At 39.5% G+C, this 57,671-nt stretch carries 47 protein-coding genes (1 of these 47 running past the window's edge); 19 read left to right on the top strand and 28 right to left on the bottom strand.

Features of this window, described 5'->3' with window-relative positions:
• Nucleotides 1–189, top strand: partial view of a hypothetical protein gene (locus tag KK060_RS10325; RefSeq protein WP_254153646.1) — the 3' portion only. Its footprint begins 27 nt before the window's first position; 189 of the gene's 216 nt are visible here — the last part of the coding sequence; its start codon lies off the left edge, out of view; it ends in the stop codon at nt 187–189.
• A gap of 83 nt (nt 190–272) precedes the next feature.
• Here KK060_RS10325 and KK060_RS10320 read toward each other — a convergent pair whose 3' ends face one another.
• The 3 genes from KK060_RS10320 to KK060_RS10310 form a co-directional block, all read right to left on the bottom strand.
• A complete protein-coding gene (locus KK060_RS10320) occupies nt 273–794 on the bottom strand; it encodes a pyridoxamine 5'-phosphate oxidase family protein (protein WP_254153645.1) in 522 nt (173 codons plus the stop codon).
• A gap of 36 nt (nt 795–830) precedes the next feature.
• The gene (locus tag KK060_RS10315; protein ID WP_254153644.1) at nt 831–986 is read right to left on the bottom strand and encodes a hypothetical protein; all 156 of its coding nucleotides are present in this window, start codon (nt 984–986) and stop codon (nt 831–833) included.
• A gap of 82 nt (nt 987–1,068) precedes the next feature.
• A complete protein-coding gene (locus tag KK060_RS10310; protein ID WP_254153643.1) occupies nt 1,069–1,254 on the bottom strand; it encodes a CsbD family protein in 186 nt (61 codons plus the stop codon).
• Between the two features lie 106 nt (nt 1,255–1,360).
• Between KK060_RS10310 and KK060_RS10305 the strand changes: the two genes are divergently transcribed.
• The 10 genes from KK060_RS10305 to KK060_RS10260 all read left to right on the top strand — a co-directional run bounded on the left by KK060_RS10305 (nt 1,361) and on the right by KK060_RS10260 (nt 16,919).
• Nucleotides 1,361–2,875, top strand: a complete 1,515-nt coding sequence (locus KK060_RS10305; protein WP_254153642.1) for a malate:quinone oxidoreductase — start codon at nt 1,361–1,363, stop codon at nt 2,873–2,875.
• Nucleotides 2,876–2,877: 2 nt separating this feature from the next.
• Nucleotides 2,878–4,212 carry an NAD(P)/FAD-dependent oxidoreductase gene (locus KK060_RS10300; protein WP_254153641.1) on the top strand — a complete coding sequence of 445 codons (1,335 nt, stop codon included), beginning with the start codon at nt 2,878–2,880 and terminating at the stop codon, nt 4,210–4,212.
• Nucleotides 4,213–4,587: 375 nt separating this feature from the next.
• The gene (locus KK060_RS10295) at nt 4,588–6,159 is read left to right on the top strand and encodes a glycosyltransferase family 4 protein (RefSeq protein WP_254153640.1); all 1,572 of its coding nucleotides are present in this window, start codon (nt 4,588–4,590) and stop codon (nt 6,157–6,159) included.
• Entirely contained in the window at nt 6,140–7,408 is a 1,269-nt protein-coding gene (locus KK060_RS10290) for a glycoside hydrolase family 57 protein (RefSeq protein WP_254153639.1), read from the top strand. Before KK060_RS10295 ends, KK060_RS10290 begins: the two co-directional genes overlap by 20 nt.
• Nucleotides 7,409–7,674: 266 nt before the next feature.
• On the top strand, nt 7,675–7,953 hold the full coding sequence (locus KK060_RS10285) for an ArsR/SmtB family transcription factor (RefSeq protein ID WP_254153638.1): 279 nt from the start codon (nt 7,675–7,677) through the stop codon (nt 7,951–7,953).
• A gap of 148 nt (nt 7,954–8,101) precedes the next feature.
• Entirely contained in the window at nt 8,102–9,181 is a 1,080-nt protein-coding gene (locus KK060_RS10280) for an efflux RND transporter periplasmic adaptor subunit (protein ID WP_254153637.1), read from the top strand.
• A gap of 28 nt (nt 9,182–9,209) precedes the next feature.
• Nucleotides 9,210–12,329, top strand: a complete 3,120-nt coding sequence (locus KK060_RS10275) for an efflux RND transporter permease subunit (RefSeq protein ID WP_254153636.1) — start codon at nt 9,210–9,212, stop codon at nt 12,327–12,329.
• Between the two features lie 9 nt (nt 12,330–12,338).
• Nucleotides 12,339–13,667 carry a TolC family protein gene (locus KK060_RS10270; RefSeq protein ID WP_254153635.1) on the top strand — a complete coding sequence of 443 codons (1,329 nt, stop codon included), beginning with the start codon at nt 12,339–12,341 and terminating at the stop codon, nt 13,665–13,667.
• A gap of 382 nt (nt 13,668–14,049) precedes the next feature.
• Complete coding sequence (locus tag KK060_RS10265; protein WP_254153634.1) at nt 14,050–15,411, top strand: right-handed parallel beta-helix repeat-containing protein; 1,362 nt, start codon at nt 14,050–14,052, stop codon at nt 15,409–15,411.
• Between the two features lie 143 nt (nt 15,412–15,554).
• Entirely contained in the window at nt 15,555–16,919 is a 1,365-nt protein-coding gene (locus KK060_RS10260) for a Gfo/Idh/MocA family protein (RefSeq protein ID WP_254153633.1), read from the top strand.
• A 372-nt stretch (nt 16,920–17,291) separates the two neighbouring features.
• On the opposite strand, the gene KK060_RS10255 is transcribed toward KK060_RS10260, so the two are convergent.
• The 7 genes from KK060_RS10255 to KK060_RS10225 all read right to left on the bottom strand — a co-directional run bounded on the left by KK060_RS10255 (nt 17,292) and on the right by KK060_RS10225 (nt 28,044).
• Entirely contained in the window at nt 17,292–18,404 is a 1,113-nt protein-coding gene (locus KK060_RS10255; protein WP_254153632.1) for a bile acid:sodium symporter family protein, read from the bottom strand.
• Between the two features lie 55 nt (nt 18,405–18,459).
• Nucleotides 18,460–19,938 (bottom strand): mandelate racemase/muconate lactonizing enzyme family protein, encoded by a 1,479-nt coding sequence (locus KK060_RS10250; RefSeq protein ID WP_254153631.1) that lies wholly within the window; start codon nt 19,936–19,938, stop codon nt 18,460–18,462.
• Between the two features lie 77 nt (nt 19,939–20,015).
• On the bottom strand, nt 20,016–20,939 hold the full coding sequence (locus KK060_RS10245) for an RraA family protein (RefSeq protein ID WP_254153630.1): 924 nt from the start codon (nt 20,937–20,939) through the stop codon (nt 20,016–20,018).
• A 121-nt stretch (nt 20,940–21,060) separates the two neighbouring features.
• Nucleotides 21,061–22,605 carry a SusD/RagB family nutrient-binding outer membrane lipoprotein gene (locus KK060_RS10240; RefSeq protein ID WP_254153629.1) on the bottom strand — a complete coding sequence of 515 codons (1,545 nt, stop codon included), beginning with the start codon at nt 22,603–22,605 and terminating at the stop codon, nt 21,061–21,063.
• A 10-nt stretch (nt 22,606–22,615) separates the two neighbouring features.
• A complete protein-coding gene (locus tag KK060_RS10235; RefSeq protein WP_254153628.1) occupies nt 22,616–26,194 on the bottom strand; it encodes a SusC/RagA family TonB-linked outer membrane protein in 3,579 nt (1,192 codons plus the stop codon).
• A gap of 32 nt (nt 26,195–26,226) precedes the next feature.
• A complete protein-coding gene (locus KK060_RS10230; RefSeq protein WP_254153627.1) occupies nt 26,227–27,231 on the bottom strand; it encodes a FecR family protein in 1,005 nt (334 codons plus the stop codon).
• Between the two features lie 195 nt (nt 27,232–27,426).
• Nucleotides 27,427–28,044 carry an RNA polymerase sigma factor gene (locus KK060_RS10225; RefSeq protein ID WP_254153626.1) on the bottom strand — a complete coding sequence of 206 codons (618 nt, stop codon included), beginning with the start codon at nt 28,042–28,044 and terminating at the stop codon, nt 27,427–27,429.
• A 184-nt stretch (nt 28,045–28,228) separates the two neighbouring features.
• Between KK060_RS10225 and KK060_RS10220 the strand changes: the two genes are divergently transcribed.
• Nucleotides 28,229–29,272: a nucleoid-associated protein gene (locus KK060_RS10220; RefSeq protein WP_254153625.1), complete on the top strand. Its 1,044-nt coding sequence runs from the start codon at nt 28,229–28,231 to the stop codon at nt 29,270–29,272.
• A 44-nt stretch (nt 29,273–29,316) separates the two neighbouring features.
• Entirely contained in the window at nt 29,317–29,739 is a 423-nt protein-coding gene (locus tag KK060_RS10215) for a secondary thiamine-phosphate synthase enzyme YjbQ (RefSeq protein WP_254153624.1), read from the top strand.
• A gap of 24 nt (nt 29,740–29,763) precedes the next feature.
• On the opposite strand, the gene KK060_RS10210 is transcribed toward KK060_RS10215, so the two are convergent.
• The 5 genes from KK060_RS10210 to KK060_RS10190 form a co-directional block, all read right to left on the bottom strand.
• Nucleotides 29,764–31,026 carry a hypothetical protein gene (locus KK060_RS10210; RefSeq protein ID WP_254153623.1) on the bottom strand — a complete coding sequence of 421 codons (1,263 nt, stop codon included), beginning with the start codon at nt 31,024–31,026 and terminating at the stop codon, nt 29,764–29,766.
• 590 nt (nt 31,027–31,616) lie between these two features.
• Entirely contained in the window at nt 31,617–34,253 is a 2,637-nt protein-coding gene (locus KK060_RS10205) for a DUF5916 domain-containing protein (RefSeq protein ID WP_254153622.1), read from the bottom strand.
• A 213-nt stretch (nt 34,254–34,466) separates the two neighbouring features.
• Entirely contained in the window at nt 34,467–34,748 is a 282-nt protein-coding gene (locus KK060_RS10200; RefSeq protein ID WP_254153621.1) for a hypothetical protein, read from the bottom strand.
• 21 nt (nt 34,749–34,769) lie between these two features.
• Nucleotides 34,770–35,021 (bottom strand): hypothetical protein, encoded by a 252-nt coding sequence (locus KK060_RS10195; RefSeq protein ID WP_254153620.1) that lies wholly within the window; start codon nt 35,019–35,021, stop codon nt 34,770–34,772.
• 445 nt (nt 35,022–35,466) lie between these two features.
• Nucleotides 35,467–38,151, bottom strand: a complete 2,685-nt coding sequence (locus KK060_RS10190; protein WP_254153619.1) for a glycoside hydrolase family 2 TIM barrel-domain containing protein — start codon at nt 38,149–38,151, stop codon at nt 35,467–35,469.
• 287 nt (nt 38,152–38,438) lie between these two features.
• On the opposite strand from KK060_RS10190, the gene KK060_RS10185 reads away from it, so the two are divergent.
• Nucleotides 38,439–39,263, top strand: a complete 825-nt coding sequence (locus KK060_RS10185) for a phospholipase A (RefSeq protein WP_254153618.1) — start codon at nt 38,439–38,441, stop codon at nt 39,261–39,263.
• 402 nt (nt 39,264–39,665) lie between these two features.
• Nucleotides 39,666–40,889 (top strand): L-2-hydroxyglutarate oxidase, encoded by a 1,224-nt coding sequence (lhgO, locus tag KK060_RS10180; RefSeq protein ID WP_254153617.1) that lies wholly within the window; start codon nt 39,666–39,668, stop codon nt 40,887–40,889.
• Here the strand turns inward: lhgO and KK060_RS10175 are convergent.
• Nucleotides 40,886–41,602 carry a hypothetical protein gene (locus KK060_RS10175; protein WP_254153616.1) on the bottom strand — a complete coding sequence of 239 codons (717 nt, stop codon included), beginning with the start codon at nt 41,600–41,602 and terminating at the stop codon, nt 40,886–40,888. The genes lhgO and KK060_RS10175 overlap by 4 nt on opposite strands.
• Before the next feature lie 102 nt (nt 41,603–41,704).
• Between KK060_RS10175 and moeB the strand changes: the two genes are divergently transcribed.
• The gene (moeB, locus tag KK060_RS10170; protein ID WP_302180047.1) at nt 41,705–42,862 is read left to right on the top strand and encodes a molybdopterin-synthase adenylyltransferase MoeB; all 1,158 of its coding nucleotides are present in this window, start codon (nt 41,705–41,707) and stop codon (nt 42,860–42,862) included.
• Nucleotides 42,863–43,056: 194 nt separating this feature from the next.
• Here the strand turns inward: moeB and KK060_RS10165 are convergent, their stop codons facing one another.
• From KK060_RS10165 to KK060_RS10110, 12 genes are all read right to left on the bottom strand, one after another.
• A complete protein-coding gene (locus tag KK060_RS10165; RefSeq protein WP_254153615.1) occupies nt 43,057–44,241 on the bottom strand; it encodes a trans-sulfuration enzyme family protein in 1,185 nt (394 codons plus the stop codon).
• On the bottom strand, nt 44,241–44,663 hold the full coding sequence (locus tag KK060_RS10160; RefSeq protein ID WP_254153614.1) for an OsmC family protein: 423 nt from the start codon (nt 44,661–44,663) through the stop codon (nt 44,241–44,243). The genes KK060_RS10165 and KK060_RS10160 overlap by 1 nt, the downstream gene beginning before the upstream one ends.
• Nucleotides 44,632–46,041 carry a high affinity choline transporter 1 gene (locus KK060_RS10155; protein WP_254153613.1) on the bottom strand — a complete coding sequence of 470 codons (1,410 nt, stop codon included), beginning with the start codon at nt 46,039–46,041 and terminating at the stop codon, nt 44,632–44,634. Before KK060_RS10155 ends, KK060_RS10160 begins: the two co-directional genes overlap by 32 nt.
• A gap of 78 nt (nt 46,042–46,119) precedes the next feature.
• Entirely contained in the window at nt 46,120–47,004 is an 885-nt protein-coding gene (locus KK060_RS10150; protein ID WP_254153612.1) for a DUF5777 family beta-barrel protein, read from the bottom strand.
• Nucleotides 47,005–47,069: 65 nt separating this feature from the next.
• Nucleotides 47,070–47,606, bottom strand: coding sequence for a YceI family protein (locus KK060_RS10145; protein WP_254153611.1), 537 nt, complete (start codon nt 47,604–47,606; stop codon nt 47,070–47,072).
• A gap of 8 nt (nt 47,607–47,614) precedes the next feature.
• Nucleotides 47,615–48,154, bottom strand: a complete 540-nt coding sequence (locus tag KK060_RS10140; RefSeq protein WP_254153610.1) for a YceI family protein — start codon at nt 48,152–48,154, stop codon at nt 47,615–47,617.
• A 2-nt stretch (nt 48,155–48,156) separates the two neighbouring features.
• The gene (locus KK060_RS10135) at nt 48,157–48,522 is read right to left on the bottom strand and encodes a hypothetical protein (protein WP_254153609.1); all 366 of its coding nucleotides are present in this window, start codon (nt 48,520–48,522) and stop codon (nt 48,157–48,159) included.
• A 408-nt stretch (nt 48,523–48,930) separates the two neighbouring features.
• Nucleotides 48,931–49,113: a hypothetical protein gene (locus tag KK060_RS10130; RefSeq protein WP_254153608.1), complete on the bottom strand. Its 183-nt coding sequence runs from the start codon at nt 49,111–49,113 to the stop codon at nt 48,931–48,933.
• Between the two features lie 80 nt (nt 49,114–49,193).
• Nucleotides 49,194–52,337, bottom strand: coding sequence for a cyclic nucleotide-binding domain-containing protein (locus KK060_RS25180; RefSeq protein ID WP_254153607.1), 3,144 nt, complete (start codon nt 52,335–52,337; stop codon nt 49,194–49,196).
• A gap of 94 nt (nt 52,338–52,431) precedes the next feature.
• On the bottom strand, nt 52,432–53,067 hold the full coding sequence (locus KK060_RS10120) for an OmpH/Skp family outer membrane protein (RefSeq protein WP_254153606.1): 636 nt from the start codon (nt 53,065–53,067) through the stop codon (nt 52,432–52,434).
• A gap of 81 nt (nt 53,068–53,148) precedes the next feature.
• Complete coding sequence (locus KK060_RS10115) at nt 53,149–53,700, bottom strand: hypothetical protein (RefSeq protein ID WP_254153605.1); 552 nt, start codon at nt 53,698–53,700, stop codon at nt 53,149–53,151.
• A gap of 91 nt (nt 53,701–53,791) precedes the next feature.
• Nucleotides 53,792–54,304, bottom strand: coding sequence for a gamma carbonic anhydrase family protein (locus tag KK060_RS10110; RefSeq protein ID WP_254153604.1), 513 nt, complete (start codon nt 54,302–54,304; stop codon nt 53,792–53,794).
• Between the two features lie 115 nt (nt 54,305–54,419).
• Between KK060_RS10110 and miaB the strand changes: the two genes are divergently transcribed.
• The 3 genes from miaB to KK060_RS10095 all read left to right on the top strand — a co-directional run.
• Nucleotides 54,420–55,877 (top strand): tRNA (N6-isopentenyl adenosine(37)-C2)-methylthiotransferase MiaB, encoded by a 1,458-nt coding sequence (gene miaB / locus KK060_RS10105; RefSeq protein WP_254153603.1) that lies wholly within the window; start codon nt 54,420–54,422, stop codon nt 55,875–55,877.
• A complete protein-coding gene (locus tag KK060_RS10100) occupies nt 55,877–57,136 on the top strand; it encodes a sigma-54 interaction domain-containing protein (protein WP_254153602.1) in 1,260 nt (419 codons plus the stop codon). The genes miaB and KK060_RS10100 overlap by 1 nt, the downstream gene beginning before the upstream one ends.
• A gap of 13 nt (nt 57,137–57,149) precedes the next feature.
• Nucleotides 57,150–57,671: LptE family protein (locus tag KK060_RS10095; protein ID WP_254153601.1), on the top strand; the 522-nt coding region annotated here is incomplete at its 3' end.

Below are 57,671 nucleotides of genomic sequence, written 5' to 3'. Positions count from 1 at the left end.
GAAGGTGTCGGTTTCGAATTGTATGTCGATTATGAGAAACAGTCAATTATGATGCAAACTGATGAGACTGAAAATCCCGATCGGTTTCACTACATTGAATTCGATGAGAATGATATTGACGATATTATTATTGCTTTGGTAGAATTGAAGAATGAAATCTTTGCAATTAGAAATATTAGTAACAATTGATTTAATGGAGATTTTACTTATAGAGAAGCGGTATCAATAAGCCCGGCTAAACCCCGGGCTTTTATACCAATTTGTATTTGATATTAAAACTTCATCTTTCCTTCTATGCCATCGTCCATTGTTCTACCTCCTACCACTGAAGCCATAATTTTAATTAACGAGACTGCTTTGTTATTTTTTGTATCCCAATAGTAGGCATCCTCAGGAGCTACTTTTATAACAGAGATGTGGGGATCATCTTTGCCCTCCTGGAACCACGCTTTGGCAATAGGGCTCCAAATGTCCTCAACCTTTTTACGATCGGTATACATGGTTGCATGACCATAAACACTGAGATATTCGTTCGCCCCTTTATTAGAGAAAAATAGTTGTACCCTTGGATCCTCGTCTATCTCCCAATTCTTATTGCTGTCTTTATCACTGAGGAACCAAAAATTTCCCTCATCATCAACCTCCTGCACGCTCATTGGCCTGGTTTGTAATGGAACGTCAGTAAGGTGCGTAGTGAACAAACAAATATTATTATGTTTGACTAGTTCTTTTAATTTATCTATCGATTCGTGATGTTCCAGATGCTGAACATCTTCTCCCTCTTCGCTTTTCATAACATTAGTTCTTTATATTTTCCTACCTCAAATGTTTTATTTTTTAATCCAGTTATGTTCCATATCATTATAAGCCTTCTTGCTTACCGGCGATTTCTTCTTTGACCTGGAAATACCTTTTTTCTTTCTGGCATTGATGTTATTCACCAAGGAATTTTTTACACCCAATTTGTTTTTTGCTTTAGTAGCCATCAGTTCGAGAATTAATAAATGGTAAGGTAAAGACTGCTAATGCAGACCTTTACCTACTTAAAATTATAAAGCAGCGTGAGCCCTAAAGCTTTTCTATCTCGTTCCTTAACTCTTCTTTAGACTTTCCTAGTTTTTGCTGAAGACGGCCATAGAACTCATCTTCCTTTCCTTCAGCAAAAGCTAAATCATCATCAGTTAATTGACCATACTTCTGCTTCAATTTTCCCTTCATTTCATTCCATGCTCCTTTAACTTGTAACTTCTCCATAAATCAACTGGTTTTAGTTTAACTTAAACTCATTCATAAAAGAATAATGCCGGAAAAGCGGCTATATTTCCGCAAAAAGGCATAGAATTTATTCTTAAATAGATATATGGATTTAAACGAAAAAACACCTGTTGGTTCTGACGTAATTTTAATAGGCGCAGGTATTATGAGCGCTACACTGGGACTTCTTTTAAAGGAGCTTCAGCCTAATCTTAAAATAACAATCGTTGAAAGACTAGATGTAGCGGCAGCGGAAAGTTCCGATGCCTGGAATAATGCCGGTACCGGGCACTCAGCCTTCTGTGAACTTAATTACACGCCTATGAGAGCCGATGGTTCTATTGATATTTCTAAGGCAGTAAAAATTGCTGAATCATTTGAGATCTCAAAGCAGTATTGGTCTCATTTGATTACAAGTAAGATTATAAAAGTTCCATCCAGCTTTATTAATAGAATACCACATATAAGTTTTGTGTGGGGCGAAGAAAACGTTGATTATTTATGGAAGCGCTATGAGGCTCTTCAGGATTGCCATCTATTCAAGGGAATGGAATATTCCGAACATCCAGAGGATTTGCAGGTTTGGATGCCTCTTACAATGGAAGGCCGGGATAAGTTTCAGAAGTATGCTGCCACCCGCATGTCCCTAGGAACAGATGTTAACTTCGGCGCTTTGACAAGATGCATGTTTAATTGCCTTCAACAGATGGACGAAGTTACTTCTCTATTCAATCATGATGTTAAAGGCCTCAAAAGAAACAAAGACGGTTCATGGAGAGTAAAGATTAAAAACAGACAAACCGGAGACAAAACCAAACTTAACGCAAAGTTTGTATTTATAGGTGCGGGTGGTGGATCACTTCGTCTACTTGAGAAATCTGATATACCTGAAGGAAAAGGTTATGGAGGATTTCCAGTAAGCGGTCAATGGCTAAAATGTACAAACCCTGATGTGATAGAAAGGCATTACGCGAAAGTTTATGGAAAAGCTTCCGTGGGATCGCCGCCTATGTCGGTTCCTCACCTGGATACCCGGATGATCAATGGCAAGAAAGCCTTACTCTTCGGACCTTATGCAGGCTTCTCTACTAAATTTCTAAAGAAGGGATCCTACTTTGATTTGATTAAATCAATTCAGCCAGATAACATTATTCCTATGATTGCGGCGGGTCTTGATAATATACCGCTGACAAAATATCTGATCAATCAGGTAAGACAATCTCCGGAAGATCGGTTTGAAGCGTTACGGGAGTATTTTCCTAATGCAAAAATGGAAGATTGGGAGTTGGAAGTCGCCGGACAACGTGTCCAGGTTATTAAAAGAGATAAGGAGAATATTGGGGTGCTGGAGTTTGGAACTGAAGTAATCAGTTCAGCAGACGGAAGTCTTGCAGCCTTGTTAGGAGCCTCGCCGGGGGCATCCACAGCAGTGTCTATTATGCTGAACCTTATAAATAAATGTTTCCCTGAGAATATTAAATCGCCTCAATGGCAAAGCAAATTAAAAGAACTAATTCCCTCATATGCACAACCATTAGATAAGGATGCGCAATTATTAAAGAACATCAGATCAATGACCAGTGAAGTTTTAGGATTGGAAACTGCAACAGTTAATCACTAATCATGACAGAACATGCTATAATTCCGGAAACGGGTAAACCACGGGTAGTAATAGTTGGGGGCGGGTTCGCAGGGCTTGAGCTTGCTAAAAAGTTATGCAGCGCGGCTGTTCAGGTGGTGCTTATCGACAAGCAAAACTTCCACACTTTTCAACCCCTCCTCTATCAGGTGGCAACGGCTGCACTAGAAGCGGAGTCCATTGTTTACCCTTTCCGGAAGATGTTTGACGAACAGGATAACTTTTATTTTCGGCTTGCTGAAGTACAGTCTGTTGATACGCTGCAGCAGGTCGTGTTCACATCCATAGGATTATTCCGTTATGACTATTTAATAATTGCAACAGGAGCTACAACTAATTTTTATGGTAACGATAAGATTAAGGAGAAGGCAATTAGTATAAAGACGATTGAAGACGCTTTGTCATTAAGAAATACAATTCTCTACAACTTTGAGAAGGCACTTCAAACAGATGATCAGGAACAGCTTAATAGTCTCATGGACTATGTAATTGTAGGTGGCGGACCAACTGGTGTTGAAATAGCAGGAGCGCTTAGTGAATTAAAGAAGCATGTATTTCCGAAAGATTATAAAGAGCTGGATTTTGTGAACATGGACATCCACTTGGTGCAAAGCGGACAGGAACTACTCAAGGGTATGTCACAAAAAGCATCAGCGGAAGCCCTACATAGCTTGGAGAAATATGGCGTTAAGGTTTGGCTTAATTCAAAAGTAAAGTATTATGATGGACGGACAGTTCTTCTTGATACCGGAGAACGTTTGCATAGCCACACCTTAATATGGGCCGCCGGCGTTACAGGATCTCTTATTGATGGGTTAAATAAAGAATGCGTTGTTTCCGGCAATCGAATAAAAGTTGATGAGTACAACAGGGTGGTCGGATATGAAAACGTATTTGCTGTTGGCGACATCGCTGCAATGATTACTCCCGAACACCCTCATGGACATCCCATGATGGCTCAGCCTGCTATGCAACAAGGGAAATTACTAGCGAAAAACCTTAAAAATCATCTTAAAGGAAAAAAAATGTCCCCCTTTAAATACCGCGATCAGGGTTCAATGGCTACCATCGGGCGAAACAGGGCAGTAGCCGATCTCAAGGTATTCGGTAAAGAATTAAGATACACAGGTTTAATTGCCTGGCTAATCTGGATGGTTATCCACCTATTGTCTATTATTGGTTTCCGCAATAAAACTATCGTTCTGCTTAATTGGATGTTTAGCTACTTTAGCTACGATAAGGGCATGCGGTTGATAATTGGAGAAAAAAGAGAAAACCTTTCGACAGAAAGTGTGGCAGAGAAGGCTGTCGTCAACTAGTTCTAAGCTTTTCCGTCTTTCTTAGGTACATTAAAACGGAACTCCCAAAATACTTGAAACTAGTTTTATTGACTCTACTTCGTGCAATTTAAAGCGGCTGTTTGTAGACTTGATTCTACAATACGATGTTCTTGCTATACCTTTTTTAGACGTGGGCTACTTCTAACCGGGTTACTATTACGATTGTGTATACTTTTTAAGGGAATAGTAATCCGATAATCTTATTCTTGCTATCTAAATATTGATATTCTTCAATACAGGCATGACTTTTTAACTGTTGCGGTTGTCATTTGATCAGCTTTGGAAGTAAAGCAGGCTAAAGAAACAGAAACTTTAACAACTGAACCTGATAATCTTGAATAACCTATACGTTGCATGAAAGTATTGATGTTTGGGTGGGAGTTCCCTCCCCACATTTCCGGTGGTCTTGGAACAGCCTGCTATGGCCTTACTCATTCACTTGGGAAAGAGGATGTAGATGTTCTTTTCGTGGTACCTAAACTACATGGTGATGAACCAACGGTAAAAACGAGCTTGATTAATGCAAGCGCTATTCCTTATAAAACTATTAAGTTAAATTCTCCTGATATTAATATTGACTCAAAGAAGGAAAACAAATCAGCCGTTAATACAATTCCTTCAGATTCAAGAAAACAGGACGTTAAACCCTCCACTATCTATACAACAAATACTGGAGACATAATTTCAGTAAAAGAAGAAGATAATTTTACATACATAGAAATTCCTTCTGGATTATCAGCTTATCGCGCTCCTGACTTCGAACAGCACTCTAGTGAAGTTAACCATTGGAATTATTCATTCGGTGATAGAAAAAATAATAGCCCAATTGAATCCAATACAGAATCTAATACGTCATCAGAATTGGCAAGTAAGGCATCACAACTTACAACTTCTGCCGATCAAACTGAAGCACAAGAAACACAACCACAAGAACACATTAATAGTGATAATGCAATTGAAGAATCGGATTCTGTAAAAGAAGTTACTTATACATTTTCAGGTTCTTATGGTGCCAACCTATTACTCGAAGTTGAACGCTATGCACAGGTAGCAGAAGAAATAGCAAGACGGTTTTCTTTCGATGTAATTCATGCCCATGATTGGATGACATACCCGGCAGGCATTGCGGCAAAAGAGGTAAGCGGTAAGCCACTGGTAGTACATGTTCATGCAACAGAATTTGATCGCACTGGCGATAACGTAGATACCAGAGTACATGCAATTGAACAACGGGGTATGCAAAAAGCCGACCGTGTTGTAACTGTAAGTGAATGGACTAAAAGAATTGCAGTTAATAAATATAACATCGCTGAACAAAAGGTTTGCGTAGTTCACAACGGAATTATTCCACAGAAAAAACAAAAAGTTGAGTTTAAGTCTCCTTTAAGAAAAGCTCCGGTAGTTACTTTTCTCGGAAGGGTAACACATCAGAAAGGTCCACTTTATTTTGTAGAAGCCGCAAGAAAGGTTCTAAAGGAAATTCCAGACGCACGTTTTATCGTGGCTGGTTCAGGAGATCTGCTTCCTGCAATGATTCAACGCGTGGCGCAGCTGAAGATGTCATCGCATTTTCACTTTACTGGTTTTCTAAAAGGTAATGATATTCAGAAGGTATGGAAGATGTCAAATCTTTATGTTATGCCTTCAGTATCCGAGCCTTTTGGTATTGCTCCATTAGAAGCTATTCAGGCTGGGGTACCTGTTATAATTTCAAAGCAGTCTGGCGTAGCCGAAGTTATGCCGCATGCAATAACGGTAGATTTCTGGAATACCAATGAATTAGCTGAGTCTATTTGTAGCGTATTAAAGTATAAGAGCCTGCATAAAACACTAAAGAAAAACAGTAAAAAGCATATAAAAGGGATTACCTGGGATAACGCCGCTAAAAAACTTAATAACCTATATCATGAGCTTATTGAACAATAGTGATCGCAGCAGAAATCTAGTATTCTATTTTCAAGTTCATCAGCCTCGTAGACTTCGTACTGTTAGGCTATTTGACATAGGTACGGATTCTGGTCTTTTTGATGATCAACAAAACCAACAGATATTGGAGCGTGTTGCAGCATCATGCTACCTTCCAACCAACCAACTTCTGCTTAAGCTCATTAAGAAATACCCTGGCATCAAGATAGCTTTTTCGATTTCAGGTGTTACACTGGATCAGTTTGAGGCGTTTGCTCCTGAGGTCCTTGAAAGCTTTAAAGACCTTGCCGAAACAGGATCGGTTGAATTTCTCGGAGAAACTTATTACCACTCTTTGGCAACACTTATTCCTGGACATGAATTCGAAATTCAGACACTCAAGCATACGGAGCTCATCGAGAAACATTTTGGCAAAAGGCCAACCGTATTCAGAAACACTGAGTTGATTTACAGCGATGATGTTGGCAGACGTGCGGCTCTGTTGGGCTTTAAAGGTGTTTTCACAGATGGTGTTGCGAGAGTTCTTAGTAATGATAAGAGCCCTAACCAGGTTTATCAACACCCGACAGAGGAAGGTTTAAGCATTTTGTTACGTAACTTTATTTTAAGTGATGACATTGCCTTCCGCTTTTCGCACTATAGTGGTCTTACAGCGGATCAATATATAACATGGCTTAAAGATATTCCAACCCATGAAAGGGTTGTTAATGTTGCCATGGACTACGAAACATTTGGCGAGCATCACAAAAAGGAAAGTGGCATTTTCCAATTCCTTGAGAACATGTTGTCGGGTATAGCTTCTGACAGCACTTTTAAGATGCTCACTCCTACTGAAGCTGTAGACACCATAAAACCTCAAGCCGTTTTAGATTGCCCTCATTTTGTGTCATGGGCTGATAATGAAAGAGATCTATCAGCTTGGGTAGGCAATGACCTTCAACGTGATGCTTTTGAAACGCTCGTAAAGCTTGACTCTTCTGTTAAAGCATTAAACGATGCAGAGACATTAAAGCAATGGAGATTGTTACAAACCAGTGATCATTTCTATTATATGTCGACAAAAAAAGGAACTGACGGAACAATACATAATTACTTTAGTCCTTATCCTTCTCCTTACGAGGCGTTTATAAATTATATGAATGCTTTGACGGATTTTTCTGTAAAATTAGATCTAAGAAAGAGCCTACTGAAGCCTGTAAAAGCAAGAAAGAAAAAGGCCAAGTCCTTGCTTGAAGGATTAACAGCATAATTTACTTTATCTCCAAAATAAGCCAAGGGCTGTTCTTACAAGGACAGCCCTTCTTTATTTATAGCCAATTGTTTTATCTGTTTAAACTCCTAGTTCCTTATATAAACATCTAGGGGAGGCAGACCTTGATGATAGATTGAGGTACTAACATCTGATAGGTTAATTTATTTAAATTTTTTTCAAGGCAACTGAACCTTTTATAAAAATCGAGCGTATTTAGACATATCGAAATATTTCGATAAATAGATAACTAAATCGTATCTGTTATGAACGCGAAGAAGGCTGAGAAGATATCAAAAGCTTTAGGTGATCCCAATCGTCTTATCATTATCCAGGAGATCAGGAAGAAAGGCGATCCGCTTTATTGTTGTGACATCGACAACGTACTAAACCTCGCTCAGCCTTCAATCTGCCACCACATGAAATTGTTAACGGATACTGAAATTGTAATCAGTGAGAAACAAGGAAGGAACGTCCGATATACTTTAAACGATAAACTTCTTGATGAATATATAGACTTCCTAAAGTGCCTTAAAAAAGACTAATTTTTTTAACAAAATGTATCGAAATATTTAAATATATAAAATAAAGCGAATGAATGAATCGACACCAATGTTACCCCCGATCAACAAAATCAAGCAAATCAAAAAAAATAACATAACAAAAGCCTTCAATAAAAACCACAATTAACCTATGAATTCATTTTTTAGACATCGACTATTTATTGACCTGCAAATTTTAGCAGGCTATGCGCTACTGGTTGCTGGCGTTGCTGCATGTACCATCAAAGCTGAAGAAATGCCTGCAACAGAAACATCGGCCCCTGCATTTACAGGAATACCCGTAGACGCAATGGTAGTAAAGCCCGGCGTAGTAAGTGACGAACTTGTTGTAACAGGATCAATTCTTGCAAATCAACAAGTAAGTATCGTGAGCGAGTTAACAAGAAAAGTAACCAAAGTAAATGTAAAAGAAGGAAGTAAGGTAAGGAAAGGCACATTACTTTTTCAACTTGATAATTCAGACTTACTGGCCCAGTTAGAGAAATTAAGACAACAAGAGAAACTCGCGTTGCTTAATGAAGGAAGACTAAAGGATCTACTTGAAAAAGAAGCAATTGCGCAACAGGATTATGATGAAGCTTCTACCAATTTAAAAGTACTTCAGGCTCAGATTCAGGAACTACTTACCATCATTGATAAGACAAGAATTGTTGCACCGTTTGATGGGCAGGTGGGAATCATTAACACCTATCCCGGTGCTGTTGTATCTACTAACACAGTACTTGCTAACATTGAAGACAACAGTGTTGTAAAAGTAGACTTCTCAATCCCTGAAAAATACTCAAATACTGTATCAGTGGGAAGTGAACAATCCTTTACTACCCCCTCTGATGAAAAAGTTTATAAAGCCAGGATCACAGCAAAAGCGGCAAGCTTAGATACCGATACAAGAAGTCTCCTGGTGAGAGGAGTTTCTCCTAATCCAGAAGGCAAACTTCTTCCTGGTCAAAGTGCTCGTATAACGCTGTCCTTAAAAACATCTCCTAATGCACTTGCTATTTCTTCACATGCACTAATTCCTTCTCCTGGCGGATACGTTGTATTTGTGTCAAAAAATAAGAAAGCGCAGTTACAACCAATTGAGATTGGTCAGCGTAGTACCGGTTCTATAGAAATAGTTAAAGGTCTTACTGCAGGAGATACAGTGATTACAAGCAACCTCTTAAGACTTGCGCCTGGAACACAGGTGAATCTTCTCGCCATCAAATAAAAATAAAACGCATTAATTTAAAGTTTGCATGAGTGCAATATCGCAAATAAGTATATCGAGACCGGTGTTAGCTGGCGTAATGTCAGTACTACTGATTCTCTTTGGAATAGTTGGTTATACATTTCTTGGAACAAGAGAATATCCGGTAACTGATTCTCCTATTGTTATGGTAACCACGGTGTACCCCGGTGCGAGCGCCGATATCATCGCATCGCAGGTTACTAAACCACTCGAAGAGGCAATCGCAGAAGCAAATGGTATCCGTGCCCTTTCGTCTGTATCGCGCGAGCAGGTAAGTATTATTACAGTAGAGTTTAACCTTGATACAGACCTGGAAGCTGCGGCTAATGATGTTCGTGATAAGGTTTCAAAATCACGTCAGCAACTTCCTTCCGACATAGAACCTACTATTGTTGAAAAGGCAGGGCCTGCAGATTTTCTGGTTTTCCTCACTGTTCAAAGTAATACCAAAAGCCTGGAAGATGTTACTGATTTTGTAAACATCAATATAAAAGAAAAGCTACAATCTATTCCTGGTGTTCGTCTGGTAGATACCTATGCAGGACGCAAGCGCGCCATGAGACTACGCATGGACCCGCTTAGACTCGCTGCGCTTGGCCTTACTCCTGCTGATGTACAGGCCGCATTACAAAGAGAAAATGTAGACCTTCCAAGCGGAAGAATTGAAGGCGAAAACACAGAAGTTACCTTACGCACGCAGGGAAGACTTGTAACGGAAGACGACTTCAATAACATGATCATTGTGCAGAAAGATGGTGCCATTGTTAGATTTAAAGATATTGGTACAGCGGTGATGTCATCACAGAATGAAAGAACTGCAATGATTATTGGCGAAGGTAAAACAGCCGCCTATGGAGTAGGTACGGGTGTCTCACCTCAACGGGGTGCCAACTCACTTGCTATTGTTGATGAGTTCAAGAAACGCTTTGAGGAAATTGTTAAATCAGCACCAAAAGAATATACCATTGCTTTGGGAAAAGATTTTACTGTGCCTGTTCGGAACTCACTAACAGAAGTGGAAGAGACTTTGATTCTCGCTTTCGTATTGGTTGCGCTAATCATTTTCATTTTCCTTCGCGACTGGCGTAGTACAATCATTCCATTGGTAGCTATTCCCGTCTCTATTATCTCAGCCTTCTTTATTATGTACCTGGCTGACTTCTCAATTAACGTGCTCACATTACTGGCATTGGTGCTTGCCATAGGTCTGGTAGTGGATGATGCTATTGTAGTTCTTGAAAATATCTACAGTAAAATTGAAAAGGGAATGAAGCCGATAGAAGCCGCAAGAAAAGGCTCCGACGAAATTTACTTCGCTGTAATATCTACTACGGTGACGCTTGCTGCCGTGTTTCTTCCTATTCTATTCCTTGGCGGAATAACCGGTAAGCTGTTTAAAGAATTTGCAATTGTAGTAGCAGGTTCTGTGCTAATCTCAGCCTTCGTTGCTTTAACCCTTTCCCCTATGATGAGCGCCTATCTTTTAAAAGCGAATGCATCGCAGGGTTGGTTGTATCGAAAAACAGAGCCTTGGTTTGAAAGACTCAACCATGCCTATGAGCGCTCATTGAATGCATTCTTTAAGGTGAGGTGGCTGGGCTTTGTTTTACTGGTACTTTCATTTGCCATTGCGTGGTTTCTCCTGCCTAAGTTACCATCAGAGCTCGCACCGCTTGAAGACAGATCGATGATTGGTCTTGCTGTTATCGCACCAGAGGGAACCTCCTACGAAAGCATGGAGCAAACCATGAAAGAGATTAATAACTTTGTATCAGATTCTATTCCTGATCTTAATGAAAATCGTACTTACGCCGCAGTAGCAGCATCATCAGGAACTCTCGTACAACCAGTGAATGGAGGCTTTCAGTGGATCTTTTTAAAAGACCCTAAAGAAAGGAAGAGTGGGATGACGCAACAACAGGTTTACGAAAAACTTGTAGCTGCATCAGGGAGATTCAGGAACGTTATCATCATTCCTATTCAAATCCCAACAATTGGGGGCTTCTCAAGCTCACAACCTCTTCAATACATCATACAAGCTCCCGATCTGCAAAGCCTGGTAAACATCACTCCGAAGATAATGAATGAGGTTTATCAAAGTAAAAAACTAAGTTTTCAGGATCCTGATTTTAAAATCAACAGGCCCGAAATAAGTATAAACATAGACCGTCAACGAGCTGCGCAGCTCGGAATCTCTACGCAGGAAATTGGACGTACGTTACAACTTGCGCTTAGTGGAAGACGATATGGATACTTTATCTACAACGACAGGCAATATGAGGTGATTGGTCAGTTAGAGAGAGAAGAGCGTTCGGCGCCAGCGAATCTCCATTCTCTTTTCCTTAAATCACAAACTGGTGAAATGGTGTCATTAGATAACCTGGTATCAATGAAAGAAAGTGTTAGTCCTCCTGCCATATACCGCTACAACCAATCTTATAGTGTAACCATCTCAGCAACACCCTCTGCAGGTGTTAGTCTTGGTGAAGCCATAAAAGAAATGGATGAAATAGCAAAGCGCACATTGCCTGCTGGATTTACTACAGCATTGGGAGGACAAAGCCGCGACTACGCAGAAAGTAGCTCAAGCCTGATCTTCGCATTCATATTCGCTATTGTGTTAATTTATCTTGTACTCGCAGCGCAGTTTGAAAGTCTCATCGATCCATTTATTATCTTATTAACTGTTCCTATGGCGTTAACGGGTGCAGTTCTTAGCTTGTGGATTACTGAACAATCAATTAACGTCTTCAGTCAGATTGGTATTATCATGCTGATTGGCCTCATTACCAAGAATGGTATTCTGATAGTGGAATTTGCAAACCAAAGAAAAGAAGAGGGCCTTAATGTAAAAGATGCTGTATTGTCAGCAGCAAGCTCCCGCTTCCGTCCTATCCTCATGACTACTTTAGCCATGATCTTTGGTACACTACCAATTGCACTATCACTTGGCACGTCTTCAGGAAGCAGAACTTCTTTGGGTATTGCTGTAGTTGGTGGGCTCCTCTTTGCAGGTCTACTCACTTTGTATGTCATACCTTCAGTATACTCTTACTTCTCACGTGCTTATGTTCATAAGGATGTGCAGGAAAATGAGTTCTCGAAAACACAACCCATTACCGTTTAAGAAATAACCATGAACTCTAGAACATATCTGATCCTGGCTGTACTTGCATTTTTATTAAGCAATAACACACAAGGTCAAAATTTGTCGCTGGCTGATGCATTGACACTGGCTTCTTCAAATAACCCTGAGTTAAAAGCAAGTCAGCTCGAAATAGAAAGAGCGCAGCAACAACGCACCATAGCGCGAAGTTTTTTACTTCCTTCTGTCTCTGCTAATGCGCTTGCTAATCATTATTTTGATCTTCCCGCTTTCTTTGGATTTGGCACAAATGCAGAAGGTGGAAAAATACCGTACGGAAGATTTGGAGGAAAAGATCAGCTAAGCACTTACGTTTCAGCTGTTCAGCCCCTCTTTAATCCCATGGCTTTTCCTGCCCTTCATGAAGCGCAGATTCAACTGCAGCATAAAGTGGTTGCAGCAAAAGCAAAGCAGTTAGACATACTGTCACAAATTAAAACCCGTTATCTCCAGATTCTTGTATTGCAGGAAAGAATCCGTCTGCAACAGGAAAGCATCAACCGGAACAAACGCGTACTGCAAGATTCACGGTCGCTGTTTATACAGGGAAAAGGGTTGCGGGTAGACACTTTGAGAGCCTATACATCTGTAAAGAATCTTGAACCTGATCTTGTTAAGCTTTCCTTTCTTTCAGAGACGGCTAAACTGGAACTCAAGGCTTTGATTGGTGTAGATTCATTAGCAGATTTTACATTGACCGATTCTCTTACCGTTCCTACATCAATACCCAATGAAAGTGAGCAGCAGGTGCTTGAAGATGTACGGCTGAACAATCCGGAATTGCAGTTACTAAAACTCCAAGAACAAATTGAAAGGCAACAGATTAAGGTATCCTCTGCCCTTCGCAAGCCTACGCTTTCGCTCGTTGCTCAATATCAGATTCAAAGTCAAACGAATGATTTTGAATACTCGAACGCACATTATCCTTCGTCATCTTATGTCGGTTTACAATTGTCAGTGCCACTATTTGCGGGATTTAGTACACAGGCAAAGGTAAAGCAGGCAAGAATTGAAAGAGATCAGTCACAATTGTTGGTGCAAAACAAACAAGCGCAACTTACAGCTCAGGTTCATCAGGCTATAGCCAACCTCCGGGAATCGTCACTCAGGGTCGAGAATACAGCTATTGTTCAACAGACGGCAAAAGTCAGTTACAATATCATACAATATAGATACAAGAGTGGCATTTCATCCAGGCTTGAATTAACTGATGCTGAGTTGGCTCTATCTACGGCTCAATCAAATTACCTTGAAGCAGTGTATGACTATCTGGCTGCAAGTATAGCCCTTGATAAAATCAAAGGAAAAATTGAATTATAGTTACATTAATCAGTGAGTTGACTAAACACTCCCTTTTAGTCAAAGGACTTCTAAGCAACCCTTAGGAGTCCTGTTATTTTTCGGTATTGCCGTTTCTCCCTGTGCTTACCACTTCCCAAGCATTACATACTAATTATTAGCACGGCTTAACAATACCTGCTTGCTCTGGTTGCTACTTTCATCGATATATTCTGTTGTTTACCGGTGCCATTATCTTTTAGCGAACTAAAGTTTATCATTAAGGCGTTAGCACACTATTATTCGAAAAAAAATTAATCTATGAAGATTACATAGAACAGAAACCCCACATTAACGGCTGCAAAATAATCATCATCAAATCAAAATTCTTTTAATGCTAAAACATCTCAACGTAAATCGCTTCATGAGTGCAATACTCGTGTGTATCACATTTTTGTTTTCCCAATGCAATGACGAAGAGGTTCTCCCACAGGACGAGATTAATGACCCTACTATTTCAGCAACTGCAACCAATGACTGTGGTTGTACTTATACCGTTCCCGTATCGACAAAGACAAGTACTGTTGACGGGAAAACCTTAGGTATAAAACCAGGTAATGTAATTTGCTTGAAAGGTGGGGCAACATACGGAAATATTGTATTTAAAAACATCAGAGGAACTGCATCAGCTCCTGTTGTTATAAAAAACTGTGGTGGCACGGTTACTATAAATGGAACTGGAACATACTTTGGTATAAAAACACAGCTTAGCTCGTTCTTCAGAATCACAGGAGGTACCGGAACTACTTATGGAATTAAAGTAAATGGTGGTCACCATAGCGTTACCCTTGAATACTTAACTACCAATGTTGAGTTTGATCATGTTGAAGTTGCCAATTCGGGTTTCTCCGGAATTATGGCGAAGACAGATCCAAGTTGTGATGATGCTACTATTCGTGGTAACTTCGTTATGAAAGATGTTCGTCTTCACGATAATTATGTTCATGATACACAAGGAGAAGGATTTTATGTAGGTCATACATTTTGGAGCAAGGGCGTTAATACTTCTTGCGGAGTACGTTATCCTCACCCTATTGAAGGACTCAAAATATATAATAACGTGGTGAGGAACTCTGGTTGGGAAGCCATCCAGGTAGGCTCAACACCATCGGGCTCTGAAGTATATAATAATAAGATTTACAACTACGGGGTTAAAAATGAATTGTATCAGAATCACGGTGTACAATTTAGCGAAGCAGGCATTGGCAAGTTTTACGGCAACTTCATTAAAGGTGGCAAAGGCAATGCGGTTATGATTATCGGTAACCCTCAAAACTTTGTACATGACAACGTAATAATAAACGCTGGTGAAGATGGGATCTTCTGTGAAGATCGCAGCATAGGCGCAGGTTTTCATTTCGTTAATAACACGATAATAAATCCGGGTGGTAATGGAATCCGTATCTATGCAGATGAAGTAAAGATGAACTATGTTTATAACAACCTGATTGTTAATCCAGGTGCTTATGCAAAAAATGGCGAGAAGGCTTTTATCTTTTTACTTAGCAAAGCAGTGCCTGTAAAAATGCTGAACAACTACCAGACGAGGGACATTAGCTCTCTAAAATTTGCGAGCCCTTCCAGTGATAATTTTGCGCTCACAAGTTCTTCTCCTGTTGTTAATAAAGGCACAAGCATCTCTACATTAAATATTCCTGTAGATTATATTCAGAAGCCACGTTTAAAAGGCACCGCTTATGACATCGGAGCTTATGAACTTCAATAAGTAAGTATAATTTTATTGCGAGTCCAGGTCTGCGCTTATAACGCAGACCTTTTTTATATATCCATAGATGCAGAATCTTACATTAAAACATTGCCCATCAATATTATTAAACATATATTATCGCCTAAGATATATTTCACAGCATGAGAGATTTCAATATCAACAGAAGACTTTTTCTAAAGGGCGCAACAGCTTCCCTCGCGTTAACCACGTTCGCTGCCTATGGAACTGATATAATTAATCCCGCAAAATCTATTAGAGTGGGTTTAATCGGCTGTGGCTGGTATGGCAAAAGCGACCTGTTTCGATTAATACAAGTGGTGCCTGTTGAAGTAGTTGCGCTATGCGACCCTGATAAGAACATGCTGAACAAGGCAGGAGCCCTTGTAAAAGAACGAATGAGTCTTTCTAAAACACCCTTGTTGTATAGCGACTATAGAAAGATGCTCTCCAACCATAAATTCGATATTGTTCTGATAGGAACACCAGACCATTGGCATGCACTCACAGCAATAGAAGCAATGAAAGCAGGAGCTCATGTATATGTTCAAAAACCAATAAGTGTTGATGTAATAGAAGGCGAAGCAATGCTTGCTGCTGCAAGAAAATATAACAGGGTAGTACAGGTAGGGTTGCAAAGAAGAAGCACACCTCATTGGATTGAAGCCAAACAAAATATTATCGATGCTGGTCTGTTAGGAAAAATATCTCATGTAGAAATGTGTTGCTATTACCACATGCGGTTAAACAACAAACTGCATCAGGAGCCAGTACCTGACTTTTTTGACTTCGACTTATGGACAGGACCCGCGCCTTTAAGAGCTTTTGATGGTCTGCCTCATGGAAGATGGAGATCGTTTACTGAATATGGAAATGGAATTGTAGGCGATATGTGCGTTCACATGTTCGATGCTGCCCGTTGGCTGTTAAACCTGGGTTGGCCGAAACGGATTACATCAACAGGGGGTATCTACGTACAAAAAGAAAGCAGTTCCGATATCTCAGATACGCAAACGGCAGTTTTTGAATACGATGAATTGAACTGCGTTTGGCAACACAGAACTTGGGGAACACCGGCAGATCCTGAATACCCCTGGGCTCTTAAAATATACGGAGATAAAGGAACCCTTGCCCTAAGTACAATGAAGTATGATTTTGTTCCTGACGGTGATGGTAATAAAATCCATAAAGATGTTTTGTATGAGAAAGAAAAGTATCCGGAAGATCTTAAAGAAGAACGAATCGAATTACAGGCTGCTCCTGCAACACGGGCGCACATGTTAAATTTCTTAAAAGCAATTGAAGACAAGGGAAGGCCCGTGGCCGATATTGAAGAAGGCCATATCTCTACAGCTTCCTGCATTCTTGCTAATTTGTCCATGAAGCTGGGAAGACCGTTGGTATACGATCCTAAAACGAAACAGGTAGTCGGCGATGCAGAGGCAACAGCCCTATTGAAACGTTCATATCGCGGGCCTTGGGAACATCCTGATCCCAATAAGGTTTAGTAACTACTTTTGATACCGTAATTCATTGCAAAGTACTTGAAAGTATTTGAAGCACTCAGCGTTTCTCAAAGTATTAGGAAGTATGGAAAAGTCTTTGAAAGTATTGGGAAAGTATTGGAGGAGACTTAGAGGAGAGTTAGAGGAGACTTAGAGGAGACTTGACAGCCAGCCCCCTCATATATCAAATTTAGTGTTTCAACCTTTAATACCGTACTCCTTAGGCAAATGCTTGATCTTAAGGTAGAGATATAAAGTCGGCCTCTTTTAAGACTACTACATACCAGAATATATACCGTTTAAAGGGCGCAAAAAGGGACGCATCGTTTAATTGATACTCAAGCGTCCCTTTTAAAGAAGTGCGCTTAAAACGCATTATAAAGCCTGAGGAGCCACGGTTGTTTTGCTAGGTTCATCAGCCGGGGGCCTGCTGCGCCACCAAAGTGCAAGTGACGAACCCGTGATGTTCATGGTAGGACCAAAAACTGCAGGTGCGAGGCCAACGGTAGCAAGTTTACCCATGGCTAAAGCTAACCCTGATGCGAGCCCGCCGTTCTGCAATCCTACTTCAATCGCTATAGTTCTACAATCTTTTTCTGCCATTCTGAAGAGCCGCCCACTCCAGTACCCTAATACATAACCTGATGTATTATGAATAAACGTAGCCAGGATCAACAAAGGTCCTACGGTTAGCAATCCATCTCTTCCGGCAGAAGTTATAACTACGATGATTAGCGCGATACTGATCATCGATACCAGTGGCATCACTTTATCCAATGCCTTAAACCTTCCATGAAGGAAGTGATTGAAGATTAACCCTGCTCCTACAGGTATGATTATGATTTTAGTTATATCCCATACCATTGCCCAGAAATCTACTTCTACATATTGTCCCGCCAGCAAGTTCATATAGAAAGGTGTCATTATCGGGGCCATTAATGTGGCGATAGCAGTAAGTGTAACAGAGAGCGCTAAATTTGCTCTTGCAAGGTATGACATCACATTGGAGGCCAAACCACTCGGGCAACTGCCTACAAGAATAATTCCTGCGGCTACCTCGGCAGGAAAACTAAAAAGTTTGGTAAGCCCCCACCCTACAAAAGGCATGATAGAATATTGACAAACAATACCCAGCAATACGCCTTTTGGCATATGAAGCACGCCTTCAAAATCTTTCCAGCTTAGCGCTGCTCCCATACCAAACATAATGAGTTGCAGAAGCGGTACAATTAAGGTTGAGAATTTAAAGCTACCGATCTGAATGAAATATTGCGGATAATACATTGAAAGACTTACCGCTGCAAAAATCATTATTGTGTACGAGTAGCCTTTCAATATTTCATTGCCTCGGAAAGCCAACGCCAGGGAAACAAAAAATAACATCAGTAACCATCCTGCATATGCATGATGCGCCTGCATGGTAACAAGAATGTAGGCAAGTAAGAATACAATAGCAGCTATATACCAGGTTCTATATGTTCCGTTCATTTAAGTTGTATGTTAAACACTCATAATAAATGATGAAGCGCAGATGTAAAACTTGTTAACTCCATAGTCTGTCCCATGAACGATCTTTATCCCACTCAGGTGTTGGCGCAAAATAATTTTTATTCTCAGGATCAAGATGCGCCTTTACTACTTCATCATTTAGCTCTACACCAAGGCCTGGACTTTCAGGAACAATAGCAAATCCTTTTTCAACCATCGGCTTTTTCGTTTTCACCAGATTCATCCAGTAATCCACGTCTACCGAGTGATGCTCGAGTGCCATAAAATTTTGTGTTGCTGCTGCGCAATGTACATTGGCCATAAATGACACTGGAGTTCCTGCAAAGTGCATTGCCATGGCAACGCCCCTTTCCTCGGCGTAATCCCCGATTTTCTTGGTTTCGAGAAGGCCACCCGAAGTAGCAAGATCAGGATGAACAATATCTACTGCGTGCGTATCAATAAGCTTGATAAATTCTTCTTTCAGATAAATATCTTCACCTGTTAACGTTGGTGTTTCAATAGCATCGGTAATCTGTCTCCATTGATCCGTAAATTTCCAGGGAATCAAATCTTCAAGCCAGGCAAGGCGGTATTTCTCTACTGCCCTGCCGAGACGTATGGCATTGTTATGATCAAAATGGCCGTAATGGTCAGACGCTAACGGAATCTCATAACCCATCTTTTCACGGACCAACGCAATACGTTGTGTAAGGATATCGAGGCCTTTGTCAGTTATTTGAACCTGGGTAAAAGGATGCTCTGTTCCTCCATATGTCATTGGTTCATTTGTCCATTGCCGTCCAATATCCCAAAAGTTGCTATTGCTTGTTGTTCCAGGTATGCCCTTCAGTAATTCAATACCGAAATCCATTTTCATAAAGGTAAATCCTTCTTCGTTAAGACGTCGGTTAATTCGCGCCACAAAATCTGCTTCATTTTCACCTTCCGGTGTATCTGCATATAAACGAACTTTATCCCTGTACTTTCCTCCAAGGAGCTGGTAGCAAGGAACGTTATACGCCTTTCCGGCAAGATCCCACAACGCCATTTCAACACCACATACGCCGCCACCTTGCCTTCCATGAAAACCAAATTGTTTTATGCGCTTAAAGATCATTTCTACATTACAAGGGTTCATCCCAACAATACGGCTCTTTAAAAACATTGCATATCTCCATGAGGCACCGTCTCTTACTTCTCCAAGACCATAAATTCCCTGATTCGTATCAATACGAATAACAGGACACCGCGCATAGCCATTCATTACAACAGCATATCGCATATCCGTAATGCGTAAATCAGAAGGTGACGAATTCCTGTTAACTTTTGATGTAGATTGAGCAATGGTATCTTCCATTGAACTAAACATAAACCCACTTAGCATCATCCCTCCCAGCGCAGATTTCTTAAAGAACTCCCTGCGTCCATTCTCTTTCTGCTGGCCCTGGTGTTCATCAGGGCTAATAATTTCATCCCGAACAGGATCTTTCACTCCTAACTTATTTAACATTTTCTGAGATGGTGTTTTCATGTCTGTATTGGTTTTGTTTAGGTACTTGAATACTACTAGTGGGATAGTAGTTTTACTGCAAAAAATATTAAACCTTTTTACCAGGTTCTCTTCTTCATAAACTCGTCAAGCTCCTGGCGCGTCATTGGAAGCTTTGAAGTATTTTGATCTAGCCAACTTAAGAAGTCCTTTTTAATTGGATCACTCCATTGTTGATCGATTTCTCCAGGAGTATACTTTCCCTCACGCAGCCGTTGGTGTCCAAACTGATCGCGTAAAGCAATAAATTCTGCGTTAAGAACAACATCTTCTACAAGATGCGCAGGAATAAAAACAACACCTCCCTTTTTTGCTAAAATAGCATCACCTGGCAAAACGGTAGCCCTGCCGATACGAATCGGAACATTTATTCCACCCAACATCATTTCTTGTATATAAGAAGGGTCATAACCTTTCACCCAAGCATTAAATCCATCAATTTTTTCAAGACCTTCTGCGTCCCTGACAGAACCATAAAAGATCACCCCATTTTTTGATTTTGCATAAATTGAATTTCCAAGATTGTCGCCAATAAGGGTTCCATCTACAATCTTGCCGTAACTATCCGCAACATAGATGTCACCAGGCTTCAGCATATCTATTGGCCATGAGTTGAAATTTCCAATGCGGCCTTCGGCTTTACCTTTTTCTCTGATCAATTTATCAAAGTCAGTTCTTTTGGGCAGGTATTGAACAGTAAGGGCACGTCCTACCAAAACCTTTTCTGGTTTTAACACCATCCAGTCACCCTCAAATTGATTATTATAACCTGCATTGCGCAGTATACCCCAAGCTTCCTCGAGTGATATATTTTTAAGACGTTGCAAAAATTTATCTGGAACATTGGGTCTCCCATCTGGTAAACGATCACCTTTCCATTCGGGAGTCATACCAATTATTTGTTCCTTAGTCAACGCTACCTGCTGCGCGATAATCTGACAAAAAATGAAACTGAAAATCAACGCTAAATAAACTCTCTTCATAGTCTCAATGGTTGTTGTGCTTGATGTAGCTACATAGCTAAAAAAGTTAGGAATTTTTTAAGTTGGATTATTTGTTAAGAAATGTATCAGCCTTATCCTTAAGGACTGATACATTTTTAAATTATAGGCTATCCCACCATACATGGGTGTCTAAATTGTCTGGTCCCATTTTGTCCGTAGCTCGTTTTACATTTTCATTGTTGACTGATATCTCTGAATTAGGGTATGTTATTCTCCTGATAAAACTTCCAGTAATAGTTTTTCCAGGATACGGATTAGGTGCTAACTGAGGAAATCCGCTTCTCCTGAAATTCGCAAAAGTTTCTGGTGCGTTCATAAACGAAGCGATCCAATATTGCGTATTAATCTGTTCAAGTGCTGTAGCCTCAACCAATGGATTGTTATCAAGATAAGGTTGGATCGATGCCTCAGGTACAGCTGCACCTACATCATAGGTGGCAAGTTGCTCCATGTGTGCTCGTACTCCTTTTTGATAATAATCTTCTGCTGTACCAGTGGTAATCCAACCCCTGTATCTTGCCTCAGCCAAGAGCAATTGCGTTTGTGCATATGTAACAAGAAACATAGGTGCATCTCTCTTTGCCATACGCCTGCGATCAACCTGACTAAAGTCATAGAAGCTTTTTAAACCTAAAGCTGTTACTGCATTTTTTATAGTGCTTCCATCATATCCCATAGGCATACCAACCTGATCGGCAGCCGCCTTGGTAGACCTGTCTACAGTTTGTTCCGCACCTGACGATGCTCCTTTGTAGCGTATCGCGATTGACTCCAAGCGTGGATCATTCGTGCTCTTCAATTGATTAACAAATGGAGCTGCTAGATAAAAACTTGAAGATTCGGATCCATTCAACGTATTGCCTAACGTATTAGGGTAATTAGCATCATGCTTTATAAGCGCATTATCTGCATTGGAAGTCATGACACCTCCCTGAAAAGCAGCTTGCACCGCTAAGGCTGCCCTATCAGGAGCAACTTTGCTCAAGCGCATTCCCGCACGTAACAGCAGCGAATAGCCAAATCGCTTCCATTTAGCCATATCACCACCAAATAGAAGATCTATAGGTTCCGGATTACCTGTTGTTGTTATGGCAGCGGAAGCTTCCGTTAATTCTTTAATAATATCAGTATAGATATTCTCCTGTGGATCATATTCAGGAAAGAGGTTCGCCCTGTTGGGATAAGCTTGCCCAGCTTGAAAATATGGGATATCTCCATAAGTATCAGTCAGAACCATAAATCCATAAGCCTGGAAAATGCGACTCATGTTATACAAGTTGCTTCGCTCTGGCGATCCCTGGGTAAGCCGTATTACATCCCTCGTATTTCTGATTACGTTACGGTAGTAATTTTGCCATAATCTTGATGATGCATCACGGTTATCCTGGTTGTAATTTCCGCCTGACACCACACCTGAATTTGGTGTTACTAGCTGTTGAACGATAGCCATGTCATAAATAATCGGAGTACCACCACCATCACCGGTGTAAAAAGAGGAGTTGATGACCGCAAAATTTAACTGAAGAATCGGATTAAGCTCTGTCGCATTTACTTTGCTTGTATTAAGCTCATCGAAACCATTATCGCAAGAGGTGGTTATGCACAGAGACAAAACCACTATATTATATATAATTAATTTTCTCATGTTGCTCAAATTATAATTTAACGTTCAAATTGAATCCCATGCTTCTTGTTGTAGGAAGTCCCGTTGACTCCATACCAACAAGATTGTCGGAGCTATACCCAAAACTTTCCGGGTCGATATTAGGAACCCACTTCTTCAACATCAACACATTGTTTGCTACAAAACTCAGTCTTACAGATTTTATAGGGAATTGCTGTGGTAAGAATCGTGTAAAGTCATAACCGAGTGTAATCTGGCGCAACTTCCAGTAGCCAGAGTTATACACAATGGGTTCAATTAATTGTTGAGACCGTACTACTTCCCAATAAGTTTGAACAGGTGCAGCAACGGTATTAGGTTCTCCAGTTACTGTTACACCTTGTCCTATTACGCCACCTTCTCTCCCTTCAAGCGTCATCTTATGTAGTCCATGACGAACCGCATTAAAGTTAGTACCAGAAATCATCTTGCCGCCGAGCTTGAAGTCAATGAGTACAGAAAGGTTTATCCCTTTGTATGTAAAGTTATTGGTAAAGCCTCCTACCCATTTTGGCAGTGCGCTTCCAAAGTAAACAAGATCATTGGTACGTAATGGAAGACCGTTTGATCCAAAAATCTTTCTTCCCTGATCATCTCTTCTAAAGCCAAAGCCTGCAAGTTGACCCATTTCTTCTCCAACAACTTGTCTTAATTCACCATTAAATATGTGCGTACCTACTGTAATTCTCTCACCTGGTGTATCAGTAATAAGACTTAGCACTTTGGTGATGTTATATGCACCGTTGGCTGTAAATTCCCAGGTAAAATTGTTTGTTTCAAAAGGCACAAGATTAACCATTGCTTCAATGCCTCTGTTTCTGCTTTTACCACTATTAATACGTTGGTCTACATAACCAGATGCATCAGAAATTTGAGCCTGAACAATTTGATCAGTAGTAAGTTTATTATAAGCAGCAATGTCAACACCTACTCTGTTATTAAAGAGTTTTAACTCAAGGCCTACTTCAACTTCTTCAGAAGTCATTGGTCTTAAATTAGGATTATACAGTGTAGTGCTCAGTGCAGCACCAAGTGGAAGAAGCGCACCTGTTGGACTTGGAGCAAGATTAGCATTTGGTCCAAAAAACTGCACATTAGAATAAGGAGGTACATCGGTATCACTACCTACCTTGGCATACGCCGCTCTTAGCTTACCAAAAGATAGCCATGATGGTGCTTCAAACGACTCTGTAAATGCATAAGCTGCAGTAACGGAAGGATATAAGATACTTCTGTTAGCTGGAGAAAGGGTTGAGAACCAGTCATTCCTCAATGTTCCTGTCAAGAACAAGAACTGCTTGTAGGATACTTCAGCAGATCCGTACAAAGAGTTAACACCACGTTCAATCCTATCATAAAGAGGGTCCTTACCTCGTCCGTTCTGTACTGTATACAAATCTTTAACGATAAAGTCAGTAACCTGAACACTATTCAGATCAGAACGCCTTCTCATTTGATTTCCACCAAAGTTTACATTAACCCCGAAGTCACCAAAGTTACGGGTAGCGGTTACGAGAAAGTCTGCGTTTATTTCTCTAAATCTTCTTTGTTCCTGGGTGTAAATACCATTTACGTATCCTAAAGGAGCCGGTCCTCGGGAAGCTTGTCCTGTAGGGAAGTTATTGTAGTCTTGATCACGAGACCAGTAATCCTGGCCTATACGACCTTGTACAGACAACCATGGAAGGATATCATATTTAATAGCAATATTTCCAAAGATCCTATCTCTGCGGATGTTTTGGAATTGCTCAGCCAATGTCCAGTAAGGATTTGTACGGTTCATAAACCGTGAGTAAGGGTACTCGTTTCCTTGAGCGTTGTACTTCTTGGCATCCAATAACCACAGTGGCATCGAGTTAGCTAGATTGTATAAAGACACCGGTATTGTGTTATCCTGTTGTCCAACATTAGGAGCATTTTTATTATACTCATTAGAGTAGTTGATGTTTCCTGTAAAGCTTAACCGCTCCGAAAGTTTATGTTCAAAACCAAGATTAACAGTTCTTCGTGTAAAAGAGTTGTTAGGTACTATACCTTTGCTGTCAAGATTAGAGAGTGAAAGGTTAAATCCTCCTTTATCTCCGCCAGACGATAATGTAATTGTATTAGTAAGATTCTGACCATGCCTGAAAAACTTCTTTATAATGTTCCGTTGAGGTACATAAGGAACTTCAACTCCATCAAATAGTATTTGCGTCATGCCGGGCTGAAACTTCTCCCCGAAAGACCATTGACCAGATGTTGGATTGGGCGTTGTTGGGCGAACTCCATTTTCACCCTGGCCATATTGGTACTGATAATCCGTAAAATCCAAGGGAGTTTCATTTGTATAATTCATGTTATACGTTATTCCAATACCTCGGCTTTCACCTTTTGTTTTGGTTGTAATCATAATTACACCATCCTTCGCACGTGACCCGTACAACGCAGCTGCTGCCGCACCTTTTAGAATCGTCATACTTTCGATGTCATCGGGGTTAATGCTTTGAAGACCATCACCACCGTCAGAAGTATTTCCATTACCACCACCGCCTCCTCGTACACCTAAGGAACCATCGGAACCGAGGTTGTTTGGGTTTGTTCCAAAATTTGTATTATCAATGGGAACACCGTTGACAACAATCAGTGGATTATTTTGTCCTGATATGGATGATTGTCCGCGAATACGAATCTTAGAAGTTCCCCCAGGGCCGGTACCCAAGGCAGAGATGCTAACGCCTGCAATCTTGCCCTGCAGAGCGTTCATAACGTTAGGTGTTCTGTTAATGGCTAGTTCATCCGAATTCACTTTTGCTGTAGCATAACCAAGGCTTTTGGTCGACTTCTCAATACCCAAAGCAGTTACCACAATTTCACCCAGTGACCGTACATCTGGCTCTAAAGCAACATCTATTACTGTACGATTTCCAACAACTACTTCTTTAGAAGCATAACCTACAAATGAAAAAACAAGAACGGCACTCTCATTATCTACTGCAATCGTGTACTTTCCGTCAGTGTCAGTAGAAGCCCCTACAGAGGTTCCTTTGACAATGATGTTCACGCCAGGAAAGGCTACTCCTGACTCATCAGTCACCGTACCAGTAATAGTAATTGCAGAATAGTAGTTATTAGAGTTACCATCTTCCTCTAATCCATGAAGCACATCAAATGCTTCAGTTAATGATGTAAACGAGATGTTAGGGGAAGTAAGCGTAGAAGCTGATGTTGTTTGAAAATCACTCAAGCTTGTCATTGCCTTCGCTTTTGTAATCACATAAAATGAATCCCCTGCCTTTTTATAATGTAGATCAGTATCTTGAAGCAAGGCTTTTAAAACATCTTCCACAGTTTTATAAGAAGCTATGTCAAGGTTGACCTTTCGCCCTTCTACCCACTCGTCTTTATAGGCAATTGAGATGTGAAAAACCTTTTCCACCTCTTCCAGGCTCTCTTTTAGAGAATTAGAGCCAAAGTGCTTTTCTTTTGTTCGCCAAGTTTCATGCGCTGATGCATACACTTCAGGCGACTGTGCTGTCCCTTGGTACAAGATCAGCAGGAATACACTAATTAATAAGTAACAATTTTTCATAGTTGTTTGGGTTAAGTTTAGTTTAGTTACTTCTATTCGTACATTACATATCCGGTTGGTTTTCTTTCGACTTTTATTTGAAATGATTGTGCTATCTGTTGAATTAAACTTTCTACATTGGTAATGGGCATAGATCCGGAGACAGTTTGATTCAGTAGTCGCTCATCATTTACAGTAACTTCTACACCGTAGTTCATACGTAGCATGCTTACCATTTCGCGCAGACTCGTGTGGTCTAGTATCAATTTATTCTCTGTCCATGCACTATATGTTTTTGGATTAACTTTCTTTTTACTGAAGCTTTTATTTTTGTATTCAATAAAATCACCAGGCTTCATCTCTATATTTTGAGAAGCATTCTGTTCTGATAATTGCAACTTAATCTTTCCTGAATTGAGTACTACTTTTGTTTCTTTGACTCGATGATAGACGTTAAATGAGGTGCCAAGCACTTCCACTGCCACTCCTTCTCCTGTAAGTACTTTAAAAGGTTTATTGTTCTTGAGATGAACCACCGAGAAAAAAGCCTCACCATCAAGCCACACTTCCCGGCTACCTTTTGATTCCCATTCATCAGAAAAACGGAGGGCTGAATTAGAATTCAAAATGACGGTAGAACTATCAGGAAGTTGAATCATTTTAGTCTCACCAAAAGCAGTATTATAGGTTGTTAAGTAAACGGATGATTGTATAAAGTAATAAGTGATTCCAAAAGAGATGAAGACTATGATAGAAGCTGCTATTTTTAGCAATAACCTTTTGCCTCGTTTCTTTGTCGGAACTTTACTTTCAGTATGTTCAAATAACTTAATATTATTCCATAAGGCACTAATATCATCATTTGAAAGGGAGTGTTGACTGAACCGTAAGTGTTTCAGAATTCGTTTTGCTTCTTCTACGTGTTCTTTCTTCTCTGGATGATCTGCCAGCCAGCTTGTCCAAAATGCTATTGTTCTTTCATTTGGTGTAAGTACCCATGAACGAAAGAATTCATCATTGACAAAGTCCTCTTCTGAAAAGAGTGAGTAATCCTTCACGATATCTATTAAAGTTTAGATCTTATCATATAAGAGAGCCTTACACAAACGTTCTCATCATTTTTAATCAATTATTTTTTTTTAAAAAAAAAGAATTTAATTAAAGAGATGCCTTTCCGGGTTTGAAAACGAAAAAGGGATAACGCTGAAATGAAATTTTCAGAACACACCATTAACAAATTTGAGAGGGGACGCTTATCGATTACCCTTGAGTGTAATCCGCAGGGCTTCTATTGCTTTTGCTACAAGATTATAAACTGATTCAACCGACATTTCCATCACCGAAGCCACATCCTTGCAGCTTAAATCATTGTAGAATCGAAGGAAGATTACTTCACGCTGGCGTTTTGTTAAGGTTGCAATAGCACGTTTGAGTTTGGTAAACTGTTCTACTGTAGTTTCTTGCAACACAATGGAATCCTCAATAGAAGACAGAATTTCGAAAGACTGATCCCCATTATTAATAAGGATAAATGTCTGTTTTCTTTTGTTTATGATTTTGTTAACCAGTAACCTTCTAAAAGATTTATAGAGATAAGAATTTACTACATCAACATCAGCGACCTCACTCCGCTTTGACCAAAGTCTACCAAACAACTCCTGTAAAGTATCAAGCACAAGCTCTCTGTCGTAACAGGTGTGCATTCCATAATTAAAGAGACGTTGAACGTACTTCTTATACAAAATGGAAAAAGCAAGATCATTTCCCTGCTTAAATCTTTGCCAAAGAACGCTATCTCCAAGTTTTGCAGATTCATCCTGAAGAGGTAAAGAATCCTGTTTAAGTTCGGTTAAAGGGTAATTTGCGAACATTGGGAAGTTTGTTTGGGATAACCGAATTTAATAAAAATATCGATTCCGAAAACGTTTGTTTAGGAATATCTTTAAAATAATTTTGCGGTTACTATTCGGTTTGCGGTGCAAAATCAGACCGGAATACTACTTAGAGTATCATCATGCAGCCAATTGTATTATAATTGCAATTTAAGAAGATAGAATGCTAGACTTCGGGGAAGCAAAAATCAGTAAGCTGATTATCCATAAAGTAGGAAACAAAATATTGGAGGATGGGGTGCAACTTTCTGATGAAATTGTAGACGTTTCAATGCAGCCAGAGTTATCAAAAGTACTTCACTCCTATTTTCTGTCTCCATTTAAAGAGCCAATATATTATAATTTTCATCACGTCACTTCCCTCGACTTAAATGAGGTCTACACGATAGCAATGACAATGTTCGACTCGGCAACCTCATTTGTAGAAAAGTCTAAAGACCTGGCGAACATTCTTTATGAATACTCTGACCATCCAAAGATAAAAACAGGTGAACTTTACATTGTACACTTCGAAGATTGCAATTTCAAAAACGAATTTGTCGATGCTATCGGAATATTTAAATCAGAGAATAAGGACACGTTTCTAAAGATACTCGAAGAAGAAACACAATATTTTGTTGAACACGATAACGGTGTCAATATAAAACGTCTTGAAAAAGGTTGCCTTATCCTTAATATGGACCAGGCGGAAGGTTATCGCGTATGTGTAGTTGATAACCAAAACTCAGGTGAGGCACAATACTGGAAGGACCAGTTTCTGAAGTTAAAGCCGGTTGCTGACAATTATTATCAAACTCAAAATTACTTGAGCCTTGCTAAAGATTTCGTAACAAGTCGTTTGGATGAAGACTTTGAAGTTACGAAGGCTGACCAGATAGACTATCTCAATCGATCTATAGCTTACTTTAAAAAGAATGAACAGTTCGATGAGCAGGAGTTTGCATCTTCCGTCTTTGAGCACCAGGAGGTGATTCAATCTTTTAAGAAATTTAAGAATGAGTTTCAGGACGAAAATGATATACATATTGTCAGCGAATTTGACATCTCATCGTCTGCTGTAAAGAGACAATCGCGTGTTTTTAAAAGCGTTCTCAAACTTGATAGAAACTTTCACATTTACATTCATGGAGATAAAAACCTTATAGAAAAGGGAATCGAGGAGGATGGCAGAAAATTTTATAAAATATACTATAATGAAGAGTCATAGTTTATTTAAGTTGTTATTCAATTACTAACACCTGGCTTATTACTATGAAATACTTTCAGAAAGAGATTACCCTCCCGCCTTACAAACGAGGCTTTCATCTTATTACCTCTATTATAGAAAAAGCAATTCCCGAGCTACAGGAAATAAATGTGGGCCAATTACAAGTATTTATTAAACATACATCAGCAAGCCTAACGGTCAATGAGAATGCTGACCCTACTGTGCGAGCTGACTTTGAAAGTCATTTTAATAAAATTGTTCCTGAGAATGCCTCTTATTATAAACATACTACAGAAGGTTCCGATGATATGCCAGCTCACTTGAAAGCTTCGTTGTTAGGGAGTATGGTAACTTTACCAATTACAAGAGGCCGACTAAATATTGGCACCTGGCAAGGTATCTACTTATGCGAACATAGAGATTATGGTGGAGAGCGCGATCTTGTTATTTCCGCTTTTGGTAATTAACTGCAACGTAATGGTTCTTTGTTCTTATTTAAGCTGTAGCGAGCTGTTATAATAAAACATCCCCGATTTGCGATAAGGTGCAAGCTGCTCATATCCTATTACTGATGCTTTAATTGCTTTAAGAGGAATAAAGTATAATTCTTTAGGATCATCTGGATCTCCATCTACACCAAGTATATAATATGGATCCAGATTTCTCTCTAAACAATACTGCACGAATAAATTGAGATCGCTGACATGAATAGTTGTGTCTTTGTTGGCAGAAGCAAGATAAAAACACTTAACTGCCAACTTTAAATTTACGTCCTTTTGTCTATACTCAAACCTTAGGTCAGGATTACCCATTTCAATATTCTCAGTATTCCTATACATTAATTGAAAATAAAGCGGATCAAAGAGTGTAATGACAAAGTTTTCAAACAAATGTTGACTCTCCTGATATCGGTCTTTTTTCCTTCTCTTAGATAAATTCGTAATACGCTTACCCGTTGTCGACTGAAAATCGCTTGGTTCACCTGATTTCCTCTTCATTAAGATCACCAGTATAATTATAAAAACAGCAAATCCGATTAAGCCGTACAAGAGAGCTGTAGGAATTGTTACAGTATCGCCCAGAGATTGCTTAGCCACAGCCTCAACGTTTGAAATTGCAGAATCAAGTAATTGTTTAGGTTCTTCTTCTTCTGCTACTTCTTTGACAGAAGGTTTTGATGAAGTAGTATCAATTTTCACTAACGTTGTATCAGTCGAAGCACTTTCTTTTTTCGTTTCAATATTAAAAGAAGCACCTGACTTTACAGCGCCGGCAAGGGGCTCTCCTAAAGGTAATGTAAACCTCTGTTTACGGTCGGTGTCGGAATCACTCTCCCCTACAATTCTATATCTACCATTTTCTTTACTAAAAAGTAGATACGATGTGAAGCTCTTCCACTGCGAGTCTAGATACACCTCTTTTTTAAAATCGCATTTAACTACTCCTCTGGCATATGGAGTAAAAACAAGGCCTGATACAATACGTTGTTTTGCATCCCTATTCTTTTGAAAGAATTCCTTCTTAAGCTCAATACTCTGTTGCTTAGTAAGATTAGCTGCATAAAACAATAATTGCTCTGCATACACTCTTTCAAAAGCTTTCGAACTTCTAACATTATTGGCATAATTCCATTCCTTAATTAATGCTTCTAGCTCTCTTGTATTAATAGAGACTTCTTGAGCATGGCTTTTAAAGGATAAGAAAGATAAAATACATATGACAATTACATGATTAATTGTCGCTTTAAGATACATGAAACTACTTCTTTGTTTAACGAAGCAAGTATTAAAAATTATACCTGATTCAAAGCTCCGATGATGTAAGGGCTTTTCCTTCGACCAATTGCCGGATGAATGGCTATGGATTGCTGAACAAGCAAAGGTGATACGCTTTACTTGTGTAATTAACGGACAGTGTCAAGGAAAGAAAGAGACACTAAACAAGTAAAATGGCATCTACGACATTGCTGCTTTGGCACAAAGTTTTAAGCATGGCTCTAAAACATATTAATACACTCAATTTATGAACAATTTCTTTCGCGCCCTTATTGCAGGATACGGAGCCAAAAAACTAGGAGGCGGATGTTTCGGCACCATAATCGTCTTCATTATTATATGGGTTGCATTAGGACAGTGTCAATAATACTTTACTTTACAAGCTTTTACTGTAATAACCTTACTTAATAATCTTACAACATCATTTGACGGAAGTTATATGAGTAGTGACTTATGGAGTTATTCCTTATAAAGCATTACTGCAGATGACCGCAGAACTAATAGTAGGTAATACTGTATGAAGATGGTGTGGGGTGTAGTAGTAGTTGAAGGTAAGAAAACTGTTTCTCTTACCTGACAAACCTGTAAGTAAACTTTAGCAGAAAAATATTGTGAGCCTTATCCGGGAAGTAAAAATTGTAGCCCTCTGTCATACTACCAGTCTTGCTATAAAACTCTCCGTTTACTTCCTGAGACCAGACAAGGAACACAACCGATCCTGGAACATACTCCCATCGCATAACAAGATTAGACCTAAACTGGCCTATATTAAAATCGGGTTTATCAAATGTAAAATCTGTTACTCCATCAAGATCATCATCAACATGATAAACATCTTCCTTCATCGTCATTCCATTGTGTGGTAAGTAAGCAAAACGGTCATTATAACGAGAGGCGCTTCCATTAATTATACCTTTATACTTAGTATATCTTCCTGATGTACCAAAAGGTTGTCCGTAATATTGTATTGAAAGATCTGGTGTAACCATATATGTCATTCTTACAGTTACACGTGCAATTGTTTGGTTTAACTCAGCAACAACGAATTTCTGACCGTACTCACTATCGCCTGTGGCCACGTACTGCATTTGATTCCTGTTTTTACTAATACTCGGTGAAACAGTTATCCGAAAAGCATTTATAGGTGTATAATTTAAATTAACATTTACAGTAGTACTTTTCATGTAGTTTTCGAAGCCTCGTTTCCATTGTGGCTCTATATCGGCGCTCAGTTTTTTCCTTCTATCAGTGGCCAGCGAAAACCAATAAGTAAAGTTTCCAGGATAACGAATTGAAGGACCACCCCTTAGATCGGCATTGGATATTCCATGTGTCGTATACGAAGTTCCGGCACTAAAATTCCAGAAATTCTTAAACTCAAGATTAGCATTTAACTCATAACCATGGCCGATATTTTTCCAATCAAAATCCCAATCCTGCCACTGCACTAAACTGTAACGCATAGATCTAAAGATTCCAACAGGATTAAGCATACGGTACTCCATCCAAACCCATTCGGAATTCATGTCGGTTTGGGAAAGAAAGCCAATATCATTAAGCTCCAGTTCAGGAGAAAGCCACGTATACCCTACATCAAAAATAAGTTTACCACTTTTCTTTCCCAGCATCAACACCCCTCCCGTACCGGAAAGAGAAGTGAGCGTAGTGTCTACATTCTTATGATTATTGTCAGGGCGTTGAAAATACCGCTCAGAGGCCTTTTGCGTATTTGTAATTGCTTCAGTTGAACCACCTACATAACTCAAAACACCACGTGCATTAATAAAATATGTTCTATTCTTCCAATGATGAAGAAAGTCAACACCTGTTGTATATGCCTTATCGTGTAGCCAGTTCAGTCCTTTGTCTTCAATACGCCGGTTTGTGGCCGTAATCATTCCCCCAACTACTGTATTCCCCTTGTTTATATCCTGTTGTACGCGACCTACAAAATAGTTTGTAAGAGGTTCTACCATTTGTTTTTGCCTGTGTCCTAAACTATCAACACTAGCTCTTTCAGGTGCCGTTACGGATTCTAACAGTCCCCATGAAAATCCTTTCTTGTTCTTACCGGTAAGTTTTACTGCGCCAAGAATGGTGCTATTCTTCGTTGTTTTTACATATTCATCAGTATTATCCTCACCACTTTCATCTGTTTCTATTTCCCTCTGAGGAGTCCTCCCGATTCTTCTTGAATAGAATAGGTTGTTGCTATTAAAACTTACAATTGGAAAGTTTAAAGTATTATTACCTTCAATAAAGAATGGCCTTCTCTCTTCAAAGAAAAGCCGGAAGGCGGAAAGGTTAACCTGGGAAGGATCTGCTTCCACCTGTCCGAAGTCAGGATTTACGGATAAGTCGAGTGTAATATCACTTGTGATACCAATTTTTGCATCAACACCTACATCAACTCCCGAAGAGCTGCCCGTCATAAACGGATTTCCTTCCTCCTTTTCAAATCGCTCTGCCTTTGTTACAATATATGGAAGAACCTCCAGTTGTTTTTGTGGCTTAATTCCCTTAATACCTCTAAGCTCTGCAAAGAGATGAACCCATCCTGCCGCATCAGGTGGTATGTATTGAAAATTAGAAACTTCCTGATTTCTAAAAAAATGACGTTGAATCTGAAAACCCCATACAAGTTCCGGCTTGTCTGCAAACCTTAACTGACTTAAAGGTATTCGCAATTCAGCGATCCAACCCTCACTATTTATACTAGTTTTAAGATACCAGATAGGATCCCAATTTGCATCCCAGTTGTCTCCATTATTGGACACATATTCGTCTCCCTTAACACCGGAAACAGAAGAAGTAAAAGAGAAAGCTGTACGCTTATCGTTATAACTATCAATGTTAATTTCTACCCAATCTCCTTCAAAACCATCACGCCTGGACATACGACTAACTATCTTGCCTGGTTCCGGGTCTAAGTTTCTGAAGGCGATGTATAAATTCTTGTCGTCGTATAAAATCTTGAAGAATGTTTCTACTGAAGCCGGAGCCCCTGCATCTGGTAATTTTTGCCTGAATTGGCCGCCACCCCAAGGAACTTGCTCCCATGCTGCATCATTTAAGATACCATCAATTTTTGGAGGATCTCCTTCCAACCGTTTTGTGACGTAGCTTCTGACGCTATCCTGCTGGGCAAACAGCAACGCATCACTGCAAAAAAGCAGGAACAGAAAAAGAGGTATTCTTTTAGTCATGGGGTAGCGTCTTGAGTGTCAAAGTTAACAGTCAGTCCCCACAATTCGAACACGTTTTCTAACGCGACGTAAAAGAAATTGTTGTTTTTAGTTAAAAGATTAATTCAACTGGCCCTACCAACATCTGCTCCCCACAAAAAACAAAAGGGCTATAGCTTTTAGCTATAACCCCTTGCCTTCCCCTCAATCAATCCCAAAATCTTTATTCTAAAATTACATACCTATTTTTTGGTGCGCAGTATTCTCTCTTAATGATACTTCTTTTACATCAACATTATACCGAGCAATTAAATTGGTAATAACTGCTATTGCCTCTTCCTTACCAAAATAATCGTTCATATACCTAATGTGATTCACTGCCTCCTCAATTTCTTTTTTTGTCCATGCCTCAGCCTCACCTTCTTCATTAATCTCCTTCTGGAAATTACCCACAAAATGTTCTCCCCCACTACGGCACATTAACTTGATTAACTCGTTGATCAATGTCTGCTCCATGTTTACTCCTATCCGATGCGTTTAATATTTAATCTGTTCAAGTATTTCATCAATTTGAATGTTATACTTCTCCATCAAACCTCGTATCTGTACAATTGCATCGTTTTTATCGTACCGGGCGTTGATAGTCTTAAGGCTTATGAGAATAGCTTCTAAAGTTTGTTCATCAGAAGCTGTTTCCGTAATAACAGGAGCAAATGATTCAACTGAAGTCTTCTCCAACAGCTGTGTCATTTCCTGGATAATAGTATTATTCAATTCGACTGCTTCCATGCCATGGCCTAAAAAAATACTGTGCCTACAAAACCGGGAGTATGAAGGTTTAACTAAAACAAGTTAATTAACAACAGACTTCGTCAAAATAGTAAATTAGTATGCTCATAAATATGCCGGGTTTTGTGCAAGTGTTTCCTGGCTCTTGTTACGCCGCTCCCTCGGAATTGATAAAGCAATAATCACTTATTTTAAATTTGCTGCTACATCATCGGGCATGATTCAATTGAGAGGTAAAACCATCCAGATAGGAATTTCAAGTGTGCCTTGGGTTAAAAATTTAAACTAACAGAAGATTACACCAACTCATCTTGCTTCCGTTGAACGGCCTTCATACCAAGCGGATGATAAATTTGCTTAAGTGATCACGATCGAAAGTACTGTATTCAGAGGCATGCTAACTAATGCCCTTCCATCTCTGGCAGTGAAATAATCCTGCTATTGTTTAAAATATTTTCCTTACCTGTAAACCATTCAAAATAGTTTCTCCTTCAATCGCTTTAAAACCCAGAGTAATACCTCTTTTATCTTTAACCCAAATTTGAGTCTTGACAGCATACGCTGACTCAGGTACAAGATAATTGATTGTTGAAAGATTCTCTATTACTTGATGCCCATTAATGGTAACATTAAACGCTCTGTTTCCTTTTAAACCAGAGGTTGCATTATCATTATTACCAAGGTTGTAAACGAGTGCCTCCTTTACAGCCCCGCCGAGTAACTCGGCAAAATGTAACACTACTTCATAATAACCATCGGGCACATCAAGCTTAAACTCATTAATTCCTACGCGCTGTGTCTCGTATATGGGATCATACTCAGTATTAAGAATGTTTTTATCAGAACCATATTGCTGCCTCGCCTTATTTGCCGGCTCAAATACTTTCCCTCCTACATATCCCCAGCTTCCTTTCTCATAGGGCTTTTCTGGCAGCCACACTTGTTGCAATACAGGATCCGTAAAACACCTATTATCACCCAGGCTTACATTAATTTCTCTAAAAGGAAGTTTAACTGAAGTGAGCTGATGGGGTTGCAGTAAAAATTTGATCTCGACAAAATCGCTCACCCCTCCATCTTCTGTCTGCGCCACCAATTGGTTTATGCCATTTGTAAAGGGCACATCAAAGGTTACTACATTATTCACGGGTTTTCCTACCCCTACAACCTTACCGTTATTCGTCATTTTAATGCTGTTCTGCTGGTTGGTATAAACCTCGATTTGTTGCCTATTAATCAGACTATCTTCCGATACAGCAACACCACTTCTTAAAGTCCAGCCACGAGATCCTATTTTTAAAAATGGTTTCTTCAGCAAGAAGGCCTGGTAATAATAGTATGTATCCTTCGGATTTCGGTAAGAATCCAGAATGCCTTTATTGTTGATGTGAGGCATTGTCTCAGCACGGGTCTCTGAATTAAAGTCAGCAAGATTCCAAATCAAACCTCCGCTCACAAATGGTCTCCGTGCAATTGCCTCCTGGTATACCTTGTGGTAATAGGTTTCATACTCAACAGTCTTGTCAAAACGAATCGGAGCAAAACCTCGTATACGCGGATCACCATCTGCACCGTACTCAGTAATGATTACCGGCTTATGAGGAAATTCTTTATAGTGCTTGTCCAGAAATTCACCAAAGCCGTGAATGTTAGGACTGTACCATCCCTGGTATAAATTCCAACCTGCTACCATGGGAATATCAATAAGACCGAGACGTTTATACAAGTCGTAGTTGCCATGAAAAGCTGCCATGGTGTAACGCTCCTTGTCTTCCTTGCGCGTTAAACTATCCAACGTTTTCGCCAGCTTTACAACATTTTTAAAGTACACCTCCTGTCTCGGCTTATCGTTCGCAAAAGGCAAGCGAAGCAATACCTCGTTCATGTACGCCCAGCTTACAATACTTGGATGATTATAATTTTGCCTGATCATCTCAAGCTGCATGTTGACCGCATTATCAGTAAATGCTTTTGATTCCGTAATTGTATTTACTACAGGAATTTCAACTGATGTAAGGATACCAAGCCTGTCGCAAGCTTCCAATACTGCAGGGTCTTGCGGGTAATGTGCTATCCTTAAAAAGTTACCTCCCATCTCTTTCAATATCTCAACGTCCCTTACATGCAAAGCATCAGGAAGCGCATTTGCCATCAAGGGATAATCCTGATGACGCGATGTTCCCCAAAGTTTGCAGGGTTTTCCATTAAGAATAAAACCATTGTCTGCAGTAAATGAGTACCACCTGAAGCCAACAGGATTACTAACCTCATCATAAACTTCTTTTGTTTTAGCATCTGCAATGGTAGTTACCACTCTGTACAGGTAAGGATTTTCGGGACTCCATAATGTTGGATTTGCAACAGAAATATTACTATGATTAAAAGACGTGGTTGCCGTACCCTTCAGTTTTATTTTTGTTTCCTGTGAACTTATAAGCTGGCTTTCTCTATCAAATAAACGGTTTGTGATAAGAAGTGTCTTTTCGTTCGAAGATGTGTTTACAATTTTTCCTCCAACATTTGCAAGCGCTTTGCCCTCACTTACCGAGGGTGTAGTAACAAAAACACCATCAGAAGCAAAATTATCTACATCAAAGTGAACGGGACTATAGGCTTCAAGATAAACATCTCTATATATGCCTCCGAAGAAAGTGAAGTCAGCCGTTAATGGGGGAATGTCTTCGTTAAAAGCATTATTCACTTTTACCGCGATAACATTTAACGATTGGTCTGGCCTTAAATGTTCATTAATCTTTAGTCTGAACGAGGTGTATCCACCTTTATGTTCTCCTGCCAGTTTTCCATTTACAAAAACAGTAGCTACCTGGTTTACGCCTTCGAAATACAAATACAGCTCCTTGTTTCTAAGTGATGGAGACACATACAAAACTTTTTTATACCATGCATCGCCTCTGTAATACGAAGGCGTATCGTCAAGCACATCGTGTGTGTTATAACTGTGAGGAATGGAAATGGTAGTCCATTGTTGCAGTGTATCTTCAAGTTTACTTACGTCAAGGGAACCTCTATAAAAACTCCAACTGGTATTAAGAGATTGTCGCACACGTGTCTGACCTGAAACAAAAAATGGAATGAACAACAGAACAAGTAATACCTTTCGTAATATCATGTTTAAGTATTTAAAACCCAGATGCGCTAAAGTTAAATTGAAAGTATCCCAACTTATCCTGACAATAATAAGCTATTGAAATTTTATTTTTAGGAATAAAGTAAAAATTGCCGTCCGTTTTAATATTCCGCTGTCAAATTGCAGTGATGTTGCTATTACATGATAAGATTAAGGAAACAATTTAATTCGTTCTTCATATTTTACCTCTTCGTCTTCCCTTCTTGCAGATGCTGAATTTCTTTATTTTCGCCCGTGATTTTATTTACTTTTCGCCATCACGCTTTTAAATGCCTGACTACCACGCACACACATTCAAATGCTTCTGTATTTGGATTTGTATATCTACTTCTTCATTCACACAAGCTCAAAACATTTCTGAAGACTCCGTCAATGCCATTCTGAAAAACGCTCCTGCATTTACAATCTTTCAGGATAATTATTTTATCACGGGCATTCCGTTAAATGAAGAGATCACACGTCAAAGTGCTGATGTAAAATTTCAGATCAGTTTCAAGCACCGTCTTACAAATGCCGTGCTTCCTTTTAACACTTACCTTTTTCTCACTTACACACAACGCTCTTTTTGGAATGTATACGAATCCTCTAGTCCTTTCTCCGAAAGCAATTATAATCCAGGGCTTGGTTTAGGTAGATTAATCTTCAATAATCATGAATTTAAAGGAGCTGGCTCTGTGCTTATTGAACATGAATCGAACGGGAGAGACAGCATTTATTCCAGAAGCATAAATCGCGTAAGCTTTACTTATGCCCAAGTGTTACGGCAGAATTTGATTATTACAGGGCAGGCATGGATTCCCTTTTCCTATTCATCCAACTATCTAAAATATATTGGTTATGGAGAAGTTACAATCAACTGGCGAGTGCTACAGGAAAAACTGATATTTGATATGGCCGCCAGAAAAGGAACAGAGTGGGATTGGAAAGGCTCTATGCGAACACAGGTGAGTTACCGCCTCGGTAAAAAGGGGAATATTTACATCTCCATGCAATGGTTTAAAGGCTATGCGGAAAACCTTCTGAACTTCAAGCAACACACAAACATGCTTCGGCTAGGTATTAATTTAAAGCCCAGTAAATACTTCTTTTACTAGCTGTGGGAGCCCGGAAAGCTCGAACTTTTAAAAGGCGTAAAAACCGAAGAATTTAGGGGTTAAGCCGTATTTCAGTGGGGGTTGAGCCGTATCTGAGCCGTATATGAGCCGTATAAGGCCCCAAATTACGCTAAAAACGCAGCTTATACGGCTCATATACGGCTCAAGTATGGCTGATCTTGGGCTCAAGTGCCGGAACCACCCGGCTCAGGTAGTCCTTAAAAGCCATAAATCGTTGCGGTTAATTCCGGTATAACGTATTTGACCTGGGCTACATAGGTTGTTAAAATGTCGTCTTAAATAGGCCATTTTAAGCGTTAATGCTGCAGAGACTTGACCTCGCATGAAATACATGATTTTATGTGCTAACCCGCCTATACATCCCTCTGATTTACTTTCAAAATGCTTAGCTTCGCGGAAATTTTCTCATTTGTGCGTTACGATATTATAGTTGTTGGTGGCGGAATTGTAGGACTTGCCACAGCTTTAAAGCTCACCGAAAACCCGTCGTTAAAAGTTCTTGTAATAGAAAAGGAGAACGAGGTGGGCAAACATCAGACAGGCAATAACAGCGGTGTTATTCATTCAGGGCTTTATTATAAACCCGGTAGCTTGAAAGCAAGAAATTGCATTCATGGATACAACCTCCTTATCAACTTCTGCCAACAACATAACATACCCTATGAGCTTTGTGGTAAAATAGTAGTCGCGACCGAAGAGAGAGAATTACCCTTGCTTAAAAACCTGTATGAACGCGGGCAACAGAATGGCCTAACGGGATTTAAAATGCTAAAGCCCGAAGAGCTTAAAGAATATGAGCCGCATGTAACGGGCCTGGCCGGATTCTTTGTTCCTCAAACAGGAATTGTAGACTATAAGGTTGTAGCACAACATTATGCCGAGGAAATCAGAAAGCGTGGTGGTGAAATTGTTTTTGGGCAGCGTGTAGTGAATATAAAAATTGAAAACGCAGGTGTATTTGTTGAGACTGACAAGAGCTCTTATGAAAGTAAGTTGCTGGTAAACTGCGCAGGATTATATTCTGATAAGATTGCCGGACTTACAACCCGGGATGTGAATGTCAAGATCATTCCGTTCAGAGGTGAATACTATAAGCTAAGAGAAGACAAGGAGTATCTCGTCAAGAATCTTATTTACCCTGTGCCTGATCCTAATTTTCCTTTTCTTGGTGTTCACTTTACCAGAATGATGAGAGGCGGTGTTGAGGCAGGGCCTAATGCTGTGCTCGCATTTAGTCGTGAAGGATACAAGAAGTCTGATATTAATTTAAAAGAGCTTGGTGAATCTCTGGCCTGGCCGGGTTTTCAGAAAGTAGCAAAGAAATACTGGCGCACAGGACTTGGTGAAATGTACCGCTCTTTCTCAAAGGCAGCATTTACAAAAGCATTGCAGAAACTTATACCAGAAATTCAGGAAAGCGATCTTGTAGAAGGTGGTGCAGGTGTACGGGCACAGGCGTGCGACAGAACAGGAGGCCTTGTTGATGATTTCCTTATTCTTGAAGAGAGTAAGGTTATTAATGTTTGCAATGCGCCTTCGCCGGCTGCAACGTCGTCATTGTCCATAGGAGAAACAGTAGCCGAACTTGCAGGAAGGAGGTTTTAATAAAGTCTGCAAATTAAGCCACCCTGAAGGCCCCAGGTACTAATACTGCGATAATACCGCTGATATACAGCTCCGGCGGAAAAATATCCATGAAGGGCTCGAAAATCAAATAATTTGAACAGGGCCTGTGCACTGACCTCTTTCCTTGGCTCAGCATCTCTATATTCGAAGGCACCTCCCATTTTACTATTTACAGGGAATGCCTGAACGCCTACTGTCCATTCCGTGAAAGCAGAATGATCATTAAAAGCTTCCTGCATAAAACCTCCACCAACGCGTAGTGTAACATCTTTCTTTGTTATAAGGTTGAGTTGCAGGATTTGCCAGTCATTCGTTCTTAAATATTGTACGCCATCAATGTCGTCCCTGATAAGATAGTTTAGGCGAAAGTCCGTTGAGAACAACCCCCAGTTTGCCCGTACCCTGGGATTTACGATATAATAATCAGTAGGGTGTACTGCAGTTTGCAGAATAACATCAAGAGAAACGATACTGGGATTATCTTCTTTTTGTGCAAGTTTTTGTTGCTGCGTTTCAATCATACCACTAAGCATGAAATTGAAAAACAGATCTACAACAAGACCAGAGCCACTTCCTGATATTCCATCCAAGTTGCTATTTGAACGAGATGCGCTTTTAATTTCATCTATCTGTGCAAACACAGGTACGTTCAAAAGCATGACCAACAAAAAGAGGGTAAAGATTTTTGCCATATCTAGGGTTTGGGGTGTGAGCAGCAATTATAGCGCCATTTATTTATATTCTATACCATTTACGGATTTGGCAATTTAAAGATCGCAATTACCTTTGATATAATGTCAATATTATCTTTAGAAGAACTTAAACGCTACAACAGGCACCTTATATTAAAAGGTTTTGGAGTAGAAGCACAACAAAGGCTTAAGGCTTCAAAAGTTCTGGTGGTAGGTGCAGGTGGCCTTGGCTCCCCTGCCCTTCTGTATCTTGCTGCCGCGGGAGTTGGCTCTATTGGAATTGTTGATCATGATGTTGTCGATATTTCAAATCTTCAACGTCAGGTTTTGTATACAGAAGATGACTTGGGAAAAAGTAAAGCGGAGCAGGCAGCGCAAAGGTTAAAGCTAATTAATCCCCATAGTCAGATTGCCGTCTATAAAGAGAAGATTACTTCTGAGAATGCGCTTTCTATAATTACGCCTTATAATGTAGTACTTGATGGTACAGACAATTTTCCAACACGATATCTACTCAATGATGCTTGCGTAATTTTAAACAAACCCCTTGTATATGGGTCCATCCTGGAGTTTGAAGGACAGGTTGCAGTTTTTAATCTGAAGCAGGAAGATGGGGATTATAGTGCTAACTACCGTGACCTTTTCCCAGAGCCGCCCCCTCCTGAAGCCGTGCCGGATTGCAGCCAGGCAGGCGTAATCGGTGTGCTTCCTGGAATTATAGGAAGTATGCAGGCTCTTGAAGTAATTAAAATTATTGCGGCGAAAGGTGAACCATTAGCAAACCAACTTTTGATATTTGACGGGTTACAGATGGAACAAACCAAAATTTCGATAAAGAATAGAAATGCCAGGGAATCAATAAAATCTTTAATTGATTATGAAGATTTTTGTGGCATAAGTCAGGATAATATCAAATCTTTGAACACAAAAAAAGATCAGGTTATGAAAGAGATCACTGTACAGGAATTGCAAAAACTTAAAGAAGAAGGTGCTGACTTTCAACTTATTGATGTGCGCGAACCCTACGAATATGATATCTGCAATATTGAAGGTGAACTCATTCCTATGTCGGAAATACCAAACAATGTTGACAAGATAGCGAAAGATAAACAGGTTATTATTCATTGCCGCAGCGGCAAGCGAAGTGGTGATATGTTGCTTTGGTTAGAGAAGAACCATGGACTCGATAATCTTTATAATCTTAGAGGTGGAATTTTAGCGTGGGCAAGGGAAATTGACCCTGCAATGCCTGTTTACTAATTTCCTCCTTTAGCGTTTACAATGCACGGATAGCTGATTTATCAGGGTGAAGCTCCTCGTGAGTAATTACACATGTCTTAATTTAACATCCAAAGGACTTAAATCTTCCCATCATTTATAAAATTAAAAAGGCCTCAGTAATTGAAGCCTTTTTAATTTTATAAGGAGCATGTGTGCCTTACTATACTATGCTATCAGACTAACTTGCTACTTGCAATGGCCTGACCGATATCAGCTATAATATCGTTTACGTTTTCAAGCCCGGCAGAAATTCTTATTAATCCAGGCATGATACCTACCGCTGCACGTTCCTGATCTGTTAATTTTGAATGTGTTGTAGATGCAGGATGTATGGCAATTGTTCTTGTGTCACCAAGGTTTGGCGTGTGCGATATAAGCTTGAGTGAATTCAGAAATCTTCTGCCCTGCTCGAGGCCTCCTTTAATTTCAAAAGTTACTAAGCCTCCTCCCTTTCTCATCTGCTTCTTTGCTAATGCATGTTGTGGATGAGAATTTAGAAAAGGATATTTCACTTTGGCTACATCATGATGCTGTTCGAGGTATTGCGCAATAGCAAGCGCGTTATCACAATGCCTGTCCATTCTTACCGCCAGCGTCTCAAGACTCTTCGACAACACCCAGGCATTAAAAGGCGACATGCTGGGCCCGGTATGCCTTGCAAAAAATCTTATTTCTTTAATCAGTTCCTTTTTACCCAGTATAGCGCCACCAATAACTCTACCCTGCCCATCCATAAACTTGGTAGCAGAATGGGTTACAATATGCGCACCCCACTTTGCTGGGTTTTGTAAATAAGGTGTTGCAAAACAATTATCAACATTAAGAATGAGATTGTGTTTAGATGCAAGCTTACCCAACCATTCGAGATCAAGGATATCAAGTGCGGGATTAGAAGGTGTTTCTACAAAGATCATCTTTGTGTTCTTTTGAATTTTACCTTCCCAGCTATCTGGTTCGTTAATGTCAGCATAAGTATGTGATATGCCGAACTTTGGAAATATCGTATTCAGTATTTGATGGGTTGACCCAAATACCGAACGGCATGCGAGCACATGGTCTCCTGATTTTAACAAGCCCGCCATGCTGCAATACATTGCTGCCATTCCTGATGCAGTAGCTATACCATCTTCAGTACCCTCCATAGCACAAAGCTTCTCAACAAATTCATTGGTGTTGGGATTTGAGTATCTGCTGTAGATGTTACCAGGTATCTCATCCGCGAACATGGCACGAGCCTGCTCAGCACTTTCAAATACAAAACTTGATGTTAGGTAAAGGGGAACGGAATGTTCACGGAAATCTGTGCGCTCGTGTTGGAGACGAATCGCATCGGTTTCAAAACTTCTTTCTTCGCTCATTACGCTGGAATAATTTCTATGCTATATGTTATTTTGGCTTTAGCCTCGAGTGTCTTTGCTACTGAACAATATTTCTCTATTGACAAACTTACTGCCTTATTGGCTTTATCCTTATCAATATTTCCGAATAATTTAAAATGAGCATGTACTTCAACATAAAGAGATGGCACTGCATCTTGCTCACGCTCACCTGTTACGGTAATCTTAATATCCTTAAGGTCCTGCTTTTGTTTTTTTAGAATACCTATAACATCAATGGCGCTGCAACCACCCATGGCAGCGAGCAACATTTGCATAGGACGCATGCCCAGGTTTTCGCCTCCAACGTCAGGCGATGCATCCATGTATACTTTATTCCCCTGTTCATTTAATGCTTCAAAATGATAAGCATCATTCAATCGGTTGAGTTCTATTTTTACCATGTTCTACTTTTGGTGTCCATAAAAGGCTTCCTGCAATCAACGCAAATATACTCACAATAGTTGCTGGTACTAAAGAAGGCCACGAAGAATGGCTAAATTCAAATATTATCCAGGTAACCATACCTAAAAGCATGGAGAGTAATGCTCCAGCGGCATTTGCACGTTTCCAGTACAATCCAAACGTAAGCGGTGCAAATAATGAAACAAGGCTTAGGATTGACGACTCACCTACCAGCTCATAAATGTTTGACCGAAGACAAGTCATTATAGTAGAAACAATGCTAAATAAGAGAACGCATATTCTCGTGATGTTAAGAAGTTGCTTGTCTGTAAACCTCCGTTTTGATAAGGGTCTGATAAGATTTTCAGAAAAAATTGCTGCAGGAGCAAGAATGGAAGAGCTGGTAGTGCTCATGATGGCAGAAATCAAGGAGCCGAAAAAAAGGATCTGAACAGGAAGGGACGTGTGCTTTAACACCATATTTGGAAGGGTGAGCTGGGTATCTCCTGTTATCTGCTCAGGGTAAAGCATTTTGGTGCAAAGGCTGATAAACAACGGAAGCATAGCAATGGTAAGGTAGAGTAATGCCGCTATGTAGCAAGACCACTCTGCGACTTTCGCTGATTTTGACGACATGGAACGCTGAAACACATCCTGTGAAGGAAGCGAACCAAGCCCCAACACACTCCAAGCTGCAACGTAAGTGAGTATCTCCTTCAAATCTAATGAAGGCAAGAACTTAAGGTCTTCCTGTGGAACCTGTGACAGAACATGCGTAACTCCTCCTGCTTTATCACCCATAATTACTGCCAGCACAAGCAGTCCGCCAATAATAATTACAGTTTGAATGAAGTCAGTAATCGTGATAGCCCACATACCGCCCACGTACGTGTAGATCGTAACTACAACCGCACTGATTACAACACCTTGCCAAAGTACCAAACCAGTAACTACATGAATGATTAATCCCATAGCAACAAGCTGGGCAGCAATATAGCCGACATAAGGGGGAGCCAGGAAAAAACTTGCAACCAACTCTGTATTCTTACCAAACCTGACGCGAAAAAAATCACCAAGTGTAAGTAAATTCATCTTGTAGAGTCTTGGCGCGAAGAAGAGTCCAAAGAGTATGAGACACAGAGCTGCGCCAAAGGGGTCTTCAATAACTGCATATAAGCCTCCTTCTAAAAACTCAGACGATGCTCCAAAAACTGTCTCTGACCCAAACCATGTTGCAAACATGGCGGAAGAGCTTAGCATTAACGGCAGGCTTCTGCCTGCCAACATATAGTCTGATGATGTATTGACTCTTCTTGAAGACCAGAAGCCTACCACTATGGTAAGCACCAGATAACCAATAATAGAAAATAGTAACAACTTTGTTTTTTACTTCAATGAACATTAAAAGTAAAAAACAGAATTGTCTTTTCAAGACATAAAGTAACGCGAGCAGAATTATTTACGCTTCAGCTGAAACGTTCGGGTTACATTAAATCCGAAATGAATATCTCCATCGCCAAAATCTCCTTCTGTTTCAGTAAGGAAGGCCCGCTCCGTTAGACCACGCGTATTGGTCATCACAATCTGGAAAACATGTCCTCCTGTTTCTATGTCAATTCCAAAGCCAAGTGTGTTCTTGTAAGGATTTCCGTCCGGCACGTTGAGTCGGTAATAGTACTCACTTGTAAAGGCAACACTTTTAGTAAGTTTAATTCTACCCCCTGCTCCTATGGCAATATCATCATTGTTTTCAAATGATTTATTAACTGCATTTCTGTGAACAAACGAAGGCATGATTTGCAATGATAGACTCGGTGTTATTTTTCTGGCAATTAATAACTGACCTACATATGCTAACCGGTGAACATTCTCGAAACCTGGCAGCGCATCTTCTTTCTTAGGTGAGGTCTTATAAGCAGTACCTCCAAGGGCAGTAATTGTTAAGGGAAAATTTCTTGCCCCTTTACTTTGTCTCAATAATTTATACTTTACATAGCCATCCATAGTTTTGTCGACAGAGTTTCTCCCAATACTAACACTAAGGTTATCTGTGATACCATAATCGAGACCGAGCCTTACATAAGCATCATCGAGACCAAACAATTCGTATAAACCACCGTTTACCGGCCCGAAACGATGGGCAAAAATAAATTCAAGTGTTCCTTTGTTTTTCGTTTCTATTGTATGGCCATTTACCAGTCTTGTACCTTTAAAAGTTTGAAAGGCATATTCAGTGTCTTTATCCTGACTCTGTTCCAATTCTTTCATCAGATCATCCTGCGCCATCAAAAGATAGTTGCCAAAGAACAAAGCGAGAACAATAAGGAAGTGTTTTTTCATAAGTTAAATTTATTAGCTCGTGTGACCTAGGATTGTAAATTGTATTACTTAATTAACTATAGTGTTTATGCCGGTTTATAAATAAAATCTACGCTTACCTCTATTTGCTCTGCTATATTCTGCCATACAAGTGTAGGTATTTTAATATTATAATCTTCAAGCTTCATAATAAACTTAGATTTCATATGAATCTTGCCATTCACATTTTCAGCACTGCCTGGTACATCAATATCCCTTACCACGCCATGCATAGATAGTTTTCCAACAGCCCTAACCTTCTGTGCTCCGATAATATCTGGCTTGAAACCTACTACTCGCCCCTGAAAAGTTGCCTTTGGGTATTTTTCAGACTCCATATACTTTTCATTGAAATGTTCGCGCATTAAGGCTTTGTCAAAGACAAAATCACGAATCTTTATTATATATACTACCTCTCCTGATGTTGCGTTAAACAAGCTTCCAACGATGGTATTTTCGGCCTCAATATCTTCGATGGTAGCATCGGAAAAGAAAGTAATATGTCCCTTTTCGGATGTGTATCGCTGCGCGTTTAAAATACCGGAGATGAGTATAAACAGATAAAGAACCACGTACTTTCTCATTGCTACATTTATTGGGGTTTAAAGGTAAAATCAATAGTTACGTCTACCTGTTCAGCTATATTTTGCCATAGTAATTGAGGAATGGTGATCTTATAATCGACAAGCTTTACTACAAATTTTGCCTTCAGCAAAAGCTTGTCTCCTTGTTGTTGTATCGTTCCTGGTATTGTTAAGTCTTTAGTAACACCATGGATAGTTAATTTCCCTGAAGCGCTAACATTTTGAATCTCCTTTTTTGAGATGTCAAAACCTGCAATGGCTCCCTGAAAAGTTGACTTAGGATATTTATCAGACTCCATGTACTTTTCATTAAAGTGTTCCTGCATTAAAGACTTTTCAAACTCAAAACCGTTTATAGGAACAGAGAATACAATATCACCAGTAGCAGCATTAAAAATACTGGAGCACTTGTTATTAACGGCTGCTATATCTTCAATGGCCGCGTCTGAGAAAAAAGATATTGAGTTCTTTTCAGAAACAAACTTCTGCGCCTGTACAGCACTACAAGCCAGGGCCAAATAGACAACTAGTTGAATTTTCTTTTTCAAGATTAATTGTTTTTAGCTCCCTGATCTACCCAACAAGAAATAGTTTGGATCTGGTCATCTGTAAGCTGCCCCACAGGACTTCCCGCGGGAGGCATTTGCCGAGTGACTACTGATTGCTTTACCGCTTGTGCCCTTGATTGAAACGTACCAAAATTAGTCCAGTCACGTTGCGGGCCTAAAGATCCGTTATGACAACCAGAAACAGCACATTTTGTTTGAACGATTGTGTTGACATCACTTGCATAGCTTATTTCGTCGCTACAAGTTTTATCTTCCATTTTTTCAAGATCATCATTGGAACATGATCCGGCTGTTAGTATAACCAGCACTACTATAGCTGCTGTTATTGAAATTTTAAGTCTTTGCATAAACTGGATTAATAAGTGTTATACAAAGATTGGAAGGATGTTTAAACGTAGATGAAGATGTCGCGTCACGCAATAGGAGACAAAACTATGGAAGGGTATAAAATTGAAAATCCCCCGAAGTCCTTGACGACGGGGGATAATCATTGTCTATAGTTGGCTTTAATCTTGAATCAAAGATATATGGGGACCGTTAATCATGCACACAAGTATCGACTATCGGAAATAGGAGAAGTTAAACTGCGGCCATTACAGATGAAAAACATAAACACGTACTTATACAAAAGAAAAATCCCCCTGAGTTCTCGACAAAGGGGGATTTTTCGTGTCTATAGTTGGCTTTAATCTTCTTCAAATCTATAACAATTATTTAATACCACAACTGGTAACATTTAAATAATCTTTTTAGAACTAACGAATAGAGTCTTGATTGGAAAGGGAATCTTCGTTGACATAATTCTTCTTAATCCTTTCCTTCAATTGTGATTTTGATCCGGGAAAAGTTGTTCTTGATCCGATATCATAGCTCGCATAAAAAAGCAGGATAAGGAAAAGTATAGCGATTGCAATAAATATCTTTTTTGATTTAGTCATATAGAATCCTGAATGACTACAAAGTTAATCAAGAGCTTTCTATTGCAAAATCTCCTTGCGACAGAAGCGAGCTACAGCACTTAAATAAGTTCAATAACCTTGTCAGCAAGGTTTGCATTATCGGCAAGCAACTCATAGAACTGATCTTTATTGAATTTAAGAACTGTTGAATCGGTAGAAGCTATAAGTATACTTGTATTTACGAAAGCAGGAACGGCAAGCATCTCTCCTATAAACTGGCCACTATTATAACCAGAAACCAGACGCCCGTGCTGGAAGAAATTAATGGAACCTTTAATTACAAGGTAAAAATTATTATTTAAGCGATCATCAAGAATTAAAGTCTCACCATCCTTTAAAGTAAATTCTTCGCTAATGTCGGCAAGGTAAGAAAGCGTAATGCCAGCAACACGATTAAAAATGGACCGATCCTGAAAAAACGATACTTTATCAAATCTTAACATTCTGCTGGATAATAAGATGAGCTCATCCAGTTCTCTTCTTTGTTCCTCACCTAGCCGTCTTGTGTTTTCGTAATAATCGTCAGGGTTTAATTCATAAAGTGATCGTGCAGATATTTCTTTGATCAAAGGATCAGGATTGTAAAGCTGAGCAATAAGGTCTAGCTTAAAATCATTCATCTTTAACAATCCTATCTGATGAATTATACATGCTTTAGTCCACCGGTTTGCTTGTGTAAAGTCTCTATTGATAATAAATTTTAATACTAATTTTGGATCCAATCGCACCCTGGGATAAAAATGATCGAGCCTGTTAATCCTGTCCTGGTCCGACAGATCGTCGAGTACAGGGATTACCCTTTGTTTTAACTGTTCAGAAAGGAAAACATCGAGCAGCTCTATAGCATAAGTAACACCATCTGCTGTACCACTATCAATATTTTCCTTAACAAGTTGTATGGAACGGGTATCATACAGCATGGCAAGAAGCATGTATATGTGTTCAATATCGTTTGCTATCTCCCAACGCAATGCTTTTCTTATATCACGAGCAATTCCTTCATTTGCTATCTCCTGTATGGCACTTAAATTCCAACGAATGTCAGCTATATCTGCTTCTATCGCGTGTTTAATACGAGTAATCTGAGAAATGCCTGCCTTAAAACCAGACTCTCCCAGAGAAAGTAATACCTGAGACACAACAAGCTTGTTCGGATAATCTATCTTATTCCAGAGCAATTCTTTAACACGCTGTCCGCCAATTCTTCCCATTGTTTGAACAATGCGTAGCATAGCTTGCGTATGCTGCCCGCTCCGGTAAAACGCAGTATCAAGTGCGCTTAGTACAGTCTCCCCTATTTGCACAAGCGCATTCATTGCCTGGCTACTGTATATTGGATTACTAAGGTTATCAATGAGCTGGTTAATTATTTCAGGCGTGAAATGTTTAATAGAAGTCTTTATAGCAGTTATCCGCACCTTGGGTTCAATATCTGTTAACAGCTCCATGAGAAATATAGAACCCAGTTCTCTTTCAGCATGTAACAGAAGCTCGGCAGCATAATGTCTGTCATTGGCATCTGCTGACCGGGCGAGGCGTTGTATTCTGGTTTTGGTTATATCGCCTCCGTTCTCAAGAATGAGTTGTATATCAAGATTTGAAAGTACATTCTTTTCGTCGATCACCTTCTCAGGGTCCATCTTTATTACATACCTATCTGATACGGAAAGTCCCTTCATCTCATTCAATTTCTCTTGCGCGTAATGTCGCACGGCTGCATCTTCGTTCTTTATTAAATTATTAATTAATGTCGTCGTATTGCCTGTATTAATTTTCTCCAACAACCTAAATGAAAATACTGCTTTACCTTCCCTCTTTTCCTGCAACATCTTTTCGAGCTTAACACTTATCTGACGAAAGCCTTTGTCGAGTTTGTCCTGAACAAATTCAGTAGAGCTTTCAAGCTTCTCATGAATTCTATTCCGGTAACCGATGTACAATTTATTAACCACCAAAAAATAAGCGGCCACCAGTATAAGAAGAAGTACAGTGAAATGAATGACCGTAAGGGAAGAAACATACGCCAGAACAAAAATTAAAATTCCAGCTACAAATCGTGAAGATTCATTTACAAGACCTTCTACTTTAGATTGAATATTAAATCTTATCCGATTATCTAACGGGATAAACAGAAGTTTAAATACGGGGTTCTCTAGTGAATCACGTAAAGTCCAGTTAAACAGACGGGTGATCGTAATAAAAAGGAAAAAGTAAATAAAGCCAGCAGGCGATGTTTGTTTGTCGAATCCCAATACTGATCCCATTATCAAAGCCCCAGTAGCAAAAGTCCCTACAATAATGGGAAGTATAAATAATGCTATACGAATACCATAGGTGGTAATTATCCTGTTGTTTATGAATGTCTGCATAATGAGACTAAGGCCATAAACAGCACCGGTGACAAAGGAATTGAACGTGGTCAAATCTCTTTCGTTAGGATACTGTTCTTGAACAAGGTTTTGAAATGAGTACTGTCCCAACATGAAGGTGGTCATAGAAATTAGCAGGAACAGCGATAGCAATAGAATGTACTTGTCTTTAATAATCTTAGTAAGCCTTGAAGCTTTTCTTACTTCTTTTCCAAATTCTCTGGGATTATTTTTAGAAACATTGAAAATAGATGAGATTATTATTAATAAAATGGAAACAATGAATATGCTTACGCTGCAAAGTAATAAGTACTTCGTTGTATTCTTTATCACTTCAGAGGTAAAAGGTATAACTATAAGGGTGGCCAGAATTGCAGCAATTAGCTGGCCGGTATCAATCCACCCGATAATACGTTTTGACTGCCTGAAATTAAACAGACGACCAAACAAGCCCCAGAAGCTCAGTAAGAGTATGGCTGTTAATGGGCCAGACATACAATATAACGCGAAGATATAAGCATTGTGCCACTGCTTACCTCCAAATTCCAATAACATGTATGCACCCAGAGAGAATACGAATATCAGCAAGACACTGCTAAGTACAAGGGTTGTAAACTTAACACGGCTCTGAAAAAAGGAAAATAAACCTGTAGTAACTATTCCTAATGCACCGGATACAAGAAATGCTTTGTTTAATTCACTGCCAAGTCTATTTAAGAAAAGTGAATCTGCAGTTACCTGGTAGGTAGCTATGAACGCTCCCATAAAGAAACCAGTAGCCAGCATGAGAATAATCTGCTTCTGCTCCTGAGATTGCCCTTTAATAAAACCCACAGGTAGTTTAGGTGTTTGTGATTATCAAATATAAAAAAAAGCCGCCTCTGAAAATTTAACTTCAGAGGCGGCTGATGTAAGCTTTTATATGTTTTTACTTACTTTTTTTCGTGGTGTCAGTCTTTGTTGCGCTTGCAGCAGGAGCACCCTCCTTCTTATAAGAATCATTCAGCCCATCAATAACTTCTTTTGTGATATCCAGAACATTACTTCCATAGAGCATATCACTGGTTGGATCATATTTCAGAACCAATTGTAAACCTTTTTCTTCGCCATAGTTCTTTAGAAAAGCAGTTACTCTGTCATATAGCTCCTTGTTTAATTTCGCTTCTTCCTGCATTAACTGCTGGGCAAGGCTTTGTTGATACATTTGAAGGTTCTGTTGTTTTTTACCAAGATCTTCTTCAGTTGCCTGTACTTGGCCATAGGTCATATTTTTAACATTGCGCTGGTAGGCGGCAATTTCATTCTGTAAACCCATTGCACGGTTACGGTAGTCCTGATCCATTTTCTTGGTTCTCTCCTCAAGTTGCTGTTTATTTACCTTAAGGTATTCGTAATACTTCAATACAGTATCAGAATTAATATACGCTACTTTTAGATCAACAGCTGAAGTATCTGAAGAAGAGGACTTAGTATTGGTTGTTTTTCCTCCGCTAAAGTGTAATACATAAAGTACAATAACTGCTACCAGCAGTATGATGTTTAATCCAATCGAGAAATTCTTCATTAAAGTGCAGGGTTTCTAGTTCTGCGCGCAAATATGCCTAGTATTTTTACAGGATTCAAGATTTATTTCAGAATCAATGGTTTATTCTTCCATATCCTCCGTTTGGAATGAGTAGAGAGTTTCATCCAAACTTAAAGTATCCTCATTAAAATCCTTTATAAACTTTTCAATGTCTTTAGAGGTGATCTTATCAAGGTGAAAACCAACATCAAGAGCTATTCCAAAGTCAGTATGAATATCCATATCTACATGCTCCTTTACTTTAACCGCTTCCTCTTCTTCTAATTCCATAATCACCTCAGCCATAAATAATCCAATTTCTTCTTCAAGTGCATCCAGATTTTCAAGATTACCATTTTCGTCTTCGTCGTAAGTTATCTTTTTATATTGCGGAAAATGTTTGGCTGCCCTGTGTTCTGCGATCTCAAACAACTCACTCTCATGCTGCATTCTAAGGGTATACATTACTGTATCATAAATTACTTCTTTGTTCTCGTAGTTACCTATGAAATAGAAATGTACATATTCATCTGATGGTTCTTCTGATTCGTCAAGCAGATAGTTCTGCCCTTTTTGTTTCATCCTGGTTTTATAATCCTCTATCACAACAGGGTCAAATCCTTTATTATCCATAGTTTATCAGCGTGATGTAATATTTGATAGTTAAATTAAAGCGAAAAATTGTAAAGAGAGAAGTTTAATTCTAATATATCTTTCAAATCAGTTAGTCTTTATACCATCCCGCATACATGGGGTAGTTGCGTGCTGTTCTTTGTATCACTTCCTTCATCTCAGGTGACGTATCTTTAATCCGTTTAGCCGGTATACCTGCATAAGTGCTTCCTGGTTCTACTTTCGTCCCTGGCAATACAATGGCACCTGCCGCAATTACAGAATTACTTCCAATCACAGCATCGTCCATCACAATAGCACCCATTCCAATAAGTACGTTGTCTTTAATAGTGCAACCGTGAACAATGGCATTGTGAGCAATTGATACATTGCTGCCAATAACTGTTTTTGCTTTTTGATACGTGCAGTGAATAACAGCGCCATCCTGAATATTAGTATTGTCACCAATAGTAATTGAATGAACGTCTCCCCTTACAACAGCATTAAACCAAACCGTACAATTGTCGCCCATTACTACCTCACCTACAACTACTGCGTTTTCTGCCAGAAAGCAATCTTTTCCGAATTTTGGTGAAAAGCCTCTAACTTCTTTAATGATGGCCATGTTTCATTTAATTAAGAGCGCAATCTACAGATCAGCGTCATAAATTAAAATCCCTGACAAGATGTCATTAAGTTTTAACTAAAAAATGTATTTTTGCGGACTTTAGGAAGATAGAATGGAAAAGCTAATTGAAGATATTGGTATTTTAAGTGAGGATGCAAACAGCAACTGCGAGACTTTTAAGGTAACAGAGGAAAAGAACACCGGAAAACTGCGAAAGCTTTATATAGAAAGTTACGGATGTCAGATGAATTTCTCTGACAGTGAGATTGTTGCTTCAATTCTTTCAAAGGAAGGTTTTGATACAACTTCCGAAATTACAAAGGCTGATGTTGTTTTACTTAATACCTGTTCTATCAGGGAAAAGGCAGAGTTAACAGTAAGGAACAGGCTTAATCATATTAATGGCCTAAAGAAACATAAACCCGAGTTGCTGGTTGGTATTTTGGGTTGCATGGCCGAAAGACTTAAGTCGAAGCTTCTTGAAGAAGAGAAAATAGTTGACTTGGTAGCAGGACCGGACGCATATCGGGATTTACCAAAGTTAATTTCGCAGGTTGACGAAGGTGAAAAGGCAATTAATACCTTTTTGTCTCGTGAGGAAACCTATGCAGATATAAGTCCGGTGCGCCTTAATTCAAATGGTGTTACAGCGTTTATCTCTATCATGAGGGGCTGTGACAACATGTGTTCTTTTTGCGTTGTACCGTTTACCCGGGGAAGAGAAAGAAGCCGCGACCCTTATTCGGTAGTGGCAGAAGCAAAAAATCTTTTCGAAAGGGGCTACAAAGAGGTAACGCTTCTCGGACAGAATGTAGACTCCTATAAATGGAGCCCTGATGAAAACAATAAAGCACGTCTTGAGAAAAATGGCAGTAGCAACATCATCAATTTTGCCATGCTCCTGTCGATGGTGGCTGAAGTGAGCCCTGAACTGAGAGTCCGTTTCTCAACCTCTCATCCTAAAGATATTACAGATGATGTTTTGCATACCATGGCAAAGTATGAAAACATCTGCAAATACATTCACCTTCCTGTTCAAAGTGGGAATACACGTATTCTTGATTTAATGAACAGGGGTTATTCAAGAGAATGGTATCTCGAAAAAATAAGCAGAATAAGAGAAATTCTGGGAGAAGACTGCGGTATTTCATCAGACATGATAACAGGTTTTTGTTCTGAAACAGAAGAGGAACATGCGGAAACCTTATCGCTTATGGATTTAGTTCAGTACGACTTTGCCTACATGTTCTATTATTCAGAAAGACCTGGTACCCTGGCAGAGAAAAAATTTGCGGACGATATCTCTCTTGACGTGAAAAAACGCCGCCTCAATGAGATCATACAAAAGCAAACAGCGCATTCTCTTCAGCGAAACAAAAGAGACATTGGTAAAATACATAAGGTGTTAATTGAGGGCGTTTCAAAGCGTTCTGACTTACACTTACAAGGTAGAAACACAGCAAACAAAGTAGTTATTTTCCCTGCGGAAAACTATACGAAAGGCCAGTATGTTAACGTATTGGTTGAAGAATGTACAGGTGCTACATTGTTTGGTAAAGTTATTCACTAATGACAATATCAGATTTAGAAATACAAAGCGTTAAACAACGATTCGGAATAATAGGAAATAGTCCGTTGCTGAATAATGCTGTTCGTGTAGCTATGCAGGTTGCGCCAACAGACATGTCGGTGTTAATTACGGGAGAAAGCGGAAGCGGGAAAGAATCATTTTCTAAGATCATACATTCTTTAAGCCCTCGCAAGCACGGGCAATTTATTGCTATTAACTGTGGCTCAATTCCGGAAGGAACGATAGACTCTGAACTTTTTGGCCATGAAAAAGGCTCATTTACAGGAGCCCATGAAGCTCGTAAAGGATACTTTGAAGTTACAAATGGTGGCACCATATTTCTTGACGAGATTGGTGAAATGCCATTGGGAACACAAGCGCGCTTACTAAGGGTTTTGGAAAACGGCGAGTTTCTTAAAGTAGGATCATCAAAAGTTCAAAAGACTGATGTGCGCGTAGTAGCTGCCACCAACGTTAACCTGATGGCAAGCGTTGAGCAGGGGAAATTCCGTGAAGATTTATACTATCGACTCAGTACGGTTCCCATCTTCGTTCCTCCTTTGCGCGAGCGAGGAAGAGATGCCGAGCTGTTATTCAGAAAGTTTGCTACTGACTTTGCAGAGAAATATAAAGTAAAGCCGATAGCCTTAACGGAAGAAGCAAAAGAGATTTTGTTGAAGTACCGATTTCCTGGCAATATTCGTCAGCTTAAAAACCTGGTGGAACAAATCTCTGTCTTGTCAACTGATACTACTGAAATAACAGGAGAAATCTTACAACGATATTTGCCTAAAGAGTCTAGCCTGCCTGCATTGTATGGCCGAGAAAGGTCATTTGAAAACGAAGGCCTATCTGAAAGAGACATACTTTACAAGGTTCTGTTTGACATGAAGAAGGATATGACAGACCTTAAGAAAATCGTTTTGGATTTAATGAATGGCAATGGTCAGGCTGGCCAGTTAGTTAAAGATAATCCGGGGTTATTTGAAGATGTAGGCGATGAAGATACTTCGCGCGGCAAAGAGCCTGTAGTATTAAATATTCCTTCTCAAAAAGCTATTGATGATGATATTGAAGATGTTCATGATATAACGCATGAAACAGAAGACGATTCATTATCGATAGAGAAAAAAGAAAAGGAATTGATAATGAGAGCTCTTCAAAAAAATAACAATAAAAGAAAATATGCGGCACGCGATTTGGGCATTTCAGAAAGAACACTTTACCGCAAGATCAAACAATACGAAATTGAAGAATAGTACCGTTAATCAAATGAGAACACTCGTATCTTATTTGAGTTCTATAATTATTATACCAGCGCTATTGGCAATGCTTAGTTCATGTGGTGTATCTGCAAGTTACTCCATGACAGGATCTACCACTGCTGCAAAAACCATTAGCATTGTTGAGTTTTACAACAATGCAGATTTGGGGCCTGCCAACATGGGACAAATTCTTACAAACGATCTCAAGAATTATTTTGTCTCAAACTCGAGCCTTCGCGTTGTACCGGAAGATGGTGAGTTGCAACTCGAAGGAGAGGTTACTGATTTTCGCCTTACTCCTATTTCTCCTACCACAACCGGAGAGGATAACGCATTTACAACTGCCTCATCTACACGCTTAACAATTACTGTTAAAGCTACGTACATTAATACATTAGACGAAAAGATGAGTTTTAAAGACAAGAGCTTTTCCTTCTACGTAGATTTTCCTAACGAAGTAAACTTAAGTGATGTCGAAGAAAGATACGTTCGGCAGATTTTTGAGCGTATTATCAACGATATCTTCAAT

Origin of the sequence: Chryseosolibacter indicum, from assembly GCF_018598585.1 — a bacterium.
Lineage (GTDB): Bacteria > Bacteroidota > Bacteroidia > Cytophagales > Cyclobacteriaceae > Chryseosolibacter > Chryseosolibacter indicus.
The sequence above is the reverse complement of the archived record's forward strand: the minus strand, read 5'-3'. Positions and strand labels throughout refer to the sequence as shown.

Coding starts and splice junctions, on each gene's coding strand:
- KK060_RS10320 (WP_254153645.1), bottom strand. CDS start 794: ATGAAAAGCGAAGAGGGAGAAGATGTTCAGCATCTGGAACATCACGAA.
- KK060_RS10315 (WP_254153644.1), bottom strand. CDS start 986: ATGGCTACTAAAGCAAAAAACAAATTGGGTGTAAAAAATTCCTTGGTG.
- KK060_RS10310 (WP_254153643.1), bottom strand. CDS start 1,254: ATGGAGAAGTTACAAGTTAAAGGAGCATGGAATGAAATGAAGGGAAAA.
- KK060_RS10305 (WP_254153642.1), top strand. CDS start 1,361: ATGGATTTAAACGAAAAAACACCTGTTGGTTCTGACGTAATTTTAATA.
- KK060_RS10300 (WP_254153641.1), top strand. CDS start 2,878: ATGACAGAACATGCTATAATTCCGGAAACGGGTAAACCACGGGTAGTA.
- KK060_RS10295 (WP_254153640.1), top strand. CDS start 4,588: ATGAAAGTATTGATGTTTGGGTGGGAGTTCCCTCCCCACATTTCCGGT.
- KK060_RS10290 (WP_254153639.1), top strand. CDS start 6,140: ATGAGCTTATTGAACAATAGTGATCGCAGCAGAAATCTAGTATTCTAT.
- KK060_RS10285 (WP_254153638.1), top strand. CDS start 7,675: ATGAACGCGAAGAAGGCTGAGAAGATATCAAAAGCTTTAGGTGATCCC.
- KK060_RS10280 (WP_254153637.1), top strand. CDS start 8,102: ATGAATTCATTTTTTAGACATCGACTATTTATTGACCTGCAAATTTTA.
- KK060_RS10275 (WP_254153636.1), top strand. CDS start 9,210: ATGAGTGCAATATCGCAAATAAGTATATCGAGACCGGTGTTAGCTGGC.
- KK060_RS10270 (WP_254153635.1), top strand. CDS start 12,339: ATGAACTCTAGAACATATCTGATCCTGGCTGTACTTGCATTTTTATTA.
- KK060_RS10265 (WP_254153634.1), top strand. CDS start 14,050: ATGAGTGCAATACTCGTGTGTATCACATTTTTGTTTTCCCAATGCAAT.
- KK060_RS10260 (WP_254153633.1), top strand. CDS start 15,555: ATGAGAGATTTCAATATCAACAGAAGACTTTTTCTAAAGGGCGCAACA.
- KK060_RS10255 (WP_254153632.1), bottom strand. CDS start 18,404: ATGAACGGAACATATAGAACCTGGTATATAGCTGCTATTGTATTCTTA.
- KK060_RS10250 (WP_254153631.1), bottom strand. CDS start 19,938: ATGAAAACACCATCTCAGAAAATGTTAAATAAGTTAGGAGTGAAAGAT.
- KK060_RS10245 (WP_254153630.1), bottom strand. CDS start 20,939: ATGAAGAGAGTTTATTTAGCGTTGATTTTCAGTTTCATTTTTTGTCAG.
- KK060_RS10240 (WP_254153629.1), bottom strand. CDS start 22,605: ATGAGAAAATTAATTATATATAATATAGTGGTTTTGTCTCTGTGCATA.
- KK060_RS10235 (WP_254153628.1), bottom strand. CDS start 26,194: ATGAAAAATTGTTACTTATTAATTAGTGTATTCCTGCTGATCTTGTAC.
- KK060_RS10225 (WP_254153626.1), bottom strand. CDS start 28,044: ATGTTCGCAAATTACCCTTTAACCGAACTTAAACAGGATTCTTTACCT.
- KK060_RS10220 (WP_254153625.1), top strand. CDS start 28,229: ATGCTAGACTTCGGGGAAGCAAAAATCAGTAAGCTGATTATCCATAAA.
- KK060_RS10215 (WP_254153624.1), top strand. CDS start 29,317: ATGAAATACTTTCAGAAAGAGATTACCCTCCCGCCTTACAAACGAGGC.
- KK060_RS10210 (WP_254153623.1), bottom strand. CDS start 31,026: ATGTATCTTAAAGCGACAATTAATCATGTAATTGTCATATGTATTTTA.
- KK060_RS10205 (WP_254153622.1), bottom strand. CDS start 34,253: ATGACTAAAAGAATACCTCTTTTTCTGTTCCTGCTTTTTTGCAGTGAT.
- KK060_RS10200 (WP_254153621.1), bottom strand. CDS start 34,748: ATGGAGCAGACATTGATCAACGAGTTAATCAAGTTAATGTGCCGTAGT.
- KK060_RS10195 (WP_254153620.1), bottom strand. CDS start 35,021: ATGGAAGCAGTCGAATTGAATAATACTATTATCCAGGAAATGACACAG.
- KK060_RS10190 (WP_254153619.1), bottom strand. CDS start 38,151: ATGATATTACGAAAGGTATTACTTGTTCTGTTGTTCATTCCATTTTTT.
- KK060_RS10185 (WP_254153618.1), top strand. CDS start 38,439: ATGCCTGACTACCACGCACACACATTCAAATGCTTCTGTATTTGGATT.
- lhgO (WP_254153617.1), top strand. CDS start 39,666: ATGCTTAGCTTCGCGGAAATTTTCTCATTTGTGCGTTACGATATTATA.
- KK060_RS10175 (WP_254153616.1), bottom strand. CDS start 41,602: ATGGCAAAAATCTTTACCCTCTTTTTGTTGGTCATGCTTTTGAACGTA.
- moeB (WP_302180047.1), top strand. CDS start 41,705: ATGTCAATATTATCTTTAGAAGAACTTAAACGCTACAACAGGCACCTT.
- KK060_RS10165 (WP_254153615.1), bottom strand. CDS start 44,241: ATGAGCGAAGAAAGAAGTTTTGAAACCGATGCGATTCGTCTCCAACAC.
- KK060_RS10160 (WP_254153614.1), bottom strand. CDS start 44,663: ATGGTAAAAATAGAACTCAACCGATTGAATGATGCTTATCATTTTGAA.
- KK060_RS10150 (WP_254153612.1), bottom strand. CDS start 47,004: ATGAAAAAACACTTCCTTATTGTTCTCGCTTTGTTCTTTGGCAACTAT.
- KK060_RS10145 (WP_254153611.1), bottom strand. CDS start 47,606: ATGAGAAAGTACGTGGTTCTTTATCTGTTTATACTCATCTCCGGTATT.
- KK060_RS10135 (WP_254153609.1), bottom strand. CDS start 48,522: ATGCAAAGACTTAAAATTTCAATAACAGCAGCTATAGTAGTGCTGGTT.
- KK060_RS10130 (WP_254153608.1), bottom strand. CDS start 49,113: ATGACTAAATCAAAAAAGATATTTATTGCAATCGCTATACTTTTCCTT.
- KK060_RS10120 (WP_254153606.1), bottom strand. CDS start 53,067: ATGAAGAATTTCTCGATTGGATTAAACATCATACTGCTGGTAGCAGTT.
- KK060_RS10115 (WP_254153605.1), bottom strand. CDS start 53,700: ATGGATAATAAAGGATTTGACCCTGTTGTGATAGAGGATTATAAAACC.
- KK060_RS10110 (WP_254153604.1), bottom strand. CDS start 54,304: ATGGCCATCATTAAAGAAGTTAGAGGCTTTTCACCAAAATTCGGAAAA.
- miaB (WP_254153603.1), top strand. CDS start 54,420: ATGGAAAAGCTAATTGAAGATATTGGTATTTTAAGTGAGGATGCAAAC.
- KK060_RS10100 (WP_254153602.1), top strand. CDS start 55,877: ATGACAATATCAGATTTAGAAATACAAAGCGTTAAACAACGATTCGGA.